This is a genomic window from Longimicrobiales bacterium (assembly GCA_028823235.1).
GTDB lineage: Bacteria > Gemmatimonadota > Gemmatimonadetes > Longimicrobiales > Gaopeijiaceae > UBA2589.
Map to the genome: position 1 here is coordinate 1 of JAPKBW010000020.1, position 52,605 is coordinate 52,605.

Consider the following 52,605-nt stretch of genomic DNA (forward strand, 5'->3'; position numbering starts at 1 on the left):
TGCGCCCGACAGGATTCGAACCTGTGACCTCGTGCTCCGGAGGCACGCGCTCTATCCAGCTGAGCTACGGGCGCTTTGACGTACTCTTCTCAGAGTTACTGGCTTTTCGACCTCATCGGCCATTGTCCACACTCCGGGGTGTGAACGTTTTGTGCGCATGTTGAGAGGCTCTGTTTCGCCTCTCGAAACTCACCGACCTACAAGACGCGGAGTAACATAGTCCCAGCGTCGGCCTGTTGGTAGGAGGTTTTCAACGTCCCAAACGCTCTCCGTCTCGTGGTTGCCGCAACGTCTGCATCTAACGGGTGATTCCTTTCCGTTGCCCAATTACCCCGGTAGGCGGGCCAAAGACTGTCCTGCTGCGGATCCAGGTTCGCCAATCGGCAGCCTTAATCAACCTCCTGTGAGATCAGCCACCGAGCCGATAGGAAATCCCCGTCTGGAACACGACGGGAATCACCAAGGCTTCAGTGTCGAAGAGGACCGAGCCCCGGACCTTCAAGGGGAACTGGATCTTCCCGCTACCCAGCACGGTGCCCACCGCGACGTTGAGGCTCGGATCGGTAAATCCATCAAAAATGTGGGCTCCGATGGCGATTTCGCCGAACCATGAGTGATTCTCACCCATCCAGAATCGAGTGAAGCCGAGCAGCCGCAGAGCCTTGGCGTCCCCCCTGAGCTTCTCGCCGTCGCGCGTAACGTCATACGCGAGGAGGTGATGGAGACCACCTTCCAGACCCGCCTGAAGGCCGGATCGGCTTTCTCGCCGACCAAACACCACCTGACCGCTAAATGCGTACGAGACCGGGGCTGGGTTGTACACCCCGCTACGAAGCCAGTCCACCGCATCGACCGCCGTATACCCCACATCTCCCGTGACCTCTATCGCTATCTGGCCTGAGACGTCCATGGAGATGCCGAACGAGGCAAGAAGGACTAGGGCCGGCATCAGCTTTCGCACGAGGTGCTCCGTAGAGTTATTGGCGAGACTCAGGAAAGATACGGCGATCTCCACCCGAAATGACGTTGGAAATCCCCTGACCTGCACACGCCGAGCAAGAACTGGAGCACAAAGGTCGGCGCCCGCCGCTGGATTGCGACGGGCGCCGTCAAAATGAGCGCGCGGAATAAGCCGAGTTCTGTCCCCTTTCGGGGGAGGATCATTCATCTAGGGTCGCTGTTGCCAGCGACCTCAAGCAGCCTACCCGGGACTCAGACGGAGCGGGCAACTCCTCGTCCCCTATTTGGCCTTGCTACGAGTGGGGTTTACCGTGCGACCTCTGTTCCCAGCGGCCCGGTGCGCTCTTACCGCACCTTTTCACCCTTGCCTGTGCCGCAAGCGGCCATCGGCGGTCTACTTCTCTGTGGCACTTTCCGTCGCCTCACGACGCCCGGGCGTTACCCGGCACCCTGCCCTGTGGAGCTCGGACTTTCCTCCCGTGGCCGAAGCCACCGGCGATCCTCACTCGCCACGCTCAATAGGAAAACTGACGCCTAAGAGACCGGACAGCCAGACGTAGAGCGTATTCCAGGCCCACCGGAACGAAGCATGGGTCTCGCTCCGACCAGTGGCCTTGGTCTTCAAATGTCCGGGACCCACCAGGCTCCAGCGCAGCCAAGTACGCCTCTGCAGCTGAGGGCACGCTCAAAAAGATGAACAGCCGCCCCTCGCCTCGCCTCCTCAGGCCGCCTATCCTCGCGGCATGACATCCCCCGCCTACGACCTCGATGCGGTGCGCCGGAAGATCCCGATCCTCCGGACGCACATCCCCATGAACAATTGCTCGCAGGCACCTCAATCCGAAACCACGCGGGCCGCAGCCGACGCTTACCTGACCTCGTGGGCAAACGACGGGATGGACTGGGACTCGTGGATAGCGGAAACCGACGCCGCCCGAGCGGAGTTCGCAGCGTTCGTCGGGGCTGATCCGTCCGACGTGGCGGTCGCAACCTCGGTCTCGCAGGCCACTGCAAGCGTCGCAACGGGGTTGGAGTGGTCCAGCGGCCGCGATCGTGTCGTCGCGAGCGGTGGGGAGTTTCCGACGGTGGGACATGTATGGCTCGCTCAGGAGCGTTTGGGTGCGTCCGTCGACTGGGTGCCGGTCCGCGACGGTGCGATGGAACTGGCCGACTACGAGCGCATGATCGACGAGCGCACGCTCGTCGTGTCTGCCTGCCGTGGGTACTACCAGACCGGCTTCAAACAGGACATCTCAGCGATCGCAGAGCTCACGCACGCCAAGGGCGCGCTTCTGTTTGTGGACGCCTACCAGACGATGGGGAGTGAGCGATTCGATGCTCCTGCTTCTGGGGCAGACTTCGTCACCTCCGGAAACCTCAAGTTTCTGATGGGAATCCCGGGCATCGCCTTCCTCTGGATCCGGCCGGGTCTGGCCGAACAGCTCCGACCAACGATTACCGGATGGTTTGGGCGCGAAAATCCCTATGCATTCGATACGCAGACCCTGGACTGGGGCGTCGGAGCCCGCCGGCTCGATACCGGTACGCCACCGATTCTGGAAGCGTACGTAGCGCGGGCTGGCATGCGGTGGCTTCGCGAGATCGGACTCGATGCGATCGGGGAATGGAACGCCACTCTTGGGACCCGATGTGTTGAGGGTGCGGTCGAACGGGGACTGACCGTCCTTGGACCGACCGACCCGGTGAGACGCGCACCGACCACTGCGATCCACTGCGAAGAAAGCCATGCTGTCGAGGCGACATTGCGCAGCCAGAACATCATCGCCTCGGCCAGGGGTCACGCGATCCGACTCGCGCCGCACTTCTACAACACGACCGACGACGTGGACCAAGCACTCGACGCACTGGCGGAAGCCATGAAGACCACATCGTGAGGGCCGCCTGATGACGCCGCGCGAAACCTTCGGTTCCCGCATCGGCGTCCTCGCGACGATGGTCGGTCTGGCGGTCGGTCTCGGGAACGTGTGGCGCTTCCCTTATATGGTCGGGCAGTTCGGGGGCGGCGCCTTCATTCTTCTTTATCTGGGAATCGCCTTTCTAGTCGCGATTCCGGCGCTCATGGGCGAATGGTCGATCGGCCGACACACCCGACTGGGGACACTCGGCGCCTTCGAAGAGATCGGTCTGCCGGGCGGTCGATACTTTGGCTGGCTGCTCGGCGGCATTGCATGGGTAGCTGTCGCATACTATACGAACGCCATCGGTTGGGTGGCCTACCACGCCCTGGCACAAGCCGCGACCGGCATCGGCATGGGTTTCGACGCCTCCGCCATCCTCCCGCCGGAGACCGGCCTTTCACCGAAGTCGATGACATTGCAGATCTTCTTCACTGCTGCGGTGCTCGCGACCCAGGCAGCGGTGATCCTCCGAGGCGTCCGCGCCGGCATTCAGAAAATATCGATGATCGTGACTCCAGTCCTGTTCGGGACGTTGCTCATCATCATCGTTCGATCAGTGACACTCCCCGGCGCGGGGGAAGGGGTCGCGTGGCTGCTCTCTTTCGACTTCTCAGCGCTAACACCGACCGCGGCCATCGCCGCCCTCGGCCAGGTAGTGTTCTCGGTCGGACTCGGCGGGACGCTGATGGTCGTCTATGGCTCGTATCTGGGCGACGAAGTCGACATCAAATCGAACGCGATTTTTACGGTTATCGGGGATACGGGGGCCGGACTGCTCGCGGGACTGGCCATCTTCCCGGCGGTGTTCGCCTTCGGGATGGAGCCCGGGGCCGGGCCGGGGCTGCTCTTCGCGACTTTGCCGCAGGTCTTCGCCCAGTTGCCCTTTGGGTGGGTGTTTGGCTTCCTCTTCTTCGCGGGGCTGTTTGGCGCTGCGCTGCTGTCGGGAATCGCCGCATATGAAGTCATCGTCGCGGGCTTCACCGACCGCCTGGGGTGGACGCGGAAGAAAGCGACCTGGACCGTATACGCCGTGTCGATGGTCCTGGCGCTCCCGCCGATGATCAATCTCGAGATCTTCGTGCCATGGGACCTCACGTTCGGGTCGGGGGGTCAGACGTTCGGCGCTCTGGTTGCGGTGGTCACTGTGGGATGGACCATGAATCGCGGCACGCTGCTCGAGCAGATCGCGGGCGACACGCCCTCGGGGGCGGACCGAGCATTAGTCCACTGGCTGAGGTGGGTGGTCCCAACCGCCGTGATGACTGCAGCCGTGTGGTGGCTCCTTACCGATGTGCTGGGTATCGTCGGGGGCGCCTGATCGGGCCGACATTCCGTTTCCTCACTCTAGATGACTATGCGACTCTCCGTGGGTTTTCTCTCCGCTCGCCTCCTCGTTCTCGTCCTCCTCGCGCTGGCCGGAACGGCGAGCCAAGCGGCAAGCCAGTCCGACGCGACGGTCGTCTATCTGGTCCGCCACTCGGAACGTGCAGAAGACGGATCGGATGATCCGCCCACTTCGGCCGAGGGCCGTGAACGGTCAACCCTGATCGCATCGATGCTCGCGGACGCGGATCTGACCCAAATACACACGACAGATCTCAAGCGCACCCGACAGACGGGCACACCGACGGCAGAAGCTGCGGGAATCGACTTCATGCTCTACGACCCGGGCGACCTCCAGAGCTTCGCAGACGAGCTAAAGGCGACCCCGGGACGACATCTGGTGCTCGGGCACAGCAACACCACGCCGCAGATGGTGACGGCGCTCGGTGGTGATCCGGGTTCGGACATTGAAGAGATGGAGTACGATCGCTTCTATATCGTGACGTTGACGGATGCCGGAGCCAGTACCGTTCTGATTCGCTTCGGCGCTCCGTTCGGCGGCTAGGCTCACCACCTTTGTGAGCGGACGATGAGCCACGACGCGGTTGTCGTCGGTGCGGGTCCCAACGGCCTGGCCGCGGCAATCGAGCTGCAGCGAAATGGCGTCTCGGTCCTCCTGCTCGAAGCGAACCATACTGTCGGAGGTGCGGCCCGAACCGAGGAACTGACCCTTCCTGGCTTCAAACATGACGTGGGCTCCTCCGTGTATCCGCTCGGCATCGGTTCTCCGTTCTTCGCGTCACTCCCCCTGGCTAAGCACGGACTCGAATGGGTCCACCCAGACCTGCCTCTCGCCCATCCACTCGATGGCGGCCGCGCAGCGACGCTGGAGCGAGACCTAGAAAGCACGGCCCGCGCTCTTGGTGGGGACTACGCCGCGTACATGCGATTCGTCGGTGACTTCGTTACGGAGTGGCCGACGTTCATCGAGCATGTGCTGGACCGTCCGACCCGTCTTCCACGGGCCCCTCGTCTCATGGCCCGGTTCGGTGCAGTCGCCCTCTCGTCAACGACGAAAATTGGGCGCCGATTCAAGACGGAAGAAGGCAAAGCCCTGCTGGCTGGGAATGCGGCGCACTCCGGAGTTGAACTGGAAGCAGCGTTCGGAGGGGCCGTGGCTACCACGCTCATGGCCGCCGGCCATGCGGTGGGTTGGCCCTTCCCGAAGGGCGGCGCCGGGGCACTCACATCAGCCCTCGCCTCGTACTTCCTGTCACTCGGCGGAACGGTCGAGACCGGTCGAAGGGTCGCATCGCTCGACGATCTCCCTGGCGCGAAGGCCACGCTGCTCGGTCTGACCAATGGTCAGATTGGGCATCTGGCTTACGACCGGCTTTCTCCCCGAAAGCGAGCCAACCTCGCTGGATGGACGTACGGCCAGGGCGCGTTCAAAGTGGACTGGGCGCTCGACGGTCCGATTCCGTGGGAGAACGCCGACGTGCGCCGGGCGGGCACGGTGCACGTTGGCGGGACATTCGAGGACATAAGAGCAGCCGAATGGGACGTCACCCGCAACAAGATGAACAACCGACCGTTCCTGCTGCTTGCTCAGCACACTGTGTTCGACCCCTCGCGCGCGCCCGAAGGCAAACACACGGTGTGGGCCTACTGTCACGCACCCAGTCGGGCGCAGGGCGAAGCGGGCGAGCGCTTCGTGCTCGAAGCCATGGAAGCTCAGATCGAGCGGTTCGCACCAGGCTTTCGTGACCTCATTCTGGGTCGCGCGGTCCACACCCCGTATCAGTTGGAGACTTGGAATGAGAATCTGCGCGGTGGGGACCCGAACGGGGGCGCGTTGACGATCAACAACGTGCTTAGTCCCGCTCGGCTCAGCCGACGACCCTGGCACCTGCCATTAAAGAATTTTTACCGGTGCTCGGCTTCAGCGCCACCCGGTGGCGGCGTGCATGGCATGGTTGGCTACCACGCCGCACGGGCCGCCCTACGGGACACGTTCGGAGTCCGGTAGCTGCTGCCTGCGTCTACCTGAGTGCGGGTCCGTCGCCCTCTTCAGACACGCCCATTCTCGTCATTCACCCCCGCCCTGCTCCGACACGGGCGCACCACTCACGGCATCGAAGTGTTCTGCAAACCAGTCGAACATCCGCTGCCAGTGATCGTCGAAGTCCTCGGCGCTACTGGAGCGGCCAGCTCCATGACCGCCGGCCGTATAGTGGACCCAGACCACCTCTTTCTCGAGACGACGCATGGCATAGTACATCTCTCGCTGGTTTGTCGCGGGGACGTTCCAGTCGCCTTCGCCGGACAGCATGAGAAGCGGTGTCTCGATGCGGTCGGCGAACATCACGGCCGAGTGGTCAATGTACTTCTGCGGTTGCTCCCAGAGCGACGCGCCGATGCGATCCTGACCGACCTCGGCAGCCGCATAGTTCCGTGTCGTGATTTTGGGTGAGTCCCCGAGGAAGGAAATCATGTTCACCTTCCCGGAGACATTAGCAGCCGCCGCGAAGCGGTTCGTCTGAGTGATCAGCAGGTTAACTGCGTAGCCGCCGTAGCTCTGCCCATAGACGCCGACCTGATCGGCATCGATGAGGCCACGTTCGATCAACGTGTTGATCGCGTTCGGGACCGCCTTTAGCCATGCCTCCCCAGGATACCCTTCCTCGAACTGGACCGACGGACGAAATCCGAACCATCCCTGCGAGGTAATCAGGTTCATGTTCTCGTTGAACCCGTTGTCGAAGAACTGCTCGTACACCTCGGCAACAAGCGGATACTTCTTCGTGGGATCGTAGTCGACCGGGTAGTAGAGGATGCCGTAGAGGGTATTTCCGTCCACGTCGAGATACTCGACGAGCTCCGTCTTCGAGATCGAAACGTCCGCGAGCTGAGGATTGAGCTCGGTGAGACGGGTCGGGCCATCGAACGCATCTCCCATAGCCCAGACATCATCGGGACGATCTCCGTCGGACATCGTGTAGGCGACGGTCGACCCGTCAGCGGAAACGCGCCACCCGCGATACAGATTTGCGTCCAACATCAATGTCTCTATGTCACCTGACTGTACATCGAGTCGCCTGAGTCCCCTCTCCCACCGATCCGCTGCTGAATACGAGAAGTAGATGGAACGCCCATCATCACTCCAGTGAAGGACGCTGCGTCGAGGCCGATCGTCTTCATCCTTCTCGAGCGTGAGCAAGGTCTCCACCTCTCCTGCTCCGACGTTCAGCAGGTGCCAGCCCTTCGACGACGTGAGCAACAGGCGATCACCCGCATTGCTCCACCGATCGACCGAGAAGCTGATCTCGGCGGTATCGCCGGGGATCTCACGGAGGCCCTCGGTCACGTCGATGGCTTCATCCATCTCCAGATCTCGAATGAAGACCGTCCCTTCCTCAGCATAGGCGTAGGCCGACCGATCATCGTTCCATCGAACATCGACTCGTTCCTCGGACGGCTCGACGAGCACGACCGGCTCACCGCCGTTGAGATCAAGTGCGTACAACCCGTAGTCCGTGCCATCACGGCGAGTGTACGAGGTCTTCGTCCGCACGGACGTCGAGTAGGTCATCTGCGACCCATCGAGCGAGAAGCCGACACCCTGCGGGACCACGTCGTCCAGCAGCTGTCGCACCGATCCGTCTTCAAGCGTTACGAGGGCTGTAATCTGTTCGTTCGCGATGTTGCGAACGTCGTCCCACGCCAGGAAATCGTTGCGGGAATCCTGCACGATGACGGGTGCGCTGGTGAGGCCATAGAACGCGTCCCGCGCTCGTTCCGCCCATCCGGCGGCCCTGAGAGTGACGAGTACCGAATTCCCATCGGGCATCCAGGCGATGGGGGAAGACGACGCAATCGCCAGTGAGGTGTCGAGCGAGCGAGTCTCGGCGGCGCCTGTATTCGCATCGTACACGCGGAGATGGAACGCGACACCGTCGTAGGACAGATACGCAAGGCGTTGACCGTCAGGCGACCACGTAAAATCACTGAGTTGAGAAGGCTCTTCGTGCAGCCACGTGCGATCACCGTTTTGTGTGTCGATGACAACGGCGGTGACCAGCGACGGGGCGACGTACGTGGGGTCCCCATACCGCTGGTGATCGACATCTGTCCGGCCGCGCCGCGTCCGAACGGTGACCGCAATACGTCGCCCGTCCTCGCTCATCGCCGCGATCTGCGGGGACCGCACGTCCAGGGCCAGCTCGGTGTTGAAGTGGACGGACTGCTGCGCAGACACTTTTGCCACCGGAGCGGAAGCCCCGACTGCAAGGATGACGAGCAGGCGCGTGATCATCGCTCGGCGGCGGTACGGCATAACGAACTCCTCGATGGTGCTCCCCGCGCTAGATGAGGCGCCGGAATGGGCGAATAATCTAGGCGCCCGCAAGCCGGAGCACATCATGGCACTTCTCGTTCTCCCGCAAGCCATTGAAGGCAATGGTTCACCCGGAGGCACCGATCAGTCCACGACCGATCCTCCATGGACGCCTCGACCCACTCGATCGCCGTGTCATCTTGGCCCTCCTAGGCAGCGACATGTTGAACAAAAACGGCGGCTCCGATCAGGCAAAGAACGCCCAGAATCATGCCGTGTCGTCCCATGCCAGCTTAGACACCCCGCGCGGCGAATCCAGAGCTTACAGTACGCTCGCCCTGCTTGTTCACGAACAGCCCTTCCACATCTTCGCTGGCCTCCACCATCGTCATGCCGTCGGCAGTCCCCATAACGAGGAGCGCTGTGGCATAGGCATCGGCCCCCATCGCGCTTGGATGCAACACACTCACGGATGCCACCTCCTGAGGTGACCGACCAGTCCGCGGATCCACGATGTGGTGATAGGTCCGGTCGTTCGTGAAACTCCGCATGTAGTCACCCGAGGTCGCGAGCGACACTCCGTCGAGTCGCACGACAGTCACAATCCCCTGCTCGTGGTCCGGGTCCTGCACACCGACGGTCCACGGATTTATCCCCGACCCGTCGGCAGTTGCGATGTCTCCGCCCGCATTGACCATCACCCGCTCGGCACCGGCGCGAAGAAGCACGTCTTTGGTGCGATCCACAATGAAGCCCTTCGCGATCCCATCCAGCGTTACGGACATCCCGGGGCGCTCAAACGACATGACATCGTTCTCGATTCGGAACGCTTTGTGATCGACCAACTCGAGTATCCGCTCGACCGAATCGTCCGAAGGCGGGCAGCCGTCCCGCAGGAAGCTGGACTCCACCAATGAGAGAAGGGGCGCGACCGTAACATCAAAGGCGCCTCCACTCCGAACGCTCATAGCCTCCGCGTCGGCCACCACGAGAGTCAACTCGTTGGGCACTCTGTCCAGGCGACCCGTACGGTTGAGAAGACTTACCGGCGTATCGTCACGATGTCGACTTAGGATCGACTCTAGTCGATTCATCTCGGAGAATGCCGAGGCAATCATCGCGCGGGCGCTGGCCTCATCCGGGTGCACGACCGTCAGGGTCACGAGCGTGCCCATCTGCGTCCGCGTCTGACTGACACGGTGCAGGCCGGCTTCTTTCAACAGACTCATGGTCAGTCGACCACCAAACGCGACGGACACCCCTGCCACCGCGACGATCCTGAGCGCATCTCGTCTCGAAACAGTTCGATTAGTCATCGACTGCCTCGGGTGCCGACTCGGCCGTCAGCTGAATGAGTCGCGGTCGAATGACATTCATGTCGTGACGACAGACGCCCGCCTTCTGAATGAGCTGGACCTCACACACGTTGCAGCGCACGCACTCATGGAAGTCGATATCCGGTCCACGAATCGCTCCCGTCGGGCACTTCTGCTCGCAAATCTTGCAGTGCCCGCACTGCTCTACGCGCTCGATCCTCTTGAGTGAGAGCAACGAGAGCACACCGAGCGCCGCTCCGAGGGGGCAAGCATAGCGGCAGTAGAATCTCGGAATTACAACCGACGCAGCGAGAAACACGGCTGCAATCGTCCACAATAGCACATCGCTGCTGCGAAAGAACACCGTGCCGAAAGGCTCAAAATACTGATAAAGGCTCACGCGACTGCCCGCGAGAGCGGGTAACACGATGACGGCCAACACCACGTACTTCGCGTAGACCGCCTTGTCGTGGATCGCTTGTGTCAGCGGGCGCTTGAGAGACTTCGGCACGAACCTGTCAATGAAATCCTGCAGGGCACCGAACGGGCAGAGGAATCCGCAAAAAACGCGACCCCAGACAAGCGTCGTGATCAGTGTGAAGGCGACAATGAGCAGCAGTGGGATGTCACGCAGGTAGACACCCACACCTGCCCAGATACCGCTCGTAATGTGTGACACCGACAAGAAGCCACCGTCTCCGAAGCCGAGCCCGAACAGGGTGACCGTGAGGGCAACCCAGCGGAGGGATGGGATCTTCGTCGCGAACGCGACCGTCCCGAGTGCGAGGACCAGAAGCATCAACGCGACCCGAGGCCATGACGTGCCGGCGAGGGTTCGCTCCAGCAACGTCTCGTCCTCCGTCAGTACGAAATCGAGGTCGGCGGCCTGAGCGTCGTTCAGGTTCCTGGCCGGTATCACAGCGGCCGCCTCTCCGTCCCCGATCTCTCCGTCGGCAGCACCTGTCTCACCCGCCGCAGCTCCCGGGACCGAGTCGAGCACCTCCGCATCGGCAGCCACCTCGCCAGTCGCCTCTTCCGCCACCTCTGCAGTCGCCTCTTCCGCCACCTCGACCTCGTCCGGACCAGGAGTCTCAGAAGCGCGGTCAGCCGAGGCCCGTTCCTCAGCTGCCGCAAGCGACGCCTCCTCTGCAGCAAGGAGACGGGCCTCCTGGCTGACATACTCGATATTGTGAGTGCCCAGATCGCCGAGGTCATAGATGAGCGTAAAAGGCCTCGACATGTCCACCGCGCCGTCGACCAGCATGATGCCCACCATGGTCGCCTCACCGGAAACGATCCCCCCTGAAGGCAGTCCCATGCTCACTACATTGCGTGAGTCGACCTCTGTAACCTCACCTTCCTGCTCGACGGTCCACCCCTGTTGACGGAACAGACGGAGCCGTGATCCATCGACCGCGTAGAGGAGGAGATTTTCTCCTCCACCGCGACGCTCAGCCGAACGCAGAGCGCGCTCATAGAGCTGCGGGCCAAAATAGTACTCACCGAGACGATCATTTGAGATATGAGCGAGTGAGATCCCGGCGGTCCCTTCTCCGGGCTCGGTAACCACAAAGCGCTCGACAAAACCTCTTTGACGAAGCTCGAACCACGACAACCCCACCGGGTCGACGATGCCCGACTCCGTCGAGAGGTCGGGAACGCCTCCATATGCGGCGGCGACCCGGCGTGCAGAATCACGGACTCCTCTCGAGAGGGCCCGCACCGAAATTGATACACGGGAAATCCCCTCGATGTCGCCCCAGAGCTGGAATGGGTCACCGATGTGTTTGCCGGCATACTGCTCCTGGAAGCCGGGAGTCCGAAGAAAATCGCCCATGCTGCTCATGTACGATTCCTGATAATCAATGACCCGCATTCCAGTCAGCGTCCCGTCCGGCAGGATGCCTACCAGAGCTTCGATAGGCCCACTGTACCCGAACTGCTCGGGAGGGAGATCCGACGTCAGGAAGACGTATCCGTGCACGACCTCGGTGGCCTCAGACGTGCTGTGATAGCCGGTAAGAACGGGTGGATCGCCTGCGACCTCGGAGAAGCGATCAGCCCCGGGCATGACGGTGCGCACCAACGACTCGCGGACACCCCGTACACGTTGGCCAGACACCGTCACAGCGCTGGCCACGAGCAGCATTGTTGTGGCTCCTGCGATCAGACAGGAGCGCAGGCACAGGGTTCGGAAGTCCGTCATGCCGCGAGCATAGGTGGCCTTCCGGATCTCGGCAAACCGGTCGGCCAGACCTCCCCGACAACTCTACCGAATCGCACTCCGCCGAGAACGAGTCGGACACCACCATTGGCGGTCACGGCACGTACCGTCACTCCGTCATCACCTAGCGTGGTACCGGGCCACTTTCTGGTCCGATCCTGGATCGTGACGCCACGATCCTGCACTCGCGGCGCCTATCGAGATGCATGAACGAATCGACTTCATACTGGTGCGCGATTCCGCTGGAGCTGGGTCGGACGATTTGAATCATCGATACTTCAGGGCTGAGGTCATCGGTGAAAAGGGGGGGCACCGCGCCCGGCACCCCCCCTTCACTGTTTCCTCATCCGGCGTTCAGACCCGAGTGGTCTTCCAGATCAGTTCCCGTAGGCGCGTCGCGACGGACGACACTGTGGCCATGTACCAGGCTGACCCGTTCGGGGATTAACCGGAAGTAGCCGCGTGTCACGTGGGACGCGATCAGGATCCTCAGACGCCATATACGCGGTCATGGCTGCGAGTGTCGCGTTATGACGCAAATCGTCGAAGATCAGCTTGTCAAACGTGTCGATGTTCGTGTGCCACGTGTACTGGCGGTAGTCAGGATAGTTCGACTGGAAGCGGAACACGGGAATGGGGATGCACGTGAAAGCCATGTGATCACTGCCACCCCCAGGGCTCCGCCCGGCTCTACCGGGCAGCGGGATCCCCTCCGGGACACTCGGCGCATCGAGCTCGACCTGGTCGGTGATCTCGTTCGGCATCGACGAGAACCACCGTGCGAAGTGCGCACCGGCTCCAAGGAATCCCTGCATCCGAATGAAGTCGACTCTCCAGGTACCGTTGTCCTGGTTGAACCCAACCTGCATTCCATCCACCACTTCGGGGTGGTCTTCGCGGAAGGCCGTCGACCCGAGGAGTCCCTGCTCCTCCCCGCCCCAGTGACCCACGATGATCGATCGCCGCGGGTTCGGATACGTCGCCTGCAGGATACGCATCGCCTCCATCATCATGATGGTGCCGGTGCCGTTGTCCGTGGCGCCGGACGCGCCGTCCCATGAATCAAGATGGGCGCTCAACATCACGTATTCGTCAGGCAGTTCTGTACCGCGGATCATGCCGACGATGTTGAACGCTGGGCGATCCCCAGTGAATTCAGACTGCGCGTCCATTCGGACACGAGGCGCTTGGCCGCGCTCGGCCATACGAGCGAGTAGTCCGTAATCCTCACAGCTGAGGTGAGCCGTGGGTATCCGCGTCGTGTTCGCGGAGAAAATCTTGTCCGCACCCCAGGCATTGGACCAGCGTGACGTGAACAGTGCGACAGCGCCCGCCTCTTCGAGCCGAGCCTCGAGTCCGTCACCGATCGCACGAATCGACTGACCCCATGCACTCTGAGCCGCAGCACGCTCTTCCTGCATCCGCGCCCACGATGATTCCGTCGCGTGCTCAACCCAAGACTCGGGAGCTCGGCAGGTCGGCTGAGCAAACGAGATCGCCACCATCTTCCCGCGGGCCTGGGGGAGCCAGGCCTCAAACTCCGCTTCGTTGTTGAAGCGGGGGAGAATGACGACATCCGCGTCGACAGGTCCCTCCGTGCCGGGGCTCCAGGCCATGATCATGCCGGAAAGAGATCGGACTCGAGGCGAGATCAGGTCGATATGAGAGTAGCCTCGCTCCCAGCCACGCCAAGACCCCCACACCTCTTTCTCAACATCGATGCCCCAGTCGGCGTACTTCGACATTACCCAATCTCCGGCACGGTCGAAGCCGGTCGAGCCAAGCAGCCGGGGGCCGATCGAGTCGAGGAGCGCCTGCGCCAGATCAAAGATCTGCGAACCATCTTCCATCCCCTCCTGCCACATGCCACGGATCACTGGGTCATCCGTGGGGAATGTCTGAGCCTCGAGAGGCTGAGTCGTCAGGAGTATCGAAAGCCCCAGCGTCGCGAACCACGTCTTCTTCATGTTGCCCCCTGGTGCAGAAAATCGACGGTTAATCGGCAGGCCGGTTCAGGCCCCGGTGCGAAATCTACCCCGAATCGCCCGACTCGGTTTCCCTCTCCAGATCGACACCCAATCGACCCCCGACGCTGATGATCCTCATCGGCCGTGTTGCCGGTGAACCAGCCATGGAGGAGGACTTCCACATAGATCGGGGGCCAGGAGAGCGCCCCATGGTCATGGCGACGAGGGGGGCTCTCAGCAGCGTGGCTAAGGCTGATATAACAGCTTAAGAAACTGGGGGGTGACGGCACGGCGCGCGACGCCATGGGACGCACGAATCCATTACGGCGAAACGATGCTAGGGGTCAAGGAACGAGAATAGTCGAGCCGACCGTCTCTCTTGCTTCGAGGGCCCGGTGCGCGTCTGGCACGTCAGCCAGGTCGTAGCGGCCACCGATATGTGGTCGGATGTGCCCGTCCAAGATCATGCCGAAGAGTGCACCAATACCCTCCATCGTGTCCTCGGGCGTGGCGTAGTAGTCGCCCACCCTGGGCCGAGTCAGAAACAGGGATCCGTTCTTCGCGAGCACGAGTGGTGACATCGGCCCGACTGGCCCTGAGGCATTCCCGAAGGTGACCATCATCCCCCGGGGTGCCAGTGAGAGAATCGAGGGCTCGAAGGTGCTCGCACCGACCGAGTCGTAGGCGACGGCACACATCTCCCCATCTGTGATCTCGCGAACCTTCTCTGGGATATTCTCATCGCGATAGAGAATGACATGGTCACACCCATTCGCCCGCGCGATCTCGCCTTTCTCGGCCGTGCCTACCGTCCCAATCACGTTGGCGCCCAGTGCGCGGAGCCACTGACAAGCGATCAGCCCAACCCCGCCGGCCGCGGCCGTAAGCAACACATTGTCACCCGGCTGAACCGCGTAGGTTCGGCGAACCAAGTACTCGACAGTACAGCCCTTCACCATCACTGCTGCGGCCACCTCGTCACTGATGGCATCCGGAACGGGAACGAGCCGTGTAGCCGGCAGCACGCGTCGCTCGCAGTACGAGCCGATGGGCCCGTTGCTGGTGTAGCACACACGATCTCCAATGGAGACATCCGCGACGCCACCACCCACCGCTTCGACGACCCCAACACCCTCAGACCCTGGAGTGAACGGCGCCGCCACCGGGTACAGTCCCGTCCGGTGGTAGACGTCGATGAAGTTCAGACCTATGGCTGTGTGGCGGACAAGGACTTCGCCCTCATCAGGGGCGCCCGGGTCCTGCTCCACCCACTCCATGACTTCTGGACCACCCACTTCCTGAACGACAATCGCACGACTCACAGAACTCTCCTAGTTGAACAACGAGGGGGGATCAATCTATCCTCCCTGCCCACGAGCAGAAATCACGAATACGGAGAACCCAATGCGCGTAACACATCGACTTCTCTCGCTCTTAGCAATCGGAGCGCTCTTCACCGCAGTAGCCCTGGCGAAACCGACCAGCGCCGCCTCACAGGTGAACTGGGACCCGGTAGCTGACGGGTACCCCCAAACCGCTGCGGAAGAGAACGGGTTCAGCGCTCATACTCGTCACCTGGAGATGTGGGACTACCTTGAGGAGCTTCGCGAGGTCAGCTCGGACATGCGCCTCGGGACGTACGGGCAGACCCGGGAAGGTCGAGACCTCGCCTACGCGGTCTTCAGCCGTCCGCTGGTCGTAGAACCGTGGGAGGCGATGGCGCTCGGGAAGCCGATCGTTCTCTTCGCCGCCAATGTCCACGGAGGCGAGCGGACGTTCCGTGAAGGGCTGATGATCCTGATGCGGGACCTCGCGACGCCCGGAACCGACGCCAACGCGATGCTTGATCAGGTCACAGTGGTTGTCGCGCCTCAGATTAATCCAGATGGCTTCGAAGCCACCGTGCGGGGTCAGCGCGGAAACTCATGGGGCATAGACCTGAATCGCGACTACGTGAAGCTTGAGCATCCGACCATCCAGAACTACGTCCAGAATCTGATCGGCGCTTGGCGTCCGCATCTGTTAATTGATGGACACAACGGAGGTGCCCGGCCCTACAACCTCAATTACCAGTGCACGAGTCATTACGATTCAGCCATCGAACTGACACTCGCCTGTGACGACCACATCTTCCCGGCGATCGACGCGAAGCTGGAATCGGAAGGCCTCAGGGCGTGGTACTACTCGGGCGGGGATGAAGAAGAGTGGAATACCGGCGGCTCTCAGGTCAGGATCGGCCGGAACTACGGTGGCATGATTAACGGAGTCGCAATCCTCTTCGAGGCTCCCCAGCAGGAGCTCGAGGTCGGAGCGCGCGCGGGATACCTCGGCTATTACGCGACGTTGGAATGGGTGGCTCAGAACGGAGAGCAGCTCGTGAATACAGTCAACACTGCCCGAGCTGAGACGATCGCGATGGGGGCCGCGCCGAGCGGAAAAATTGCAGTCGCAATGGAGTACGCCGCAGAGGGCTACCCGGTCGATTACACCATCGTGCGGGGAGGAGGCTTCAACGCAGAACCCGGCGAGACCGTCGACACGATCGAGGTGACTGGGGCACGGCTCATGAAGAAGCCAGTCGCGATCCAGCTGCGCGACCGACCTTGGGCCTACCTGCTGCCGCGAGACGCTGAAGACGCGGTTGCTCTGCTGCTTCGCCACGGAATCACGGTCGAACGGCTCATCGAACCCGTGTCACTAGAGGTTCAGGCCTACACGGTCGAAGACGTCACCCACGAGCGGCAGTACAACCACTCGGCAGTGACCCGCATTCAGGTCGGAGAAGTCGTCACCCAGACTCGTGATTTCCCAACAGGTACCTACGTCGTGCCGACCGCCCAGAACCTTGGTCGCCTCGTGACCCACATGCTCGAAGTCGAGACCGAGGACAACGTCGTATACTGGAACACCATGGATGCTTGGGTGCCCAGGCCTGGTGCGCCGCAGGCGGGTAGAGGTCGCGGCAACGCGAACGCCGGGCCACCCTTGTCCCCGATCTTCAAGCTGATGCTGCCGGCGAATCTGAAGGCGTCGATGGTCGAAGCCCGCTAAGCCCTCAGCGGGCAGTCACCCGACATTCTGCGAAGCTGATACAGCGCATCGCGAAGCTGCGTCGGTCCTCGGGCGGGATCCCGAGGATCGACAAAGCTTCGATCAGTTCTCGCACAGAGATCTCTTCCGCTGGCTCGAACTGAACGAGCGCCACCCAAAAGGGGATCACCTCGTTCGGTGCTCGGAACTCGTACTTGTAGATCCAATCGAGCGCGTCCATCTCCCGAGTCAGTGTCGTATGATCGAGCTGGTCGCGCGGCCCAACGCCCATAGGTAGTTCGAGGATTTCGAACGAGAGGGCGTGATTGTCCCTCCAGCGGCTCAGCGCACGATCGATGTCTTCAAAGGATGCCTGCAGACGCAGAAGCTGCTGGGCATACTCAGCCAGAAGTGCATTGTTGTGCTTCACGCCTTTTCCCAGAGCGATCTCCATGTGCTCCGTGTATGCGTCGGCGTCCCCGGCTTGAAGCGCTTCCATCGCGAGCAGGTACTCCGTGTCGGCTTCGGCCGGATTGAGCGCGGCGACCACCTCAGCCATCTGGGTCCACTCAGCAGACCCTTGGTCGATCACCGCGCTCGACCTCGCGACCAAAAACTCACGCGCGCCGAGCGCGAGCGCGAGCACATAGATGACGATCAGCATCCGGAAGCGGCGATGCCACGATGCGGCGTCCGGAGCCAGTGCCATCAGAGCCCCTTCTGCGTCTGCTTGTCCGAAACCTTCCAGATGAACGAGTCCATGTAGTAGTGCATCAACCCGTACACGTAGATCATCATCTGCGAGAACAGCGCGTAACTGCTCGAATAGTCCAGTGCCGGGATTCCGAACGCAGCGATCGCCGGGTACGGCGCGAAATTCACGACCCCGAATCCGAACTCATCCAGCGGTCGATTGATGAGAAGCTGGAACACTACCGCGTACGCGATTCCTCCGACAAGGAACCAGCGCAGGTGACCCGGACCGACCAGCCTGCTCCAGAAGCCAGTGCGGAACGTACCCTTGTCCTGACTCTTCCTCATGAACGAATAGACCATCACGATGTACTGAACGCCGTGCATCAAACGGTGGGCGACCGCGTATAGCAGGATGGAGTTCGTGTTCCACGCGACGAAGTACCAAAGGAAATAGCTCGCTCCGATGAATGCGTACTTCACGGGGTTGATGATCGCCCCATCCTGAACTGTCCGGTACAGGTGGTACGCGTAGAAAATCAGGTAGCCGACCACGACGACCTGACTGAACACCAACAAACCACTCACGAAGTCGACCGACAGCGGAACCCGCATCCGATGCAGTTCGCGGATCCACAGGAACCTGAACATCGGGGCATTCAGGAACATGAATGCATAGAGAACGCAGTGAAGTCCGAGGTCCACGCGCCGCGTGTGTTTCAGCCCCGCCCCTGCTTTGAAATCGTATATCCGTGCCAGGCCGTGCTGCTGCATGATGCTGTGCTGGTGGTCCCAAGCAGTCACCAGCAGAAGCAGCGTGATGGGTGCGAATTGCAGGCCCATGATCGTGAAGCCGATGATCGCGATCGGCCCGATGATCAGCCGGTCCTTGAAACGCTCCCAAACGTCCGGCATACCGTAGGACCGCACCCAGCCCGCGTAGTGATGCGGAATGGTGATCCACAAATTGATGGACGCGACGGCGACGTAGGGTAGCCATGCCTGAAAACCAAGCGCGAGCGCAACCGCGAAGAACGGCAGGCCGAGAAACCAGACCAGGTCTGCTTTCGGACTGAGGATGTAGCCGGTCTTGAACATCGAGGAGGGATTCGAGGCGACCCGGGGCTCAGCCACGGAGATCCAGGAAAATAACGACCCGGAGGGTCGAAGGGACTACCCAGGACCGCATGCTGCCCATGACCTCGGCCGGTGGCCTAGTCTCTGTCCTGATCCGACACCCGACTGAACGCCTTCAGCACCTCACGCGTGAGGTCCCAGCGATTGAAGCCCTGGCGGCCGTAGTCGAGGCCACGACGAACGATGACTAGGTCGTGCGACGGCACAACAACGACATACTGGCCTCGATTTCCAGCGGTGGAATAAGCGTCAGCCGGGATGTCGTCCCGGGTATTCGGCACCAGCCACCATTGCCCTCCGTAATGTTCGCCAGTTTCCGCGGTGGCCGGCGCAGGCGTGCGGACGAAGTCGATCCACTCTTCCGAAATCAGTCGCTCGCCATTCCACGTACCGCCATTCAGGTATAGCAAGCCAAAACGTGCAAGGTCACGGGCGTTCGTGTAGACCTGACTGCTGAGAATGAAATCGCCAAAACGGTCAGCGCTGAGAAGTGTGTTCCGCATGCCGATCTTGTCGAGGAGCCGTCGACGCGGGAATTCCAGGTACGCCTGGTCGTCGCCCAAAGCCAGCTTCATGGCGTACACGCCGAGTAGAGTGTCGTAGTTCTCGTAGTCCCAGAAGGTCCCCGGCTCACGAATCAGCGCACGACTCCGAGCCCCCGTAATCGAACTCGCTCCCGCCCAGTAAGACATTCCCGAACCCGTCGCGTACTCGAGACCGCCATTGTCGATCGTCTCGAGCCCGCTGGACATGTTGAGCACGTTGCGAAGCGTGATTTCGTTCCGGGGGTCTGACTCCACAGCCCGGCCGCCGGGCAACCATGCGATTCCAAGAGGCTCGTCGAGGGACATCCTGCCTTCGTCTACCATCATCCCGATGAGCGTCCCTGCGATGCTCTTCGCCGTTGACCAAGTCCGAGTCTTGGTCGTCACCTCGACGCCCGGAGCGTAACGTTCATGCAGAATCTTTCCCTGATGTACCACCATTAGGCTCAGGGTGACCTGCTCAGGAGACTCACGCTCGAACGCCCACTCGGAAGCAGCATCGAGCGCCGCCGCATCGACGCCCGTCGGGAGAGATACCTCCTCCACCAGGTCACCATCGGGCCACGAGATCGACGCGGGGTCGCCGGGCACCAGAGCCATCACGAGTTCGGGCAGGGTCTCTATGTCTTCAAACGTCTGATCTGGAGCCATCACTACGCATCCGATTCCCTCGCGATAGGCCGCTCGCATCGTCGGCGTACCACCGGCTGCTCCGATTGCGACCGCCTGTCGCTCCCAGTCCACGTCGTAGTCTCCCCCCTGAGGAGATCCGACCGGCTGTGCGAGAAACGCGAGCTCTTGGTCGAAAACCTGCTCAAGCGACCGCTCCCCGGTGAACAATCCATTGCACATGAAAACCGCCTGCTGACCGTGGCGAATCATGTCGCGCTGCGGTCGCCAGTAGTCGTAGCTGTCTTCCTGCTGGCCGGCGATCGGAGTGGTGAGGACCGCCAAAGAGGCAAGTGTCAGCAAGTATGGAGTGTGGCTGCGGTATTTCATAAAATACGGCCCGTAAGGCGATACGACATGGGGAGGAACAGCCAACCTATGCGCCCCTTCCAAGCCTGGCCACGACCGAACTCGCTGCGTTCACGGAAGCGTAACGCCAGCTGGACATCGAGATACAGTTCCAGTCGGGGTTGTGAGCGTAGTCGCGAAGTCCACCGACCCGAGCCCTCAGATATCACGGTGGGGCAGCCTTGACGTGCTACGTGAACGCCACCTGGCCCCGGTAGCGTTCATGTCTCCGAAGGGAGGGGCTGGAAAAGAATCTTCGCCAAATTCAGCCAAGGCGAAAATCGACAACGCCGGCGATATCAATCGACGGGACCTGGCCTCACTTTTTACAAACTGACGGTTGAGGGCTAGGGGTGGACGTATCGGAGTAGCCAGTGCCATCGCAAGGGTTCCACATTCTGGTTCACGCCGCTCACGAGCTGATCGGTCGTTACCGCTCGCCAGCCATCGCGACGGCTCGGATCAAATCACTCAGCCGCGCTAGATCGCGCAGATCCAGCACCTCCCCAGGCGAGTGGCTATAGCGCCCGGGCCATGAGAGGCCCTGGTTTGGGGCCCCCCAGAACGTGAACCGAGTGCCGTCGGTGCCGCCCTGAGTCAGTCCCATCTGAATCGTGATCCCGGCCTCCCGGGCCGCTCCGAGCACTCGATCGCGCTCACGATCCGGTGAAACACCCGAATTCTCGGTTGCCCGAAGCACGGGTCCGTTCCCGAGCGGCGCAAAGGCAAAGTGGGGAGACTCGAGGGGGGTATCCGACGATACGAACGTATCGATCGAATAAATACGTCGGGTCGAGGTGGCGAAGCGCCGCGCCATCGCCGATGCGCCGACGAGGCCGCCCTCTTCGTGCACGGACCACGCGAAAATCACCTTGCCCGGCAGCGCCTCCGGATCGATCGCATTGATCGCGGTGAGCAGCGCCGTCGTCCCAGCACGATCGTCCAAGGCCCGCGCCACATAACGACTCCGACCCATCCGGAGTCCTTTCTTGTAGCTAGTCACGGACGAGCCTTCAGAGACACCGCGCGCCTCCAACTCAGCTCGGGTCAGACCGAACCAGGCCTGTTCCGGAGGAGGATTCTTTTCATCCGCCTGATCGCGTGTACGAAACACGCCCCGCAACGGCTCTTTGGCCTCGGCCTGAAGTGACTCCGTTTTCCAATGTCCGTCGATGTCGTCCCCGCGAGCGAACCGTGTGCTGGGTGCAGCCGGTGGACCGAAGTGCAGCAGTGCGGTCTGGCCCTCCCATGCCGAAGAAACAGCGCCACCGAGGCGGTTGAGAGAGACGACACCGTCCTCGTCAATCGATTCCACTTCGTAGCCGACCTCGTCCATGTGAGCCATGAACACCGTCGTGTCTCGGTCAGGACCAGCGGCAACCCAGATGTTGCCGATATCATCGACGACAGCACGGTCACGAGCCCAATCGGGTAGCCCTTCTAGGACGTACCTGCGCACCGACCACTCATGGCCCGGCGTACCGTAGAGCTCGACCAGATCTGTTAGCATGCCGGCCAGCTGGGAATGGACTGGATCCATGTGGGCCGTTCGAAGGGGAGCGGGAGCCGGCGCAGCCACCCAGCGCCCCGGGGCCGTAACACCCAAAGCCGTCGCGGCCGCCTCCAGCACCGATAGTGCCTCCACATCGCCCAGGACCTCCATATGGGCACCAGCAGACTTCACCGCTGGCTCAATCCACGCGACTGAGGTAACGCCTGCGCGATCCAGCACCTCAGCCATCGACCCGAACGCAACAGGTGCCCGTACCTCTCGGCTCCCGCTGCCGCCTGGGGCTAAAATCACGACGTCGTCAAAATTTCCGCCGCGCGCGATGTAAGATGACAGCCCGACCCATCCAAAACCCTCCTGAGCGCTAAGAATGAAGTGTGTCTCACCCTCTGGCATCGTACCGGCAAGGGTCGCGACCGCCGCACAGCCGGCTCGGCGGCCTGCATCGGGGCCTGCGACCGCACCCTCCATGACCCAAGCCGGGAGTTCCCGCACGATGGGATCAAGGAGCCCGATCCCCAAAGCCCGGACATCAGCGGCTGAGGTAGCACCAACATCTACCCACAGATCATCGGCAGATACGACCGCCGTCTCATCTCGATGCTGCGCTCCAAAGTGTCCGTTGCTCCGAGCAACCACGCCAGCCACCGGACCAGAGCGAGTCAGTATGCGCACCGGCTGGGCTTCGAAGGCTTGGTCCCAAAGCGGATGGCTCGACCCTCGGCCGATCCGGTGTGTGCGCAGATATCCGTCCTCGGTGATCTGACTGGCGGAGAGGGCGGGGCGATCCAGCGCACAGGCGACAATCCGGCGGGGCCCGCCTGAACCCACAACTCGTGCAATATTACCCCACTGGTCAGCTTCCCAGCCTGGCATCTGAGTCCCGACAGGTGGCGAGAGTCTTGTCTCATAGCCGGTCACCACGTCCAACGTGACCCATGAGGCGATCGCCTCTAGGTCGTCAGGAGCCTGGGCGGCGGCGTTTCCGGACAGAACAGCAATAAGCGTAACGACCAGCGTCGATCGAATCATCGTGGAAGCTTCCTCATTGGAAGAGGGCGGCAGCGACCTCGTCGCCCCCGCCCTCTCCTTCACAATTGGATAGAACATACTCCGCCCGAAGGCGGATCTGAGCCGGTCCCGTACTAGTGGATTCGGCGATACGTCGCGTGGCTGACACCCGTGATCTTTCCGTCCGCATCCATGCGGACGTACTCGTTCTCGATGGTGTTCCCATCTTCGGACAGCATGTTGATAATGACCTGTGTTACGCGGCCACCCCGCTTGTTAATGATGCGCGTGGTGGTCTCGTTGACCCACTCGACCGCGGTCTCAGCATTGTCCTGGCCACCAACCGCACGAAAATCACCGTCGAACATGGTGTTGTAGCCCCACTCATTGTCTTCACCACCTGCATTGGTGGATGCCACCGTGATGGCCATTCCGTCGCCATTCCAGGCCTCATACGTCATGATATTGATCGACGGCGGCGGGTTGTCGGAGTCCATCTGCCAACGGCCGAAGCGTGTGCTCGGGTCTGCGTCTACAGCTTCCGGCGCTGCGTCCGGCGCGGGTGCCTCCGTGCAGGCCGACATGGTCAGGCCAAGGGCGAAGGTTGCGAGTCCGAGAATCAAATTCCGTTTAATCATGTTGGATACCACTCCATACGATGTGCGAAAGTTTTCGGCGCAAAAGAAAAAGCAGGGTCAGTTCCCCGGCAGCCTTGTCAGATTCTTCGCCAACATAGGACACGGAGGCCCGATCGTCACGGGTGCGGCGCGTGCTCCGGAAAGTCGCAAAACATCTTCCGGATCATGCCCTCTATCACAGATTCCATCAGATCTGGATCCACCAGAGCCCAACTGATGTTGAAGGCGGTCCAGCTAGGCCGGACGACGTCCTTGGTTTCGGCGCCGGCGATGTCCACCAAGATGGTGCCTTCGTCCCACTGGATGATCCGCGCTCGGTCGGTCGGCGCAGGTCTCGTGTACCCTCGACTCTCATCCGCTTCGTATACATCCACTCGGCTCCGGACGGCCACTTCACTCCACTTATGATTCTTTCTCCTGCAGGCCGCCCCCTTCACTTCTTGGAACGCTGACCGGAGGCTCAGAGGGGGCCCCGGAGATACGCACGGAAGCCTGTCCGGACAGAAGGGGGCATAGCCGCTCGAAGCTTGCCTCGGCCCCTCTCCGACGGGAGGTTGAGACGCAATGTTGCCCCTCGCCCCTCTCCGTCTACGGACTCCTGTGCTCACGATTCTTCGCCGCCTTGGTGGTCCTTTCTCCAGACTACGTAGCTCAGTTCTGCTTCTCTGCGTCCTCGGCATTGCCTGCTCGGCTGAGAGTGCTCAAGACACACGGGAACTGGCTCCCGCCTTTGCGGCGACTCAACCGGAGATCTTCGACGCCTCGGGGGCGCAGGTTAACGCCTGGGCCGACTTCGATGGTGATGGGGATCTGGACCTATTCGTCGGCTTTCGCGGGCGGGCAAATCGGCTCTATCGAAACGACCTCGGCACCTTCACCGACATCGCTGTAGAGCAGGGCCTCGCTGATGAAGAAGAAACCCGGGCAGCTGCCTGGGGCGACTACGATGGAGATGGCGACGCGGACCTTTACGTCGGCTTCGCTTCCATAGGCATCGGAAATCGACTGTACCGGAATGACCGAGGAACCTTCACGGATGTAGCCGCAGAACTCGGGGTGGACCGTGCGGGCACCAGCCGCCAACCGGCCTTCGTAGACTTCGACGGAGACAACGACCTCGACCTCTTCGTCGCTTTTCGGGATCGACCCAACAGTCTGTTTCGGAACGACGCGGGCGTCTTCCAGGACGTTACAGAATCGTCGGGCATCGGAGATCCACGCCGCACCGTGGGCGTGGCCTGGTTCGATATGGACGGGGATACCGATCTCGATGCGTTCGTGGCCAACCAGAACGGCGACCAGGACGGATTCTTCCAGAACCGAGGCGATGGCACCTTCGAGGACATCGCCGCATCGCTCGACATGCACCAGCCGGGACGAGCCGAGAACTTGGGCAGCGTCGGTACCGCGGTTTCCGACTATGACAACGACGGCGATCTGGATCTGTTCGTCGCTTCTTACGGCCCTGACATCCTCTGGCAGAATCAGGGCGATGGCACCTTCACCAACGTGGCGCCTGGCACGCCGCTCGCCGGCGACCATCACTCGGTGTCGGCTGCCTTTGGCGACTTCGACAACGATGGGTGGGTCGATCTGTACGTCGACACGTTCCTAGCCGGGGAAGCCGAGGCGCGCGACTACCTGTTCCGAAACGTCGGCGGGGTCTTCACGGAGGTCACACCCGATACGCTGACAGCCCGAGGGGCGAGCCACGGTGTGGCTTGGGCCGATTTCGATGCAGACGGAGACCTCGATCTGGCGCTGGCGAACAACAACAACGAATCGGGGACGCACCCGCTGTACCGAAACGAGATCGACCCGACTCGATCCAGACGGGCGATCCAAGTCGCAATCGTGAACAACAAAGGCGTCTGGACCCGACCGGGGGCGACCGTAACACTCCGCAGAGCCTCCGATGGATATATATCCAGCCGGCTCGTCGATACTGGCGGCGGCTATTCATCACAGGGAATGACCCCAGCCCACTTCGGACTGCCGGCCGGGAACGGCCCGGTCAGCGTCTCCGTGTCATGGTTCGAGCAGGGCGAGGCGCGCACCGCCTCAGTCTCAGAGATCGTGCCCGACGCATTCAGCACCCGCTGGCTGGTCCTGCGCATGGGTGTCACTCAATAGCCGACGGCGTCAGGACCCGACTTCCGACTCAGAGGTCGTCGCGTGTCCCTGCAGCCGATCGGGTCAGCCTGAAGAACGCGATCCTCAAGCTCGGCCCTCCGGGCGAGTCGCCCGCTCGGACCGAAGTGCCGGCCAGCATGCAAGTGTGCGTCGATAAGACCGGGAAGAACAGCGAACCCGGTCAAATCAAAAACGCGATCACCCCGGTCCTGCGTGGTGCCAAGGACGGACGAGCCTGACCTCGTCCTGAGCCAATAGCGACTCGGAGAACGCCGGAGCACAGCCAGCAATCAGAAGCACCGCTAGGAGCCGGAGTCAGAGACGCATCAGGGTGCCCCTATCGACTCCTTCCACGCGTCATAACGCATGCGGAGTGTCCGGACTGGGTTCGCATCTTCCTCAGGCGACGTATTCGTGGGGACGACCATTAAGTAGAGGTAGTAGTCACCGTCGTTGTAAGGCGACCCCATGTCCTCCGGATGGTTCTCGGCGAATACGCCGACCGCATCATCAGGATCCGCGGCCAGCAGATACGACACGTGGGCGGTCTTCCCATTGCACGGGGCCATCTCAGGTAGCGGCTCACGAGCGCAGGTGCAGCGGACGTCGCCGCCTCGAGCGTCCGCGACTTCCATGGCAAGCATCACGCGATCGACGATGCTCTCGTCGCTGTGCTGCATGATTGTCGCGGCCGCCGTGAGTGCCTGCTCAGTCGCGATGATATTGCCCTGCACCGCCCAGATAATGCCGTCGTCCGACTCACCCTGGAGGTCCATGGACACGTTGCCGTTTCCGGAGCCGGAGAAGCCCGCGGTGCGGCCCTGCATATCGATGATGCCGAACTGCCGCCGCTCGATCAGCGTGTCCGCCTGCAGCATCCCGATGATCACTTCGGGCGCAGTACCCCGCTGCATTTGGGCGTAGATGAGCTTCTGGTTCTCGTGAGTGCGGTCCACACCTGCCTGTGCGGCAGCGACTCCGACACCTGGGATCACAATCGCCTGCAGCTGCTTGAGCTGATTCGGGCGCGTAGCCGCGCAGGTGGCCGAAGAAATCACCATACGGCCTGTGGCACGATCGATCGCAATGATCGACCAGGTCCCGGAAACGGGCGAAGGCAGCACCAACGCAGCCATTGCCAAAGCGATGAGTATACGACGCATGGCGAACCTCTCAGAAGGGCATGAACACGGATGGCGAAGCTGAAGCTGCGCCGGATGAGTGTCAAACGGAGGCCCGCGTTCCTGTCGTCACCGCGGGCTAGCCATGTTGGGATCAGAGGCTGTTCCAGCATGAAGATCGGCTGGTGGGTCAGGAGGCCGTGGTCACCGTGTAACCCCAAATCTGGTGGGGCGGCCCCATCGCGGTCGGAGACTCTGTGTACTACCGCCCGTCACGGAACGTGAGAAAGTCCTTACCCCCTCCAAGCGGCCTGCGGTTTCGGCCGACCGGATCAGGGTCGCGCGCGATTGTGCCGTGTGCTTAACCGTTGTCGGCGAATACCACGTGTTCGGGAACCAGATCGAGTTCGTCCTCAATGACGATCTGCTCGGGCGGACCGAGATTCTCAATCGAGTGCTCGCGACCGCCTCAGAGTTTGCCTTCACCATCGAAACGAATCTCGGCCTGCCGGTCCGCTTCCAGTTCAACTTCCGCTGAGCGCAGGACTGGTTAGTACGGCAGCAGGTACAGCGCTACAGCCAGGAACGGGATCAGCAGAATCATCATCGTGATTCCGTAGCCGAACATGTCGCGAGCTCGGAGACCCGTGATCGCAAGCAACGGAATGGCCCAAAATGGATTCAGCAGGTTCGTGTGGGCATCGCCGACTGCGTACGCGGCGATCGTCTGGCCGGGTGGGATCCCCAGTTCTGAGCCAGCGAGTAGCATGGGTCCACCAACGATCGCCCACTCACCACCCGCAGAGGGGACGAATACGTTCAGCACGCCGCCGGTCAGCCAGGCGGTGATTGCAAAGGTGTCCTGAGTGGCAACCGAGAGCAGCGCCTCCGTCATGGAGTCGACGAGGCCAGTCCCCGTCATGATACCGATGATTCCCGCATAAAACGGGAACTGCAGGATCACCCCTGCGCTGCCTCGAACCGCGTCGTTGAACTCCTGCTGATATCGGGCAGGGCTGACGTAGAGCAGCATCCCGATCATCATGAACCCAAAGTTGAACACATTCAGGTTGAGGGCGCCGAGCCCTTGTGTCCAAAACGCGTGCAGAAAGAGGATGAGTCCGGCCACAGCCAGGATCCCGCCGAGCACACGGCTGTTGTCGATGCGGTCAGCGAGCGTCCGCTCACCGACGTCCGCCGAGGCGTGAGCCGCGGACTTGTCCGGAACTCCCCCCGCGCCTTCCTCTGGCTCGTTCTCGACATCGAGGTAGTGCTCGATGCCCCGGCAATTGGCGTCGGGCGGGGCCAGCATATACAAGAGAATGGACCCGACCAGCAGCGAGAGGCCAGTCAGGATCAGTGGGTAGGGATGAAATACCCATTCCGTCGCCGGAACGACTCTGTCGATGATCCCCGTGGTCATGAACACGTTCCCGTCCGTGGCCTGGAGCAGTCCCGCGGAACTCGACAGCCCCCAACCCCACGTCAGGCTCATGCCGAGATATCCGGCAACGGCGAGGAGAGGATAGTGGACAGGGATGCCTGCCTTGTGGGCCACCTTCCCCATCTCACGGGCGAGGATCGCACCGAAAATCAGGCCAAGTCCCCATGAAATCCAACCGACGATCATCGAGCCAAGGCCGACGAGAACCACTGCCTGCCGTCCGTTCGACGGGAGCTGGACCAGGCGAACGATGCCTGCCCGCACGCGCGGGTGATACGCGACCACAAATCCCGTCACGAGGATAATCACCATCTGCATCGCGAACTGGAGCAGGTTCCAGAATCCGCCGTACCAGGCGAGCGCCACCTCTGCCGGTGTCGATCCCTCTGAGAGGAACGCCGCCAGCGCCGCCACGTAGGTGAGGATGATCGCAAACAGAAACGGGCTGGGCATCCACCGTTCGACACGATCTGCAACGCCCTCACCGAATTTTTGGACCAGTGTCATGGGCACAGCCACGTCCCCGCCGCTGGGGGTTGCCCCGGCCTTCTCTCTGGTGCTCAATGCACACCTCCGCCGGGACGCTTGGTGGATGTCCGAGCCACAGCCGTTGACTGGTCATCCTCCTCGGTCCTCGGTGCCCATGGGTCGTCTACGCCCGCGAGTGGGCAGAAGTCGCCCGTATCAAGGAAGTGCGTGTGCAGGCACTCCAATGTCGAGCCCATCTCCTGAAGGAATTCGACGGTTTCGGGAAAGGCAAAGCGAGTGAAGAATCCAGACCTGCCTCCGCGCGCCATATCCGCCGTCGACTGTCCGAGCCGTGTGATCACCGTCACGTCGCCGCCCTTGGAAATTAGGTATTCGATGAGTTTGTTGTCGCCACGGGACGACGCATAATGCATCGCCGTGAAGCCCCATGAGTCTCGCTGGTTCACATCTGCTCCGAGTTCTTCCACGAGATAGCGGACGGCCGGGATGAAGCTGTACGGGACGTTTCGCACGCTGAACGATCCGAGACCAGTGAACCCTCCGCCCGCAGCTACGTGGATCGGCCAGGCGTTCGAAGCATCCTCGGGTATCCACGGCAGCCCGGAATCCTCCTGCTGCCGACCGTCTTGCTGACGACGCTCACGCATGCCTACGGCGGGCCAGGCGGTCGGCATGTTCGGATCCGCCCCATGAGCTACGAGAAGTGCCATCGCATCGACGTCCTGGGCGTACGCAGCGCGCCAGAAAGGCGTGGCGCCCTTGAGGTCCGTGCCAATCTTGGTCAGCCCGTACTCCCAGTACCAGAGATGCGTCCGGAGTCTGAGATTCGGATCCGCCCCCGCCGACAGAAGCGCTCCAATCACGTCCATGTACTGGGCAGACTGTTGGTCGTGCGCTCGCGGTTGGGGATAGTTCGACTTGGGCGCCCAATGCGTGTTCAGCACGGCAAAAAGAGGATTGGCCCCATCTGTCGACGCAGAAAGGTTTGGGTCGGCGCCGCGCTGGACGAGTTGCAGAGCAAGATCAAACTGGCCGTTGAGCGTTGCCATGAGCAGGGGACTCGTCTTGTCGCCCCCACTCACACGATCGATGTCCGCTCCCCCATCAAGGAGGGCGTTTGCGGCTTCGACATGCCCCTCACGGGAAGCATGTAAAAGGGCGGTCATACCGCCGGTCATACCGACGAGTGTCTCGCGATACCGTGGCCGCGGCACATCCGGGCCACCGGGATAATCCGGCCGATACGACACCAACTCGTCGGGGTCGTACTCGCTATAGGGCTCGCCGGACCGCAAATAAGCGCGCTGAGCCTCGATGGCTTGCTGCAGCTGGCTCGGGGACGGCGCCCAGCCATCACCTCCCTCATCGGTCTCTTTGATGGCGGTCAGAGTCTGACGCAGGTGCCGGCCTGCGGCGAGATCTGCGAGGACATTCCGCCGTACGTCGACCACCACGGTCTGGACGGAAGGGTCGGCCGCCGCGGCAAGCAGAACCCGCACGGCTGCCGCACGGTCCTTCCCTGCAGCAAACATGAGCGGCGTCTGCCCCGAAGAAGCTTCGAGCGCGTTCGGGTCTGCACCATGTTCGAGCAGGGCGGCTACCGCCGCCTCACCATCGATCGCCGCCGCCGCGAGATGAAGAGCGGTGACCCCGCTACTCGTTGTCGCGGCATTCGTGTCACTCCCCGCAGCCAGGAGCAGCCGCACCACCTCGCCGTGCCCCCGCTGTGCCGCGAGATGCAGCGGGAGATAAGCGCCGATGCGGGTGCCTGCGTCCACGTTAGCGCCCCCTTCGATCAGCGCACCGGCCACCAATGCATCTCCCTGCTGCGCAGCCCAGTGCAGCGCACTCATGCCATCGCCTTCCGCTGCATTGACGTCGGCGCCACCGGCAATGAGTGCCACGACCGCCTGCGCATCGCCCTGGCGCGCGGCCTCCACGATCGGATCCACTCCCAAAAAAAGATCTGACCAATGATTCTCTATCAGCCCGAGGGCAGGCGTCGGACTAGCGGAGAGTGCGACGAACAAACATGCCCATGTACTGGCCAACGCAAGCCTCGACCCGCGCGACACTACTCTCACCCGCCCGCCCCATTCGTTGGCCGGCTTCCGGGATACGTCAACGGAAGGGCACCCGTACTATCTCCGAACCCGTCCATGTCGTGACCCATCCCCTGCATCACGCTCAGGAGCGGGTTCGCCATGGGCGTTCCCTTGGGCGCACGCAGGTGAAGGTTCCCCTCGAGTGCCCCGTTCGCGTGACCCATCAACAGGAGAGGGCAGCGCCGATGATTGTGGAGATTGGGGTCGCCCATCGGTGAACCCCATACGATGGCGGTCTTATCCAGCAGTGAACCGTCCCCATCAATCGTGTTCTTCATGCGCTCGAGCAGGTACGCGAGTTGGCCGGTGCGGTGTGCGTTGATCTTGTTGAAGTCCATGATGTCCTCGGGGACGTTGCCGTGATGCGAGGCCCCGTGGTGCGACTTCGTGGTACCGCTGTTCGGGAACGTGCGATTCGACTGATCGAATCCGGTCTTGAACGTGATGACCCGAGTCATATCTGTCTGCAGCGCGAGGACCTGGAGGTCGAACATCAGTTGCATGTGTTCCTCCCAAGAGTCGGGGATGCCGGACGGAGCTTCGGGCATCTCCCGCTCTTCTCCGCTGCTGTTGCGGGCTTCGACGAGCTGAATCCTCCGCTCCACTTCCCTCACATGGGTCAGATACTGATCCATCGCAAGACGGTCCGTAGCACCCAGAGAGGTCCTCAGGCGGGCCACCTCTCCGACGATATAGTCAAGCATGCTCCGATCAGTCCGACGCCGCGCTGCACGATCCTCCGGCGTATCCCCTGCTCCGAACAACCGCTCGAACACAGCGCGAGGCTCTCGAATCGCAGGAAGTGGTTGGTTCGGCGACGCCCATGACAGCGAGGTGGTATAGGCGCAGTGGTAGTTGTACGCGCACCCACCCCCCCGATCGATCACCTCTGTGCACAGTTCGAGCGACGGGAGCGCCGTGTCTTGCCCGAACCGTTGCGCATGGATCTGGTCGAGCGATGTGCCGAGAAAGACGTCGGATCCCTGCGTCTGCTTCGGGTGGGCCTGCGTGAGAAAGACCGCGGTCGACCGATCATGATCGCCCCCGATCTCCTCGGGCCGATACGGCTCCGCCATGCGGCAATCCGTATTACTGACGACCGTCAGGTACTCGCGGTAAGGTTCGAGCAGCTTGAGCTGGCTGTCGACGTGAAAGTCGAAGTCGCGCCCGACTTTGGCTGGCGCGAAAAGATTCTTGGCATCGCCCCACTCGCTACCGCCGGCGCTCCCCATCGATTCTTCTATGCCGATGAAGCGCGTGAACCCGGAGTCACGACTCTTGTCGACCCATGGGCGGCCTGCCGGAACCATGGCGTCCATGAACGGCAGAGCGAAGCTGGCGCCCAGGCCACGCATGAAAGTGCGACGAGACAGATGAGTACCTGTGATGAATTCCATAGCGTTACATCCCTTCGTGTGCGCCCTGGAGGGCACCGTCATCGGCGCCTGCATCGGCCGCCGGTTGAGATCGCATCATCTGGAACGGGTCGCTCTGCACGACGCCGAGAATGAACGACGACATACGGTAGTCATTGGCCTCAGCATCCGCCGTGATCTGCCGCACGGATGGCTGATCGTAGTACTCGGCGCGCCTGCCGATCGCGTAGGCCAGCAGGTTGGTCGTGAAGTTCCGGACTATGGGGATGGGCCGCTTCAGCAGGACGGTAGTGAGATCGGCTGGCGTGCTGACTGGGGTCCCATCGTAGAACGTGCCGCGTGTGTCCAGCGCCACCTGATTCTCGCGAATTCGCCATTGGCCGGTCACGTCGAAATTGTCCAGAGCGAGCCCGATTGGATCCATGAATCGATGGCATGAATTACACGTCGGGTTGGCGCGGTGGATCTCCATGCGTTCGCGGGTGGTAAGCCGCCGGCCTGACGCGGCACCCTCCGTCTCTTCAAAATTCGGAACGTTCGGTGGCGGCGGCGGCGGTGGTGTGCCCATCAATACTTCCATGACCCACTTGCCCCGGAGCACTGGAGACGTCCGCGCAGACATGGACGTCAGCAGTAGCACGCTACCGTGCCCCAGAAGACCCCTGCGGGTCTCGTCAGGATACGAAACCCTCCGAAATTCGCCACCGGCAATTCCGGAAATCCCGTAGTGCTCTGCAAGGCGGGCGTTCAAAAACGTGTAGTCCGCGTCCAGTACCTGCAGCAGGCTTCGATCTTCACGAATGAGATGGTCGAAGAAGAGCTGGGTCTCCCTCACCATGTCGTCCCCGAGCTGACCCGTGAAGTCCGGATAGAGGTACAGCTCTGGATTGTTCTTCTTCGCGTCCTGAAGGCGCAGCCACTGGGAGGCAAAACGGACGGACAGGGCCTCAGATCGCGGGTCCGCGAGCATTCGGCGCACCTCACCCTCGAGCACTGCCGGATCTGAGAGTCGCTCCTGCTCTGCGAGAATCAGCAGCCTTTCATCCGGGCCTGTCGCCCACAGGAAAAACGAGAGCCGTGACGCCAGATCCACATCGCTGATCCGGTAGTTCTCGTTCTCCCCGACGCCAGCGGGAGGTTCTTCCAGACGGAATATGAACGCCGGGTTTGCCAAGATCGCCTGCAGGGCCGTGCGCACACCGATTTCGAAGCCGGCCTCCGCGGCCCCCGTGTCATAGAAGGACATAGGGCCCGCGATGTCATCCTCTGTCACCGGGCGCCGGTACGCGGCCTGCGCGACCTTGTGGACGATGGCCTCAGCACACGGGCGCTCATCCTCAGAGGTGTCGGGATAGCAGGAAAACAAAGCCTCCCGGCTTGGCGTGGGCGAGACACCACTCGGGGTCTCCGGACCCGTGACCATGAGGTCCGCGAGGTGCGGCAGGGCAGTGATACCGTAGTTGGCCCACTGAATGGCGTCTTCACCGCCTACGAAGGACCACTCGAAAGGGCTCAAACGGTCTTCGTACGGTCCGTCGATATGCCGGACGAACGCAGCAGCGATCCGGCGCTGGCCTGCGCGGACAAAGACCGGCTCGGTCCGGAGAGGGTGCCCGGTCTGCCCGTTGTGCTCGAGCCGTAGCAACGCGACACCCTCGCCATCAATCGAGATGTCGAGATCTTCAAACCCAACGCCTTGGCCGAACAGGGTCTCGATTGTAAACACATACTCGCCGTCGGCCGGGAAGTCGTGCGTAACGACCATCCCGCCCCGCGTACCAAAGGGGGTCCCCTCCAGATGATCCCAAGCGTGTTGGGACACCTCGATTGGGTTCATGTACTTCGTTGAAGTCGAGACAGCTTCAGGATTCCCAACCGCGATCCGGCTCACCTCGGTGGCCGCGCGGAGGTATGCCTCGAGGAGAGTCGTGGAGAGGCCCTGCGCGTCGGACAGATTGTCGAAATTCCCGAGGTAGGTGTCCGCTGGGAGCCAACGTCCCGCATCGATTTCAAGGCCGAGAAGTTCGCGCACGACCCGTCCGTACTCGGCCCGGTTAAGGCGCTGGAAACGGCGCGAGCCCGGATTCGGATTCGCGGCGGCAGCCCCGTCGACGACTGCCTCCAGCCTCTCGACGAGGGCCAGCAGCGTGTCACCCTCAGGGCGATTCGCACCGGGCGGTGGCATCATGCCGGCCCGCAGCTTCACGATCATCTTCTCTGCGACTGCGGCGTTCTCGTGCGCCGAGGCCGGGTCATATCCATCCAAGGTCAGATTGCCCGTCAGCCGCCGCTCGTTGTGGCAGCGGACACAGTACCGATCCACGACGCCGACGAGGTCGGTTGCCTCTCCGGGGCCAGGGCCACCTAGGGACACCACATCGTCAAATACAGCGCGACTTGGCTCGACTTCCGCAACATACACACGCCCCTCTGATGTCTGGCTAGCTAGTGTGAGCCAGACACCCAAAAGGGCCGTCGCTGCGGTGAATGTTTTCATGAAATCTCCGGTCGCTCCCAATGTAGGGTGCGGCCAGTGGAGCGGCTATCGGCCTGGATGTTCTCTGGGCGATCGGCGGATCCCGTTGATCGAGCCCTCACCAAGATACCCGCTCATGCCCCCCATGAATTCGTCGCCGGTGAAGTGCAACTCCATGGTCGCTCCTACGTCCGGAACGAGAAACGTCATCGTGTGACCATCCAGCACCACCTCGGTAATCGTCGCAGCACCCATCTCTGTGTCGATGTCACCCGTAAGGCCACCGCCCTCGAGGCCCCGGACCGACAGCACGCCATCCACCTGGAGCCCCTCGATCATGATCGTCACATCCCAGACGCCCACGGGATCGAAGGGCTCTGGTGAGGGGAGGGCTCCAGAACCACCCCTACAAGCACTCAGCACCAAGGTCACCACGAAGAGGACTGACGTTTTTCTATGCATGACTTAATCCTGACCGGGTTCCGTATGAGTTAGGGATCAGCGACTCAGGTGGCAACTCCATCAGGAACTTTCGACGCCTCGGGTCAAAGCGTCCCCATCGGGTCAAGCCGATCGTACGCCTCCAAGCGCGATCAGAACTGACGCGGGTGAGGCCATGGCCCTCCATTGCTGGAGCGAGTCTTCCTGAACGATTCCATCCCGCCGATCGACCTCGAGCTTCGCACCGAGGAACAGGCAAGTGAGTTCGAGGTGTACACAGACAAGCACCAGCGGTTCTCCGTGAGAATCCGAGTGCGAAGGGACACGGCGCACCTCTACGTGATGGCCGCGTTCAGTCCACCGATATCAGACTGACCACCTCTTTCCCGACATACCATGCGTATCCGTCAATCCCTCTTTGCCGTAGCGATCTCTTCCATGGCCATCGCGCCGCCACTGCAGGGTCAGCAAGCCGAACCGCTCGAAACGATCCGCAACTATACATGGGTCTCGGACGACCTCTCCTCCGCAGGACAGATCGCGTACCCGCAGATTCCCCTGCTCGCAGCGGAGGGCTACGCGGTCGTCGTGAACCTGGCGATCGCCGATGAGGCCCGGAACGGACAGGAGGGATTCCTGGTGGCTGAGACGGGACTTACCTATGTCCACATTCCAGTGGACTGGGAGCAGCCGACGCTCGACGACGTCGACATGTTCTTCGATATCATGCAGGCAAACGAAGGCCGGAAGGTCTTCGTGCACTGCTTCGCGAACATGCGGGCATCAGCCTTCGTATATCTGTACCGCACCATGGTTCAGGGAGTCTCCGAAGCCGAGGCTCGCGCTACGATGAGCGTAGTGTGGGACCCAGGTGAGTTGGAGCAGTGGGCCGGGCTGATCGAGCGGGCTCAGGCGCGAGGGCCCAGGCAGTAGAGCGGGCGGCAACTCTCAGGGCAGAAAACGCCTTCTCGACACGTCCTCATCCGAGCGGGGTGTCGTAGTGGGTTCAGTCACCGACGAACGAGGCATTTAGCCACCGCTACGATCAATCGAGTGAACATACGCACGTCTGCCACCCGCCTTGCCGTGAAACCTAGGTCTGACTCCGCCGCCCCTTCCGCTATCTTCGGAGATGTCGCCAACAATATCGCCTGACGCGAACCGTGCGTTCGCTGACCTCGGGCTCGGATCGGAGCTTCTGGAGTCCCTCGCAACACTGGGATACGAAGAGCCTACACCTATTCAGCGGGAAGCCATCCCCCACCTTCTCGAAGGCAAGGACCTGCTCGGCCTCGCCGCGACAGGAACCGGAAAGACCGCTGCGTTCGCACTGCCTCTTCTCCAGAGGATCGAGACTGGGGGGCCCGTCCCAGCTGCCCTGATCTTAGTCCCGACTAGAGAGCTCGCGGTGCAGGTCGCGAGAGCGGTCCACAGGTACGGGAAGCCGTTGAAGGTGAATGTACTCCCTATTTATGGAGGCCAGTCCTTCCGCCAGCAGCTCAATGTGCTCAAGCGGGGCGTGGACGTCGTGGTCGCAACACCTGGCCGGGCGCTCGATCACATCCGACGAGGGACACTGAAACTCGGCGGCCTTCAGGTGCTCGTTCTCGATGAAGCCGATGAGATGCTGGATATGGGCTTCGCTGAGGACCTCGATGCGATCATTTCCGAGGTTCCCGATGAGCGCCAAACACTGCTGTTCTCTGCAACCCTCGCTCCCCGCATCGGGACGATTGCGAAACAGTATCTGACCAACCCGATCGAAGTCCGCATCGCAGCCGAGGAGGAGGGAAACATTCCTCTGGTACGGCAAACCGCATACCTCGTGCGGCGCCCCCACAAGCTGGCCGCGCTCGGTCGAGTACTCGACCTGGAGGCACCCGAGGCAGCCCTCGTGTTCTGCAGGACCCGAAACGACGTCGACGAGCTGGTCGAAGCGTTGAACGGCCGTGGCTATCGGGCGGAATCAATGCACGGGGGCATGTCGCAGGACGAGCGCGAACGAGTCATGAAGAAGCTGCGCAACAACGCAGTTGACCTCCTCGTGGCAACGGATGTTGCTGCCCGTGGGCTCGACATTTCGCACCTCACTCACGTGATCAACTACGAGGTGCCGTCCTCTCCGAAGTCCTACGTCCACCGAATTGGCCGGGTCGGTCGGGCCGGGCGTGAAGGCGTGGCAATTACTCTGGCGGAGCCGCGCGAGCACGCCCTGCTACGCAATCTCGAGCGTCTCACCAAGCAGAAGATCGAAGTCGAGTCACTTCCAACCGTCGCAGACCTCAGGGCCCGGCGTCTGGAGCTCACCCGAGCGTCGGTTCGGGAGTCGATCCTCGAAGGTGATCTGGACAACTTCAGGGTCGTCGTCGAGTCGCTGTCCGACGAGTTCGATCTCTTCGATATCGCTCTCGGCGCTGTGAAGATGGGTCACGAAGCGACGATCAGCGTCGCCGAGGGAGACGAAGAAGACATACCGATCGAGCAGCCCAGACACGAACGGTCGAAAGGGAAGAAGAAAGGACGTCCTGCTAATCGCGATCGGGCACATGAATCGACCGAAGCGGGCGAGCCCGACGGACGGCGCGGAAAGGCGAGACTTGGCAACGTGCAGCGCATCTTTATCGGCGTCGGTCGTGAGAGTGGAGTTCGACCCAAGGACCTCGTTGGAGCAATTACCGGAGAGGCCGGGATCCGAGGTACGCAGATCGGTTCGATTCAGATCTCGAAAGCCTTCAGCATCGTCGAGGTCTCGCAAGATGTGGCCAGCCACGTGCTCGAGTCCCTTCGCGACGGGAAGATCAAGGGCAAGCGCGTTCAAGTGAAAATGGACAAGGGCCGGTAACCGCACGCATGTTGCTTGTCCCAGCGGACTGAATCATTCCGTCCGCGAGACTGGCATAAAGAGGGCCGCCCTGTGATCACCTTGAAGACGTCCCGAACGCTTCTGCTCGCGGCCCTGCTCGCTGCCCCGCTACTCGCAGCCTGCAGCGGATCCGCGGCTGACTCGGCGACATTCAATGTGGTGGAAGCCACGATTCCTGAAATGCAGCAGGCGATGGAAGAAGGGCACCTGACATCCCGTCAGCTGGTCGAGGCCCACCTGATCCGCATCGCCATGTACGAGGAACGGGTGAACGCGGTCATCGCCATCAATCCGAACGCGTTGACCGATGCCGAGCGGCTCGACCAGGAGCGTGCGGACGGTCGCGTACGTGGCCCGCTTCACGGTATTCCCGTTGCACTGAAGGACAATGTCCACACCATGGACATGCCGACCACGGGCGGAGCCAAAGCGTTTGAAGGCTATTTTCCGCCGTACGAGGCGACCATCACGACCAATCTCCGTGAGGCCGGAGCGATCATCATCGCCAAGACGGTCATGACCGAGCTCGCGAACTTCACGGCTGCCGGCATGCCGGGGAACTACAGCGCGATCGGTGGCTACGGGCTCAACCCGTATGACCCACGCCGTGATCCTCGTGACGGTCGAAACGATGGCCGGCCCGTCATGGGTGTTGGTGGGTCGAGTTCAGGGATCGGAACTGCGATGAGTTTCTGGGCGGCGAACGTCGGAACGGAGACATCCGGATCGATCCTCTCTCCGGCCAACTCGAACATGCTCGCGGCGATCAAGCCCACGGTCGGGCGAATCAGTCGATACGGCATCATTCCGATCAGTGGGGACCAGGACACTGCTGGCCCGATGGCTCGGACCGTCACGGACGCGGCCATCTTCTTTGGCGTGTTAGAGAGCGCATCGCCTGATCCGAACGATGCGGCCACCACGCTCTGTCAGGTCCCGGCGAACGGAGACTACACGCCCTTCCTCAACCTGGACGGCCTGCAGGGCGCCCGGATCGGCATCCCGAGAGCCCTTTACTACGACTCGATTCAAGTGCCGGGCACCAACCGATGGCAGAGCCGGATGAATGAGGAGAGTCGAGCCGTCATGGCTGATGCGATCGCCATCCTAGAGGCCCAGGGGGCAATCGTCGTCGACCCTGCCGACATCCCGAGTGTCATCGACACGGATCCGGCCACGAGCCTGGTCACAAACGGTGGAAGCAGCGTCTTGGACTACGGGATGAAGCGTGACTTCAACGCATGGCTCACTACGCTGGGCGAGACCGCGCCAGTGAAGACGCTCACCGAGCTACGTGAATGGAATCTCGCGCACCGCTCCATGGGCGCGATCAAATACGAGCAGGCACGGCTCGACGGTGCAGACGCGATCGACCTCGAAGCCGATCGCGCTCAGTATGAGGCTGACCTCATGCAGGACAATGTGCTTAACGCGACGCGCGGAATCGACGCGGCCATGACCGATCATGAGCTCGACGCATTGCTCTTCCCGAGCTCCAGCGGGGCCGGAATCGCGGCCAAGCCCGGGTATCCGACCGTCATCGTTCCGTTCGCCTTCGTGGCAAACGATGGCGGCCCTGAGATGCCGGCTGGGTTCGATGCCAAGCCTCGCCCCTTCGGCGTGAGCTTCACCGGATCAGCTTGCTCGGAGCCACGGCTGATCGAGCTTGCCTATGCTTTCGAGCAAGCATCCATGCGCCGTATCGCACCTCCGAGGATGAACTAACGCGGCTGAACCAGAGCGGCTCGCGTCAGAGAAACTCGACGACGCCGGTCTCGAGACAGTACTCGGCGCCAACCACATGCAGACCTCCCCCGTCGACGAGTCGATGCAGCAGGTCCGAATGGGCGGTGAGTTCATTCATGGACGTGTCGACATTCGTCCGGACCGCGTCCCCGATGAGCGATTCGGGCGTCCACCCTGGGGCCGCTGACGCGAGTCGTTCGACCGCGGGACGGATTCGGTCCACGATGGACTGCAGATTCGCAGAAGGAGACACACTAGCGCCCCTGATCTGCTCAAGCGTCGCCAGGACCGCACCGCAGCCGGTGTGCCCCATCACAACGACGAGGCGTGTTCCGAACTCAGTCGCAGCAAATTCGACGCTGCCCACCTGAGATGAGGCCGCGATATTTCCAGCGACGCGGATCACGAAGAGAGCACCCAGCCCCTGATCGAAAATCACCTCAGCTGGAACGCGTGAGTCCGAACACCCGAGGATGATGGCAAATGGCGACTGCCCGCCGACCAGTTCGGCCCGACGGTGGTGCGCCTCGGCCACCGTCAGATTCGGCGCATCTGCCACGAATCGGGCATTTCCGTCTTGCAGGCGGGCGAGGGCTTCAGCAGCAGGAAGCGTCATCAATGTTCTGAGTAGAGAGGAGTGGCTCCAAATATTCGCTCAGGAGCCCTTCACACGGCAACTTCCGGTATGAATTCTGACACGATTGTAATCTGGGGCGCCGGCGCTATGGGCGGGTCCATCGGCGCCTGGCTGGTCCGCGCCGGCCAGCCAGTTCTATTCGTCGACACCGACGAACAGCACGCCCGGGTGATCCGTGACTCAGGCCTCAAGATCATCGGGCCCGTCGACGAATTCTCGGTAAACGCGGACTGCGTTCATCCCAGTGACGTGACTTCTGAGATCACGACCGTGTTCCTCGCGGTGAAGGCTCATCACACCGAGGAATCCGTCCAGGCGATCGAGCCCCTGCTGGCCTGTGACGGAGTCGTAGTCTCGATACAGAACGGACTCAACGAACTCGTCATTGCGGCGGCCGTCGGTGACGATCGCACGATCGGTTCGTTCGTGAACTTCGGCGCGGACGTTCTTCACCCAGGTGTGGTAATGCGTGGGAATCGAGGCACTGTCGTTGTTGGTGAGCTCGATGGCGCACGCACGGACAGGGTCGAGGAAGTGCATCGCTTGCTGAGCCTCTTTGAGCCCAAGGCCCAGCTGACGGACAACATATGGGGATACCTGTGGGGCAAGCTGGCCTACGGATCAATGCTGTTTGCAACGGCCCTGACCGCCGCGTCGATTGCCGATGTCCTCGCTTCTCCGAAGCACCGCCCTGCCCTCATCGGCCTGGCTCGAGAGGCTATGGCCGTCGCTGCTTCACGCGGGGTGCGCCCAGAGGCTTTCGACGGATTCGACCCGGGAGCGTTCGCTCCTGAGGCGTCGTCCGTGGCCGCGACCGAGAGCCTCGACGCACTGGTCCGGTTCAACCGGGCATCCGCAAAGAGTCACAGCGGCGTGTGGCGCGACCTCGCGGTCCGAAAGCGCCGCACGGAAGTCGATGCGCAGATCGCACCCATCGACAGTATTGGAGCGGAAAGCGGCGTGCCTACACCGCTGACCCGACGACTGGTGGAGCTGGTCCATGATGTCGAGGAGGGTCGAAGAGATCAAAGTTGGGAAACGCTGGACCAACTCATCTGACATCAGTCGCCTGGTGCATCCGGGGCAAGTACTTTCCGGCCCCCTAACGAGCGATCTGTCGCTCGCGTCACGCACGAACACGTCCGACTGGAGTCTCGACATGATGGCTATGCGCCGCCTTCTCGCACTGCCACTTCTGCTTCTGCCAATCCCAGTTTTTGCTCAGAGCACCGACACCGAACGAGCGGCCGCACGCGACATCATCGCCGAAATCGATGTGCTCCAAGCCCGGCTGAACCCGACGGGGATGGCCGAGGACCTCGCAGGCCGGAATGACGAAATGCGGGAGGCGCTCGTCCGCCGTACGACAGAGCTGTGGGAGTCGGAGATGCAGGATCTCAGCGACTTTATCGGTCTCAATCCCGAGGTCGGCTGGGAGGAGTTCCTCGCCGTCGATACGCTGTCGTCAGTGCTGCGAGGTCGGGGGTGGGATGTCGAGGTGGGGGTCGCCGGTCTGGAGACCGCCTTCGTCGCGACTTGGACGTCGCCAGCCGGCCAGGACGGACTGATGCTCGGCATGATTGCCGAGTATGACGCCCTGCGTGACGCAGATGGTCCGTTCCACGGGGATCAGCACAACGCGCAAACGCCGATCGTATTCGCATCAGCGTTCGCCATGGCGGAACACATGGCCGCTGAGGGAATTCCCGGGCGACTGCGCATCTACGGAACGCCGGCGGAGGAGGTCGGTCCGCCGGCGAAGGTCATTATGCACGAAGCGGGGATCTTCGACGGAGCCGACCTGCTCATCCGCAGCCACGGTGTCACCCAGACCTCGCGCGCTCAGGTCGGGTTCGGGAGTTGCTGCCTCAATATCAATGAGGTGAAGTACACCTTCCTCGGGAAGCCATCGCATCAGATGGCCTCGTGGCACGGGCGTAATGCGCTTGAAGCGGCAGTCCACTTCTACTCGATGGTGGACGGCCTGCGCTCGACCTTTCGCCCAGAAGCATCGATTCAGGGTGTGATCCCGGAAGGCGGCGAGGCGCCGAACGTCGTGCCCCAGCGAGCCGTCGTGGACTATTACATCCGATATCCCGACCCGATCTATCTGGAGCACATCAACAACATGATGGACGACGCGGCGCGCGGCGCGGCGATGGCCACTGGGACAGAAGTGCAGATCGATCGGTACGGTGAATACCGGGACGGGCTCTCGCTCGGAACTCTCCAAGAGCTTGCCTTTGCCTACGCGAACGAACTGGACGCCCCAAACATCAATCCAGAGCCCAGCCGACCCTCGGGTTATGAGGAGACAGGGGTCGTCACAAAAGACATTCCCGGCATCGGAATCAGCGTGTTCAGCTCACGTGGGGCGAATCATACACGCGGCATGCTCGACGATACCTTCAACGAGATCGGCCACACCGGCTTTCGCATCAGTGCCGAAATCATGACGTCGATGCTCTACGACTACCTCACGCGACCGGAGCTTCGCGAAGCCGTGATCGAGGAACAGGCCATCCTCGCGGGGCTCCTGGATCAATATCACGACGCTCTTCGCGCAGCCTATGCCAGCGAACTGGGGAGCCCGATCTCACAGAGGTAGCGCCCATCGGAAATTCTCGAAGGCTCCCAGAGATTGGCGCACCTTCGGGATCCACGACAGGTCGAGATACGGCACGATGCATGGATCCCGAAGTGCTCGATCCTGTCGCCGCTGTCTTCCAGAAAGAAGATCATCATCGTTCAGCCGTGTCCGCTATTCCGGATCTTTGCCGTTCGGACCAATCACCTTGTACAGGATGTATCCGGCAGCGCCAACTCCGAGCACAACCGGTACCCAGCCAAGCAGGTTGAGTACGATCGCGCCACCGAGGACCACCGCAGCTCCCTGAGCCCAGCCGATCATCTTCGCAGATGACTTCACTCGAGCGATGTCCCGCTCCGTGTAAATCTTCTCGGGCAGATTCATCGGTCGAGCGCGAATACCCAGAGCACACCACCTTGGGGTACGTAGGTGAACGTGCCTCGGGCTGAGTCCACGCGACGTGTCATGCTCGCCGGGTCCACTCCCCATCCGGACTGGACGGCTATGTACTGGACGCCATCTACGGCATATGTGACCGGAACGCCCATCACACCGGAGCTCAAACGCTTGCTCCACAGTTCCGCACCTGTTCCTGCATCAAAAGCGCTGAACCTCCGATCAGGCGTTCCACCCATAAAGACCAATCCACCCCCAGTTGTGAGGACCGAGCCCCAGTTAAGCGATGGAAAATTGGTCGTCCACTCGAGTGTGCCGGTATCGAGATTCCACGCCTGAAGTTCTCCGATGTGATCGGCCCCCTCGCGGAGAGTCATCTCAGAATCTGCACCCGTGTATCCGCGGCCCGGGATATACTCGACCTCCAGCCCCTCAATTGATCCGCAGTGATTGGTGTTCGCCGGGATATACAGCAGGCGCGTGTCGGGATTGAACGCCGCCGGTGGCCAATCCTTCCCTCCCCAGAGCGAAGGGCAGAACGACGTAACCTGCCCGGTGGTCGGCTTGTGGTCGGGGTCATATGTGGGGCGCCCGGTCTCCGGATCGATACTCGAGAAGACGTCCTGATACACATACTCGGTGGCATCGACGAAGCTGATGCCGTCAGCGCTTCGTTCCAGTGTCCACAAATACCCGTTGCGACCCGGGTGCACGAGCGCAGGAAACGTCCGGCCGTCACGTGTAAGGTCCACAAGCAGCGGCGTCGACACCTCATCCCAGTCCCAAGACCCGTTCCAGTGATACTGATGGTAGCCCCGGATCTCACCCGTCTGGAGATCAAGGGCGAGCACAGAGTTCGTGTACAGATTGTCTCCGTCCCGCTGATCGCCTACCCATGGACCCGGATTGCCGGTGCCCCAGTAGGTGAGACCCAACGCCGGATCGTAGTGTCCAGGCAGCCAAACGGGGGCGCCACCGGTCTCCCAGGTATCGCCAGGCCAGGTGTCGCTGCCGAAGTCGCCCGGCTCTGGCACGGTGTGCGTCTTCCATACCTCCACCCCGGTTTCCGCATCTAACGCCACGACGAAGCCACGGATGCCAAGCTCGCCACCCGAGACCCCCGCCATGATTCGCCCTTCGACCGCCAGCGGCGCGGTCGTCATGTAATAGCCGGACCCGTTGTCGGCGACGGAGACGTCCCAGATCTCTTCTCCGGTCAAGGCGTCGAGCGCAACCACCCGCGCGTCCAGTGTCGCCATGAAGACTTTGTCTTCATAAAGGGCAACGCCCCGATTCGTGTTGTGGATCGCGATGAGACGGTCCGGCAGGTCATGCTCGTAGAGCCAGAGCAGATCGCCGTTCCGGGCGTCGAGTGCGAACAGTCGATTACCCGGCGTCGTGATATACATCACGCCATCATTCACGATCGGTGGAGATTCGTGACCGCCGCGGACGCCGGTGGAGAACGTCCAGGCCGCCTCGAGATCGGACACGTTGCCGGATGTGATCTGATCGAGCTCGCTGAAACCCCAGCCCGCATAATTCCCGCGGTAGCTCAGCCAGTTCTCAGGCTCGGGATTCTCAAGGCGGTCCTGAGTAACGGACCGGTATGGGGGCGTCACGGCCAAAGCCATTGGTGGCGGGCCAGAGGCACATGCCGTCGTCACGAAGAACAACAGCAGCGCGCCAGTCAATCGTAGTCGCGGTCCCTTCATTGGGCCCTCCCCCGAAGTCGGCCGACCAGGCTGTCTCGATGCCGGCACCTAGGTGAACATGGGACCGCCGTCCGGTGCGGCAAGCATCGACAGGGAACCCCGCCGGGTGAATCCTCCGAAGTATGCCCGTGTGACCAGGCGGGCATACTTTGAGGCGAACGATGGCAAAAGGCGCCAATCGACATTTCGCACAGTCGGTCACTTGAAGCGGCCAAGCTGGCCTGGATCATCCGCGACGCCAGCCAGCAGGAGCACTGCGAGCCATCCGGCCTGGCTTTGCCAAATAGGATGTCGATCCACTGAATGGACCCACGGGGTACCCTACGGGCGCGTCTTTCGGCGAACGAGCCCTTCCTGCGCCACCGACGCGACAAGCTGTCCGCTCCGGGTATAGAAGGTCCCACGGGTAAAGCCCCGGGCACCCCCTGCGGCCGGACTCTCGGCCACGTAGAGCATCCAGTCGTCCATGCGAACTGGCCGGTGGAACCAGATCGAATGGTCGAGACTGGCGACCATCACGTTGGGATCCCGAAGGCTGATGGCGTGCGGACGCAGTGCAGCGTCGAGAAGCCCGTAGTCTGACGAGTACGCTAGGAGTGCCTGGTGGTGTACAGGGTTGTCATCAACCGGGCCTATCGCCTTCACCCAGTAGCTACGGGTCGGTTCGCGCACCGTCACATCGAACGGGTCACTTCCGTCCGTCGCCCGAAAGTCCAGCGCGCGATCCTGTGTCAGAATCGCGCGATAGGCCTCCGGGATCTCGTCGGCTCGCTCGCGGATCTGCTCCAATTCGGGGCGGAGCGATTCCGGATCAGGGACGTCCGGCATTTCTGTCTGATGTTCGTCGCCTTCCTCGTGGCGGTGGAACGACGACGACATGGAGAAGATCGCGTTGCCGTTCTGGATCCCCGTGACACGACGAGTCGAAAACGATCCCCCGTCGCGCAAGCGCTCCACGAAGTAGACGACAGGAACAGATAAATCGCCTGGCAAGATGAAATAGCCATGCATGGAGTGAAGCGGGCGATCTTCCTCCACCGTGCGCGCAGAGGCCACCAGCGCCTGGGCGAGGACCTGACCACCAAAGATCCGGCCCGTCCCGATGTTGCGGTTGTCACCACGGTAGATGTTTTGCTCAATGGGCTCGAGCTCGAGCAAGGCGACGAGGTCAGCGGCAGTGGCGGGCATGGGCGCTCCTGTGTAGGTGCGATCGTGGATGAGAAGCTACTCGGTCGTGCCGGGAGAGACGCATACGCGTGCTCATTACCATATATATCTCACTTGATACACATCTAGTCCCCAGAGTCCCGCCCGCACCGGAGTGTCTCCTTAGAGCCAGTCCACCGCACCGAAGCCCCCGAAGCCCCACTGGTTTCACATTCTTCTGGCGCTCGCCAACAAGGATGTCTTGCCCAGCCATGGCGAAGCAGCAAGTGCGACACATTGCCCCGGGCGCTCTTCTTCTACCCTACCCTCGCTCATGTCGTGAGTGATTCGGTGGCGACACGATCGCCATGCTGGAAGAGATCGTCGGGCCTGACCGGCGCCGTTCACGATGATGGGCTCCATATGTCCGGTGTGCCTATCACCTGCTTCCCATGGTCACATCGAGCACCGGAGCAGTGGTCGCCCAGAGCACGCACGCACGCGGAAGGTCATTCGCCGTTCACTAGGGCAGAGACCGCATTCGGCATAGAATGCTGTCCGTCTCAGCGCCGACGCTGATTCCGTAGGTCGGTTGATGTTGCGCCACAGAGCCAAGCTTCCGAGAGCTGGAGTCTGCCTCGGCATCGACATAGCACGCCACCCTGCGCCACTTTTCTTAACGACGGCCGCTCATCCTATCGCAATCTCACAGGCGTGCATGCAACTCATTCACACTGCGCCCATTCCCGGAGAGGGCGGCGAGCTGGGGCTATATCGACGAGGTGAGGACTACTTCATCAAGATCGTGGGTGGTCAAGACCTCATGAACACCCGGGCACACGCGTCGGAAGACGCTCTCGGTGCCATCGCATGCAAGGACCTCGCGAATAATCCCCACAGCCGAGTGCTCGTCGGCGGACTCGGAATGGGCTTCACTTTGTCCGCGGCTCTCGAAACGCTACCACGTGACGCCGAGGTCGTCGTCGCGGAAATCGTGCCTGGAGTAGTGGAGTGGAACCGAGGCGTCCTCGGATCATCGGCCGGCAGACCGCTGGATGACGACCGTGTGCAAGTGCAACTCGTTGATGTGTCAGTGGTGATCCAGAATGAGCGCATCGGCTTCGATGCCATCTTGCTGGACGTGGACAACGGGCCGGACGGGCTGACGCGCGCTTCGAACAAGCGGCTTTATTCGAAGAAAGGACTCGCGGCAACACACCGGGCGCTTCGGCCCGAGGGGGTCCTGGCGATCTGGTCCGCGGGTCCGGACAAAGCCTTCACAAAACAGATGCGAGCGGCGGGATTCGTCGTCGTCGAGACCACGGTGAGAGCGCATGCCGGCAAGGGTGCCAGACACGTGATTTGGATGGCGCGACGAGCGTAGTCAGCCTTGGCGAGTTCGATGATGCTGAGCCGGCGTCCGTTTCAAACCGTCGGCGTCACGGCAAAGGGCTGCCTGGATCTTTCCCCGGGTGGATTCTTCGGCCCGAGCGATGTCATCGTGCCCATGCAGTGGGTAGTTCATAGCTATCAGCTCGAGGGACGGAGGCGCGCCACGGACACGGCCCAACATGCACTGGGTGAGGCTGATGCAGGCATCCACGAGGTCCGGAGCCTCTGCTGTCCGCCACGGCTCAGATTCAGGTTGTGGAAGCTCCCTCAACCGGTTCCGATGGCGAGAAAGACAGAGCTTCGTGTCTGGTCTGAACTTGACCCGGCTTGGCCCAAAGCCAAGACGCCGTGCCATGCGTCGACTCCCGGCTATGCCCTGCCAAGGACTCGAGCACCACACTTACTGAGCAGAGGGTGTGACGCCGCCTATGCGCCTGGCCACGTTGAGCAAGGCGACGCGCGCGAAGAGGCGAACGATGGTCACAAAAACTCTTTGGGCCTCTTTTCTTTGAGGTCCGGGTAGGGCGTCCGGACGGTCCAGACGATCGAGAAGGTGACCACGAGGCCTGCCAGTCCGGCAGCGTAGGCCCACCACGGGACCGGCGTTTCCCCGGTGACCCATCCCAACTGGAGGGGCACCAAGGCGATGAAGTTGTTTCCGAAATGCCAGAGCATGGCGGGGAAGATCGAGCCGGTCATGAGCACGACCGCGGCGAAGAGCACACCGAGGTAGGCGGTCGGGAGGATCCGGAAGAGGGAAACGTGGAAGAGCCCGAATATGGCTCCCGCGACGAGGCAAACGGCGACCGGGCCAAAGGTCTTCCGGAGTCCGTGCAGGAGTGCGCCGCGGAAGGTGAGTTCTTCGAAAATACCTGGGATGACGGTCAACATAATGACGAGTTGCCAGAGCGGCATGTCGTCACCAAGGAGGGACTCTCCAAACGCTTCGAGGACGTTTTGCGGAACGGGGAAGAGGTAGGTGTTCACTAGTCCGCTGAGACCGATGCCGACGATGTATCCGGAGGGGATCCCGATCAGTACGGCCAGCCACACGGCCGGGTGCACGGTCCTGAACGCGAACACTGTCTTCGCATCTAGCCCGTACAGTCGGATCATCAGGAGTGAGCCGCCGAACATGATGATCAGGATGTTCACGACGATCTGACCTCGGACGCCGAGCGCCTCACCGAACCAGAGGGAAACGACGAGGAATGTGACCCACATCACACCGAACCAGCGCAGGACGTGGCGCGGAAAAAGAGCGGGGCCGCCCGTCAGGTCGGCTTCATCCAGATCCGAAGCCGAGATCAGACGTTCCATGGACAGGGTGCGCTCGGTGAGGCGAGCTCCCCACCATGCCGCCCCACCCGTCGACGCGAACGCGAGCATCAGGAACGTCCAGTCGTACTCACCGATCATGATCTCCCGCACGGCCACCCCGATGCCCGCAATCGGGAACAGGACGATCGCCGATCGCAAGTCCATGCCTGGCAGCATCGCGACCAGCGAAGGCACCAAGAAAACGAAGAGGAGCGGGAACAGGTAGAGCTGGTATTCCTTGTAGCTCTTCGCGTAGCCCGACAGCAGCAACAGGGCGCTCGCCACGAGGACCGTGAGTGGCAGGAAGAGAATCAGGATCAGCAGGGGGTCCATCGGCGAAAGCGCGATCACAAAACGCTCGGGCAATTCGACGACTCCGAGTACCAGATAGAGGAGCAGGTTGAGGATATTGATGGCTGCCACCGAGATTCCCACCGCAATGATGCCCATCATTTTCGCTTTCACGATGTCGGATCGGGCCGCTGCGGTCGTCAGTAGCGTCTCCAGCGTTCCGCGCTCCTTCTCCCCGCTGATCGTGTCGACCGCCATGATTGAGCCGCCGCTGAGCATCAGGAACAGCAGGAAGGGCGTGAGTGCGAGACCCAGGAGGGCTCCTCCCTCGCGTTGCGCGCTCGCGGTGTTCTCCGTCGTGACGGCCGCGACCTGCTGAATGGCGACCGGAAATCCACCGGCCCGGTACACGCTGTCTCGCAGCTCCGAGCGGACCTCGGCCATGCGGTTGCCAAGGCGTTCCGCCGCGTTGCGCGAGAAGTCACTTTGTCCGCGATGTCTCAGGCGCAGGGTGGGGAGCGAGAGTTCGGACTCGGTCTCCGTGTCGGCCTCGGCAGCCTCTTCCGCGCGGATACGTTCGTAGGTCTCCGGCGACAGAGCCTCGACAACGACGTGGATCGCCCCGGCGCCCAGCAAGGAGTCGGCGTCGGCGTCGGCGCGTTCCTCGAAACGGACCGCGCCCGTCGTCGTGTCCGGATCGTTGGCTTCGCGTTCGAGAGCGGCTGCCAGGACCGCCCGACCCCACTCCGCTTCATCGCCGGTGACGGCGTACTCGTATACCGTGTCGTCGAGCCGCCGCTCCTCGCTTCGCTCGACTGCACGCATCACAAAGATCATGCCTGGGATGAGCACCAGGGGTGCCACGATCGCGATCAGGACGGTGCGAGTGTCGCGTATGAGTCTCTTGATCTCATACCGGAAGAGCGTCAACAGAACGCTCCGATTCCCTCTTGAGGGAGGTTCTCCGCTCACCGAATCGTCTCCGACGTGCTCGGGCTGCCGATGTCCGCAGTCGCACCCTCGTCGTCACTCAGATTGGCCATCACGAAGTGGACGAAGATGTCCTCCAGATAGTGCTGCCCGGTTGCGCGACGGTGCTCGTCGAGCGTGCCGAGCGCCAACATTCTGCCCCGATCAATGATGCCGATTCGGTCACAGAGTTTCTCGGCCTCGCTCATGATATGCGTCGAGAGAATGATCGTCTTGCCCTCGTCTCGGAGTTCGCCGACCACGCGCTGCATCTCGAGTGCGGCCAACACGTCTAGCCCGACCGTCGGCTCGTCGAAAATGAGGACTGGGGGGTCATGTGCGATGGTGCGGGCGATCGAGATCTTCTGCTTCATGCCGCTGGAGAGTTTTTCCACGCGGGCGTTGGCATACTCGGCGATTCCGAAGCGCTCGATGAGCGCACCAACGCGTTCGGGAACGCGTTCGGACGGGTATTGGTTGATCCTGGCGAAGAACTCGAGGGTCTCTCTACCGGTCAACCTTGGATAAAGGGCAGTGGAGGCCGAGAAGAAGCCCAGACTGCGTCGGACGGCCTCCGGTTCTGAAAACACATCGTGACCGTTGAGAGAGGCGCGCCCCCCGGTGGGCTTGAGGATTGTGGCAAGCATCCGAAGGGTGGTCGTCTTGCCTGCTCCGTTCGCTCCCAGCAATCCGAACACCTCTCCTGGGCGACAATCGAAGTCGATACCGTCGACCGCGCGAATCTCGCCGCGGGACTCGTCCCAGAAGGACTTTTCGAGTCCCTCGACCTGGATCATCGATTCTACCATGTCAGACGACTCCTTGTTCGGCGCGAGCCGTCGGCTCGCTTCCATTCCGGTTAATCAAACGCTCCTTCGCGAAGCGCCAAAAGCTCCCGTCGTAGGAGCCCAAGAGCAGATCTTCGAACTGAAGTACCGCTCGAGCGAGCAGGAGGCAGAGCGCGACCATGACCAGCAGCACCGCGAGCGTCTCTGCGATGAGGGGCCACAGAAACACTCCGTTGATGGCGTCACGGATCATCATCGCGGCGTTAGCTACGGGTATCGCCGCGATGGTCGGTGTCAGCGTCTGATCGGTCTGCTGTCCAAGCACCATTGGGAGCAGAGCGAGCAAGACGACGGGCTGCGCCATGGCCTGGCCGTCTTTGAAGCTGCGAGCGAACGCTGCCAGAATCATCATCGCGGCCGCGAAGAAGAGGGCCAGCGCAACAGCGGCGACAATCATGACGGGAAGCGCGAGGAAGGGAAGCGAGAACTGAAATTCGGCGCCGACCCCTGCGAGGAGGGGACCCATGACCGCTCCGAGCGAAACGAACATCGCGGTCACGTTGAGAACCCCCGCCGTGATCCCCAGTGTCGCGACGTAGAGATATTTGGCGGTCACTATGCTCAGCCGAGAGGCCGAAACCGTCATCAGCGTCTCCCACGTAGAGCGCTCCCTCTCGCCGGCAGTGCTGTCGATCGCCGGCACCAAGCAGCCAAGCGCGACCATAAGAACGAGGAAGCTCGGGATCATTATGCCGAGGAGCAGGGCACCCATGTCCTCTCCACTCGACACGTTGTCCTGCAAGATTCGGAACTGTCCGCGATCGGTGGCCGCGATGCCGAGTTGGGCCGCCTCGGAGTCGACCCATGCGTCACGGTAGTCGTCTACGATGCCTTCGATCCGATCACTCGCTCGTCGACTGCGCTCGACCGCACGATCGTAGTGAATCACGATCCGGAAATTCTCGGCGAACCGATCGCCTTCGGTATCCGGCGGCAGGAACGTCAGGAGCGCGTCGAGTTCACCGGCCTGGATGAGCGCGACCGCAGAATCCGAACCAACTGCGGCGAGGATATCAAGGTTACTGCGATTCTCGAGCGTATCCATCAGGACCGCGTGACCGCTCGGCGCATCGACGAGCATGATCCGAGAGGTAGCGCGGTCGGCAAGGCCCGATACGAACATCATTGCCGTGAACATCACCCAGAGCATGACTGGATAGAGAAAGATCGGCATGAGGATGCTGTTCGCGACGATGGTGCGCTCGCGGAATGCCGAGCGAAGCTCGCGTCGGTACAGGATCCAGATGTCCTGCCAGTTCACGGTAGCTGGACGCCGTAAGTTCTCTTTCTGCATGCCGACAACCTGCCGTCCACGTCGAGTCGACAGCAAGTAGCTACGCGGAGGAATTCATTGCCCCTAGTACTCGCACTATTTAAGCGATCGGCTGCGGTCTAGGGCGCATTTTGTGGCGCGACGGGTGACTTATGGGAGACTTAAGACTAGGCGAGACCTCCATAGACAAAGCCCCACAAGCGTATAA

Annotated in this window: 38 protein-coding genes, 1 tRNA gene and 1 other RNA gene; 13 read left to right on the forward strand and 27 right to left on the reverse strand. The window is 61.8% G+C overall.

What is annotated here, in order from left to right:
* The 3 genes from OSA81_10980 to rnpB form a co-directional block, all read right to left on the reverse strand.
* Window positions 1-74: transfer RNA gene (locus OSA81_10980), tRNA-Arg, on the reverse strand.
* A gap of 335 nt (window positions 75-409) precedes the next feature.
* Complete coding sequence (locus OSA81_10985) at window positions 410-961, reverse strand: hypothetical protein (GenBank protein MDE0899533.1); 552 nt, start codon at window positions 959-961, stop codon at window positions 410-412.
* Window positions 962-1,111: 150 nt separating this feature from the next.
* An RNA gene (rnpB, locus tag OSA81_10990) (RNase P RNA component class A) lies at window positions 1,112-1,478 on the reverse strand.
* Between the two features lie 225 nt (window positions 1,479-1,703).
* Here rnpB and OSA81_10995 point away from each other — a divergent pair.
* From OSA81_10995 to OSA81_11010, 4 genes are read left to right on the forward strand one after another with little or no spacing between them, the layout of a single operon-like run.
* Complete coding sequence (locus OSA81_10995; GenBank protein MDE0899534.1) at window positions 1,704-2,855, forward strand: aminotransferase class V-fold PLP-dependent enzyme; 1,152 nt, start codon at window positions 1,704-1,706, stop codon at window positions 2,853-2,855.
* A 10-nt stretch (window positions 2,856-2,865) separates the two neighbouring features.
* Entirely contained in the window at window positions 2,866-4,197 is a 1,332-nt protein-coding gene (locus tag OSA81_11000) for a sodium-dependent transporter (GenBank protein ID MDE0899535.1), read from the forward strand.
* Window positions 4,198-4,227: 30 nt separating this feature from the next.
* Entirely contained in the window at window positions 4,228-4,767 is a 540-nt protein-coding gene (locus OSA81_11005) for a phosphoglycerate mutase family protein (GenBank protein MDE0899536.1), read from the forward strand.
* Window positions 4,768-4,791: 24 nt separating this feature from the next.
* Window positions 4,792-6,231 (forward strand): NAD(P)/FAD-dependent oxidoreductase, encoded by a 1,440-nt coding sequence (locus OSA81_11010; GenBank protein MDE0899537.1) that lies wholly within the window; start codon window positions 4,792-4,794, stop codon window positions 6,229-6,231.
* A 60-nt stretch (window positions 6,232-6,291) separates the two neighbouring features.
* On the opposite strand, the gene OSA81_11015 is transcribed toward OSA81_11010, so the two are convergent.
* The 5 genes from OSA81_11015 to OSA81_11035 form a co-directional block, all read right to left on the reverse strand.
* Window positions 6,292-8,538, reverse strand: a complete 2,247-nt coding sequence (locus tag OSA81_11015) for a prolyl oligopeptidase family serine peptidase (GenBank protein MDE0899538.1) — start codon at window positions 8,536-8,538, stop codon at window positions 6,292-6,294.
* 293 nt (window positions 8,539-8,831) lie between these two features.
* Window positions 8,832-9,854 (reverse strand): FAD:protein FMN transferase, encoded by a 1,023-nt coding sequence (locus OSA81_11020; protein ID MDE0899539.1) that lies wholly within the window; start codon window positions 9,852-9,854, stop codon window positions 8,832-8,834.
* On the reverse strand, window positions 9,847-12,003 hold the full coding sequence (locus OSA81_11025; GenBank protein MDE0899540.1) for a 4Fe-4S binding protein: 2,157 nt from the start codon (window positions 12,001-12,003) through the stop codon (window positions 9,847-9,849). The genes OSA81_11020 and OSA81_11025 overlap by 8 nt, the downstream gene beginning before the upstream one ends.
* Window positions 12,004-12,455: 452 nt before the next feature.
* Entirely contained in the window at window positions 12,456-14,045 is a 1,590-nt protein-coding gene (locus OSA81_11030) for a M28 family peptidase (protein MDE0899541.1), read from the reverse strand.
* A 344-nt stretch (window positions 14,046-14,389) separates the two neighbouring features.
* Entirely contained in the window at window positions 14,390-15,367 is a 978-nt protein-coding gene (locus OSA81_11035) for a quinone oxidoreductase (GenBank protein MDE0899542.1), read from the reverse strand.
* Between the two features lie 82 nt (window positions 15,368-15,449).
* On the opposite strand from OSA81_11035, the gene OSA81_11040 reads away from it, so the two are divergent.
* On the forward strand, window positions 15,450-17,096 hold the full coding sequence (locus OSA81_11040) for a M14 family zinc carboxypeptidase (GenBank protein MDE0899543.1): 1,647 nt from the start codon (window positions 15,450-15,452) through the stop codon (window positions 17,094-17,096).
* A 4-nt stretch (window positions 17,097-17,100) separates the two neighbouring features.
* On the opposite strand, the gene OSA81_11045 is transcribed toward OSA81_11040, so the two are convergent.
* From OSA81_11045 to OSA81_11070, 6 genes are all read right to left on the reverse strand, one after another.
* Complete coding sequence (locus tag OSA81_11045) at window positions 17,101-17,784, reverse strand: hypothetical protein (protein MDE0899544.1); 684 nt, start codon at window positions 17,782-17,784, stop codon at window positions 17,101-17,103.
* Window positions 17,784-18,902 carry a hypothetical protein gene (locus OSA81_11050; protein ID MDE0899545.1) on the reverse strand — a complete coding sequence of 373 codons (1,119 nt, stop codon included), beginning with the start codon at window positions 18,900-18,902 and terminating at the stop codon, window positions 17,784-17,786. Before OSA81_11050 ends, OSA81_11045 begins: the two co-directional genes overlap by 1 nt.
* A gap of 80 nt (window positions 18,903-18,982) precedes the next feature.
* On the reverse strand, window positions 18,983-20,449 hold the full coding sequence (locus OSA81_11055) for a serine hydrolase (GenBank protein ID MDE0899546.1): 1,467 nt from the start codon (window positions 20,447-20,449) through the stop codon (window positions 18,983-18,985).
* A gap of 448 nt (window positions 20,450-20,897) precedes the next feature.
* Entirely contained in the window at window positions 20,898-23,009 is a 2,112-nt protein-coding gene (locus OSA81_11060) for a M20/M25/M40 family metallo-hydrolase (protein ID MDE0899547.1), read from the reverse strand.
* Between the two features lie 113 nt (window positions 23,010-23,122).
* On the reverse strand, window positions 23,123-23,626 hold the full coding sequence (locus OSA81_11065; protein ID MDE0899548.1) for a hypothetical protein: 504 nt from the start codon (window positions 23,624-23,626) through the stop codon (window positions 23,123-23,125).
* A 116-nt stretch (window positions 23,627-23,742) separates the two neighbouring features.
* A complete protein-coding gene (locus OSA81_11070) occupies window positions 23,743-24,000 on the reverse strand; it encodes a hypothetical protein (GenBank protein ID MDE0899549.1) in 258 nt (85 codons plus the stop codon).
* Window positions 24,001-24,190: 190 nt separating this feature from the next.
* On the opposite strand from OSA81_11070, the gene OSA81_11075 reads away from it, so the two are divergent.
* Window positions 24,191-25,759 carry a CRTAC1 family protein gene (locus tag OSA81_11075; GenBank protein ID MDE0899550.1) on the forward strand — a complete coding sequence of 523 codons (1,569 nt, stop codon included), beginning with the start codon at window positions 24,191-24,193 and terminating at the stop codon, window positions 25,757-25,759.
* A 326-nt stretch (window positions 25,760-26,085) separates the two neighbouring features.
* Here the strand turns inward: OSA81_11075 and OSA81_11080 are convergent, their stop codons facing one another.
* Entirely contained in the window at window positions 26,086-26,922 is an 837-nt protein-coding gene (locus OSA81_11080) for a DUF1028 domain-containing protein (GenBank protein ID MDE0899551.1), read from the reverse strand.
* 313 nt (window positions 26,923-27,235) lie between these two features.
* Here OSA81_11080 and OSA81_11085 point away from each other — a divergent pair, with 313 nt between their 5' ends.
* Complete coding sequence (locus OSA81_11085; GenBank protein MDE0899552.1) at window positions 27,236-27,418, forward strand: hypothetical protein; 183 nt, start codon at window positions 27,236-27,238, stop codon at window positions 27,416-27,418.
* Window positions 27,419-27,430: 12 nt separating this feature from the next.
* On the opposite strand, the gene OSA81_11090 is transcribed toward OSA81_11085, so the two are convergent.
* From OSA81_11090 to OSA81_11110, 5 genes are all read right to left on the reverse strand, one after another.
* Window positions 27,431-28,888, reverse strand: a complete 1,458-nt coding sequence (locus OSA81_11090; protein MDE0899553.1) for a TIGR00366 family protein — start codon at window positions 28,886-28,888, stop codon at window positions 27,431-27,433.
* Window positions 28,885-30,753, reverse strand: a complete 1,869-nt coding sequence (locus OSA81_11095) for an ankyrin repeat domain-containing protein (GenBank protein MDE0899554.1) — start codon at window positions 30,751-30,753, stop codon at window positions 28,885-28,887. The genes OSA81_11090 and OSA81_11095 overlap by 4 nt, the downstream gene beginning before the upstream one ends.
* A 140-nt stretch (window positions 30,754-30,893) precedes the next feature.
* On the reverse strand, window positions 30,894-32,315 hold the full coding sequence (locus tag OSA81_11100; GenBank protein ID MDE0899555.1) for a DUF1552 domain-containing protein: 1,422 nt from the start codon (window positions 32,313-32,315) through the stop codon (window positions 30,894-30,896).
* Window positions 32,316-32,319: 4 nt separating this feature from the next.
* Entirely contained in the window at window positions 32,320-34,791 is a 2,472-nt protein-coding gene (locus OSA81_11105; GenBank protein MDE0899556.1) for a DUF1592 domain-containing protein, read from the reverse strand.
* A 45-nt stretch (window positions 34,792-34,836) separates the two neighbouring features.
* Window positions 34,837-35,232, reverse strand: coding sequence for a hypothetical protein (locus OSA81_11110; GenBank protein MDE0899557.1), 396 nt, complete (start codon window positions 35,230-35,232; stop codon window positions 34,837-34,839).
* Window positions 35,233-35,607: 375 nt separating this feature from the next.
* On the opposite strand from OSA81_11110, the gene OSA81_11115 reads away from it, so the two are divergent.
* The 3 genes from OSA81_11115 (at window position 35,608) to OSA81_11125 (ending at window position 39,799) form a co-directional block, all read left to right on the forward strand.
* Window positions 35,608-36,144: a protein tyrosine phosphatase family protein gene (locus tag OSA81_11115; GenBank protein MDE0899558.1), complete on the forward strand. Its 537-nt coding sequence runs from the start codon at window positions 35,608-35,610 to the stop codon at window positions 36,142-36,144.
* 199 nt (window positions 36,145-36,343) lie between these two features.
* Window positions 36,344-38,053, forward strand: a complete 1,710-nt coding sequence (locus tag OSA81_11120; protein ID MDE0899559.1) for a DEAD/DEAH box helicase — start codon at window positions 36,344-36,346, stop codon at window positions 38,051-38,053.
* A gap of 81 nt (window positions 38,054-38,134) precedes the next feature.
* Window positions 38,135-39,799 (forward strand): amidase family protein, encoded by a 1,665-nt coding sequence (locus tag OSA81_11125; protein MDE0899560.1) that lies wholly within the window; start codon window positions 38,135-38,137, stop codon window positions 39,797-39,799.
* Between the two features lie 25 nt (window positions 39,800-39,824).
* On the opposite strand, the gene OSA81_11130 is transcribed toward OSA81_11125, so the two are convergent.
* Window positions 39,825-40,436 carry a hypothetical protein gene (locus OSA81_11130; GenBank protein MDE0899561.1) on the reverse strand — a complete coding sequence of 204 codons (612 nt, stop codon included), beginning with the start codon at window positions 40,434-40,436 and terminating at the stop codon, window positions 39,825-39,827.
* A 69-nt stretch (window positions 40,437-40,505) separates the two neighbouring features.
* On the opposite strand from OSA81_11130, the gene OSA81_11135 reads away from it, so the two are divergent.
* Together OSA81_11135 and OSA81_11140 are read left to right on the forward strand one after the other, a co-directional pair.
* A complete protein-coding gene (locus OSA81_11135; protein ID MDE0899562.1) occupies window positions 40,506-41,516 on the forward strand; it encodes a 2-dehydropantoate 2-reductase in 1,011 nt (336 codons plus the stop codon).
* Window positions 41,458-43,065: a peptidase dimerization domain-containing protein gene (locus OSA81_11140; GenBank protein ID MDE0899563.1), complete on the forward strand. Its 1,608-nt coding sequence runs from the start codon at window positions 41,458-41,460 to the stop codon at window positions 43,063-43,065. Before OSA81_11135 ends, OSA81_11140 begins: the two co-directional genes overlap by 59 nt.
* A gap of 153 nt (window positions 43,066-43,218) precedes the next feature.
* Here the strand turns inward: OSA81_11140 and OSA81_11145 are convergent, their stop codons facing one another.
* The 3 genes from OSA81_11145 to OSA81_11155 form a co-directional block, all read right to left on the reverse strand.
* Window positions 43,219-43,431, reverse strand: coding sequence for a hypothetical protein (locus tag OSA81_11145; GenBank protein MDE0899564.1), 213 nt, complete (start codon window positions 43,429-43,431; stop codon window positions 43,219-43,221).
* A complete protein-coding gene (locus tag OSA81_11150) occupies window positions 43,428-45,158 on the reverse strand; it encodes a PQQ-dependent dehydrogenase, methanol/ethanol family (protein ID MDE0899565.1) in 1,731 nt (576 codons plus the stop codon). The genes OSA81_11145 and OSA81_11150 overlap by 4 nt, the downstream gene beginning before the upstream one ends.
* A gap of 321 nt (window positions 45,159-45,479) precedes the next feature.
* The gene (locus tag OSA81_11155; GenBank protein ID MDE0899566.1) at window positions 45,480-46,346 is read right to left on the reverse strand and encodes an acyl-CoA thioesterase II; all 867 of its coding nucleotides are present in this window, start codon (window positions 46,344-46,346) and stop codon (window positions 45,480-45,482) included.
* Between the two features lie 676 nt (window positions 46,347-47,022).
* On the opposite strand from OSA81_11155, the gene OSA81_11160 reads away from it, so the two are divergent.
* The gene (locus tag OSA81_11160; GenBank protein ID MDE0899567.1) at window positions 47,023-47,688 is read left to right on the forward strand and encodes a hypothetical protein; all 666 of its coding nucleotides are present in this window, start codon (window positions 47,023-47,025) and stop codon (window positions 47,686-47,688) included.
* A 488-nt stretch (window positions 47,689-48,176) separates the two neighbouring features.
* Here OSA81_11160 and OSA81_11165 read toward each other — a convergent pair whose 3' ends face one another.
* From OSA81_11165 to OSA81_11175, 3 genes are read right to left on the reverse strand one after another with little or no spacing between them, the layout of a single operon-like run.
* Window positions 48,177-50,237 (reverse strand): ABC transporter permease subunit, encoded by a 2,061-nt coding sequence (locus OSA81_11165; GenBank protein ID MDE0899568.1) that lies wholly within the window; start codon window positions 50,235-50,237, stop codon window positions 48,177-48,179.
* A 38-nt stretch (window positions 50,238-50,275) separates the two neighbouring features.
* Entirely contained in the window at window positions 50,276-51,085 is an 810-nt protein-coding gene (locus OSA81_11170) for an ABC transporter ATP-binding protein (protein ID MDE0899569.1), read from the reverse strand.
* Between the two features lies 1 nt (window position 51,086).
* A complete protein-coding gene (locus OSA81_11175) occupies window positions 51,087-52,418 on the reverse strand; it encodes an ABC transporter permease subunit (protein ID MDE0899570.1) in 1,332 nt (443 codons plus the stop codon).
* Between the last annotated feature and the right edge of the window lie 187 nt (window positions 52,419-52,605).

Excerpts from the sequence above, each read along its gene's own strand:
- OSA81_10995 (MDE0899534.1), top strand. The coding sequence starts at position 1,704 with ATGACATCCCCCGCCTACGACCTCGATGCGGTGCGCCGGAAGATCCCG.
- OSA81_11000 (MDE0899535.1), top strand. The coding sequence starts at position 2,866 with ATGACGCCGCGCGAAACCTTCGGTTCCCGCATCGGCGTCCTCGCGACG.
- OSA81_11005 (MDE0899536.1), top strand. The coding sequence starts at position 4,228 with ATGACTATGCGACTCTCCGTGGGTTTTCTCTCCGCTCGCCTCCTCGTT.
- OSA81_11010 (MDE0899537.1), top strand. The coding sequence starts at position 4,792 with ATGAGCCACGACGCGGTTGTCGTCGGTGCGGGTCCCAACGGCCTGGCC.
- OSA81_11015 (MDE0899538.1), bottom strand. The coding sequence starts at position 8,538 with ATGCCGTACCGCCGCCGAGCGATGATCACGCGCCTGCTCGTCATCCTT.
- OSA81_11020 (MDE0899539.1), bottom strand. The coding sequence starts at position 9,854 with ATGACTAATCGAACTGTTTCGAGACGAGATGCGCTCAGGATCGTCGCG.
- OSA81_11025 (MDE0899540.1), bottom strand. The coding sequence starts at position 12,003 with ATGCTGCTCGTGGCCAGCGCTGTGACGGTGTCTGGCCAACGTGTACGG.
- OSA81_11030 (MDE0899541.1), bottom strand. The coding sequence starts at position 14,045 with ATGAAGAAGACGTGGTTCGCGACGCTGGGGCTTTCGATACTCCTGACG.
- OSA81_11040 (MDE0899543.1), top strand. The coding sequence starts at position 15,450 with ATGCGCGTAACACATCGACTTCTCTCGCTCTTAGCAATCGGAGCGCTC.
- OSA81_11045 (MDE0899544.1), bottom strand. The coding sequence starts at position 17,784 with ATGGCACTGGCTCCGGACGCCGCATCGTGGCATCGCCGCTTCCGGATG.
- OSA81_11055 (MDE0899546.1), bottom strand. The coding sequence starts at position 20,449 with ATGAAATACCGCAGCCACACTCCATACTTGCTGACACTTGCCTCTTTG.
- OSA81_11060 (MDE0899547.1), bottom strand. The coding sequence starts at position 23,009 with ATGATTCGATCGACGCTGGTCGTTACGCTTATTGCTGTTCTGTCCGGA.
- OSA81_11065 (MDE0899548.1), bottom strand. The coding sequence starts at position 23,626 with ATGATTAAACGGAATTTGATTCTCGGACTCGCAACCTTCGCCCTTGGC.
- OSA81_11075 (MDE0899550.1), top strand. The coding sequence starts at position 24,191 with ATGTTGCCCCTCGCCCCTCTCCGTCTACGGACTCCTGTGCTCACGATT.
- OSA81_11080 (MDE0899551.1), bottom strand. The coding sequence starts at position 26,922 with ATGCGTCGTATACTCATCGCTTTGGCAATGGCTGCGTTGGTGCTGCCT.
- OSA81_11100 (MDE0899555.1), bottom strand. The coding sequence starts at position 32,315 with ATGGAATTCATCACAGGTACTCATCTGTCTCGTCGCACTTTCATGCGT.
- OSA81_11105 (MDE0899556.1), bottom strand. The coding sequence starts at position 34,791 with ATGAAAACATTCACCGCAGCGACGGCCCTTTTGGGTGTCTGGCTCACA.
- OSA81_11110 (MDE0899557.1), bottom strand. The coding sequence starts at position 35,232 with ATGCATAGAAAAACGTCAGTCCTCTTCGTGGTGACCTTGGTGCTGAGT.
- OSA81_11115 (MDE0899558.1), top strand. The coding sequence starts at position 35,608 with ATGCGTATCCGTCAATCCCTCTTTGCCGTAGCGATCTCTTCCATGGCC.
- OSA81_11120 (MDE0899559.1), top strand. The coding sequence starts at position 36,344 with ATGTCGCCAACAATATCGCCTGACGCGAACCGTGCGTTCGCTGACCTC.
- OSA81_11130 (MDE0899561.1), bottom strand. The coding sequence starts at position 40,436 with ATGACGCTTCCTGCTGCTGAAGCCCTCGCCCGCCTGCAAGACGGAAAT.
- OSA81_11135 (MDE0899562.1), top strand. The coding sequence starts at position 40,506 with ATGAATTCTGACACGATTGTAATCTGGGGCGCCGGCGCTATGGGCGGG.
- OSA81_11140 (MDE0899563.1), top strand. The coding sequence starts at position 41,458 with ATGATGTCGAGGAGGGTCGAAGAGATCAAAGTTGGGAAACGCTGGACC.
- OSA81_11145 (MDE0899564.1), bottom strand. The coding sequence starts at position 43,431 with ATGAATCTGCCCGAGAAGATTTACACGGAGCGGGACATCGCTCGAGTG.
- OSA81_11150 (MDE0899565.1), bottom strand. The coding sequence starts at position 45,158 with ATGAAGGGACCGCGACTACGATTGACTGGCGCGCTGCTGTTGTTCTTC.
- OSA81_11155 (MDE0899566.1), bottom strand. The coding sequence starts at position 46,346 with ATGCCCGCCACTGCCGCTGACCTCGTCGCCTTGCTCGAGCTCGAGCCC.
- OSA81_11160 (MDE0899567.1), top strand. The coding sequence starts at position 47,023 with ATGCAACTCATTCACACTGCGCCCATTCCCGGAGAGGGCGGCGAGCTG.
- OSA81_11170 (MDE0899569.1), bottom strand. The coding sequence starts at position 51,085 with ATGGTAGAATCGATGATCCAGGTCGAGGGACTCGAAAAGTCCTTCTGG.
- OSA81_11175 (MDE0899570.1), bottom strand. The coding sequence starts at position 52,418 with ATGCAGAAAGAGAACTTACGGCGTCCAGCTACCGTGAACTGGCAGGAC.